This window comes from Streptomyces sp. 4F14 (genome assembly GCF_048159485.1).
Taxonomy (GTDB): domain Bacteria; phylum Actinomycetota; class Actinomycetes; order Streptomycetales; family Streptomycetaceae; genus Streptomyces.
This window is the reverse complement of record NZ_JBLRVY010000012.1, coordinates 230,685-288,355: the sequence shown is the minus strand read 5'-3', so window position 1 is coordinate 288,355 and position 57,671 is coordinate 230,685. Positions and strand designations below refer to the sequence as shown.

Annotated in this window: 28 protein-coding genes (2 of these 28 cut by a window edge); 13 read left to right on the top strand and 15 right to left on the bottom strand. The window is 73.9% G+C overall.

The features are described 5' to 3' along the window. The 4 genes in view from ACLZOT_RS22835 to ACLZOT_RS22820 are tightly spaced (at most 27 nt apart) and all read right to left on the bottom strand, a layout consistent with a single transcriptional unit that may run on beyond the window. Positions 1-477, bottom strand: the beginning of a protein-coding gene (locus ACLZOT_RS22835; RefSeq protein ID WP_416970867.1) for a 12-oxophytodienoate reductase. Its footprint begins 612 nt before the window's first position; only the first 477 of its 1,089 coding nucleotides appear in the window; the start codon lies at positions 475-477; the stop codon falls past the left edge of the window. 27 nt (positions 478-504) lie between these two features. Beyond that, positions 505-1,146 (bottom strand): NADPH-dependent F420 reductase, encoded by a 642-nt coding sequence (locus tag ACLZOT_RS22830; RefSeq protein ID WP_416970866.1) that lies wholly within the window; start codon positions 1,144-1,146, stop codon positions 505-507. A gap of 3 nt (positions 1,147-1,149) precedes the next feature. Further along, entirely contained in the window at positions 1,150-1,512 is a 363-nt protein-coding gene (locus tag ACLZOT_RS22825; protein WP_416970865.1) for a nuclear transport factor 2 family protein, read from the bottom strand. Further along, the gene (locus ACLZOT_RS22820; RefSeq protein ID WP_416970864.1) at positions 1,509-3,038 is read right to left on the bottom strand and encodes a condensation domain-containing protein; all 1,530 of its coding nucleotides are present in this window, start codon (positions 3,036-3,038) and stop codon (positions 1,509-1,511) included. Before ACLZOT_RS22820 ends, ACLZOT_RS22825 begins: the two co-directional genes overlap by 4 nt. Before the next feature lie 442 nt (positions 3,039-3,480). Here ACLZOT_RS22820 and ACLZOT_RS22815 point away from each other — a divergent pair, with 442 nt between their 5' ends. The 3 genes from ACLZOT_RS22815 to ACLZOT_RS22805 are packed head-to-tail and all read left to right on the top strand — an operon-like array spanning position 3,481 to position 25,671. Beyond that, positions 3,481-3,726: an acyl carrier protein gene (locus ACLZOT_RS22815; RefSeq protein ID WP_416970863.1), complete on the top strand. Its 246-nt coding sequence runs from the start codon at positions 3,481-3,483 to the stop codon at positions 3,724-3,726. A 1-nt stretch (position 3,727) separates the two neighbouring features. Next, positions 3,728-5,722: an asparagine synthase (glutamine-hydrolyzing) gene (gene asnB, locus ACLZOT_RS22810; RefSeq protein WP_416970862.1), complete on the top strand. Its 1,995-nt coding sequence runs from the start codon at positions 3,728-3,730 to the stop codon at positions 5,720-5,722. Continuing rightward, positions 5,719-25,671 carry an SDR family NAD(P)-dependent oxidoreductase gene (locus ACLZOT_RS22805; RefSeq protein WP_416970861.1) on the top strand — a complete coding sequence of 6,651 codons (19,953 nt, stop codon included), beginning with the start codon at positions 5,719-5,721 and terminating at the stop codon, positions 25,669-25,671. Before asnB ends, ACLZOT_RS22805 begins: the two co-directional genes overlap by 4 nt. 44 nt (positions 25,672-25,715) lie before the next feature. Here the strand turns inward: ACLZOT_RS22805 and ACLZOT_RS22800 are convergent, their stop codons facing one another. Beyond that, a complete protein-coding gene (locus tag ACLZOT_RS22800) occupies positions 25,716-26,195 on the bottom strand; it encodes a hypothetical protein (protein WP_416970860.1) in 480 nt (159 codons plus the stop codon). Beyond that, entirely contained in the window at positions 26,192-27,214 is a 1,023-nt protein-coding gene (locus ACLZOT_RS22795; protein WP_416970859.1) for a GNAT family N-acetyltransferase, read from the bottom strand. Before ACLZOT_RS22795 ends, ACLZOT_RS22800 begins: the two co-directional genes overlap by 4 nt. Before the next feature lie 268 nt (positions 27,215-27,482). Between ACLZOT_RS22795 and ACLZOT_RS22790 the strand changes: the two genes are divergently transcribed. Genes ACLZOT_RS22790 through ACLZOT_RS22780 form a run of 3 tightly spaced genes read left to right on the top strand, consistent with a single transcriptional unit; the run spans position 27,483 to position 30,438 of the window. Continuing rightward, the gene (locus ACLZOT_RS22790; protein ID WP_416970858.1) at positions 27,483-28,562 is read left to right on the top strand and encodes a hypothetical protein; all 1,080 of its coding nucleotides are present in this window, start codon (positions 27,483-27,485) and stop codon (positions 28,560-28,562) included. Then, on the top strand, positions 28,559-29,866 hold the full coding sequence (locus tag ACLZOT_RS22785) for a hypothetical protein (protein WP_416970857.1): 1,308 nt from the start codon (positions 28,559-28,561) through the stop codon (positions 29,864-29,866). The genes ACLZOT_RS22790 and ACLZOT_RS22785 overlap by 4 nt, the downstream gene beginning before the upstream one ends. Next, entirely contained in the window at positions 29,863-30,438 is a 576-nt protein-coding gene (locus ACLZOT_RS22780; protein ID WP_416970856.1) for a hypothetical protein, read from the top strand. Before ACLZOT_RS22785 ends, ACLZOT_RS22780 begins: the two co-directional genes overlap by 4 nt. Positions 30,439-30,441: 3 nt before the next feature. On the opposite strand, the gene ACLZOT_RS22775 is transcribed toward ACLZOT_RS22780, so the two are convergent. Continuing rightward, positions 30,442-30,879, bottom strand: a complete 438-nt coding sequence (locus ACLZOT_RS22775) for a nucleoside-diphosphate kinase (RefSeq protein ID WP_416970855.1) — start codon at positions 30,877-30,879, stop codon at positions 30,442-30,444. Between the two features lie 177 nt (positions 30,880-31,056). Between ACLZOT_RS22775 and ACLZOT_RS22770 the strand changes: the two genes are divergently transcribed. Together ACLZOT_RS22770 and ACLZOT_RS22765 are read left to right on the top strand one after the other, a co-directional pair. After that, a complete protein-coding gene (locus ACLZOT_RS22770; RefSeq protein WP_416970854.1) occupies positions 31,057-31,836 on the top strand; it encodes a class I SAM-dependent methyltransferase in 780 nt (259 codons plus the stop codon). Further along, entirely contained in the window at positions 31,833-32,411 is a 579-nt protein-coding gene (locus ACLZOT_RS22765; protein WP_416970853.1) for a GrpB family protein, read from the top strand. The genes ACLZOT_RS22770 and ACLZOT_RS22765 overlap by 4 nt, the downstream gene beginning before the upstream one ends. Here the strand turns inward: ACLZOT_RS22765 and ACLZOT_RS22760 are convergent. Beyond that, complete coding sequence (locus tag ACLZOT_RS22760) at positions 32,398-32,550, bottom strand: hypothetical protein (RefSeq protein ID WP_416970852.1); 153 nt, start codon at positions 32,548-32,550, stop codon at positions 32,398-32,400. The two genes, ACLZOT_RS22765 and ACLZOT_RS22760, sit on opposite strands and share 14 nt — an antisense overlap. Before the next feature lie 642 nt (positions 32,551-33,192). On the opposite strand from ACLZOT_RS22760, the gene ACLZOT_RS22755 reads away from it, so the two are divergent. Both ACLZOT_RS22755 and ACLZOT_RS22750 read left to right on the top strand, forming a co-directional pair. Then, a complete protein-coding gene (locus tag ACLZOT_RS22755; RefSeq protein ID WP_416970851.1) occupies positions 33,193-34,185 on the top strand; it encodes a LuxR C-terminal-related transcriptional regulator in 993 nt (330 codons plus the stop codon). 241 nt (positions 34,186-34,426) lie between these two features. After that, a complete protein-coding gene (locus ACLZOT_RS22750; protein WP_416970850.1) occupies positions 34,427-36,355 on the top strand; it encodes a BTAD domain-containing putative transcriptional regulator in 1,929 nt (642 codons plus the stop codon). Here ACLZOT_RS22750 and ACLZOT_RS22745 read toward each other — a convergent pair whose 3' ends face one another. The 7 genes from ACLZOT_RS22745 to ACLZOT_RS22715 form a co-directional block, all read right to left on the bottom strand. After that, a complete protein-coding gene (locus ACLZOT_RS22745) occupies positions 36,356-37,426 on the bottom strand; it encodes a helix-turn-helix transcriptional regulator (protein ID WP_416970849.1) in 1,071 nt (356 codons plus the stop codon). It abuts the gene before it with no gap. 202 nt (positions 37,427-37,628) lie between these two features. Continuing rightward, positions 37,629-39,251 carry a citramalate synthase gene (cimA, locus tag ACLZOT_RS22740; RefSeq protein ID WP_416970848.1) on the bottom strand — a complete coding sequence of 541 codons (1,623 nt, stop codon included), beginning with the start codon at positions 39,249-39,251 and terminating at the stop codon, positions 37,629-37,631. A 38-nt stretch (positions 39,252-39,289) separates the two neighbouring features. Beyond that, complete coding sequence (locus tag ACLZOT_RS22735; RefSeq protein WP_416970847.1) at positions 39,290-40,387, bottom strand: branched-chain amino acid aminotransferase; 1,098 nt, start codon at positions 40,385-40,387, stop codon at positions 39,290-39,292. Further along, entirely contained in the window at positions 40,384-41,169 is a 786-nt protein-coding gene (locus ACLZOT_RS22730; protein WP_416970846.1) for a thioesterase II family protein, read from the bottom strand. Before ACLZOT_RS22730 ends, ACLZOT_RS22735 begins: the two co-directional genes overlap by 4 nt. Then, a complete protein-coding gene (locus ACLZOT_RS22725; protein ID WP_416970845.1) occupies positions 41,166-42,632 on the bottom strand; it encodes an AMP-binding protein in 1,467 nt (488 codons plus the stop codon). Before ACLZOT_RS22725 ends, ACLZOT_RS22730 begins: the two co-directional genes overlap by 4 nt. Then, positions 42,629-43,999: an MFS transporter gene (locus tag ACLZOT_RS22720; RefSeq protein ID WP_416970844.1), complete on the bottom strand. Its 1,371-nt coding sequence runs from the start codon at positions 43,997-43,999 to the stop codon at positions 42,629-42,631. The genes ACLZOT_RS22725 and ACLZOT_RS22720 overlap by 4 nt, the downstream gene beginning before the upstream one ends. Then, positions 43,999-45,924, bottom strand: a complete 1,926-nt coding sequence (locus ACLZOT_RS22715) for a condensation domain-containing protein (RefSeq protein WP_416970843.1) — start codon at positions 45,922-45,924, stop codon at positions 43,999-44,001. Before ACLZOT_RS22715 ends, ACLZOT_RS22720 begins: the two co-directional genes overlap by 1 nt. A 267-nt stretch (positions 45,925-46,191) precedes the next feature. Here ACLZOT_RS22715 and ACLZOT_RS22710 point away from each other — a divergent pair, with 267 nt between their 5' ends. The 3 genes in view from ACLZOT_RS22710 to ACLZOT_RS22700 are tightly spaced (each overlapping or abutting the next) and all read left to right on the top strand, a layout consistent with a single transcriptional unit that may run on beyond the window. Next, complete coding sequence (locus tag ACLZOT_RS22710; RefSeq protein ID WP_416970842.1) at positions 46,192-47,979, top strand: acyl-CoA dehydrogenase family protein; 1,788 nt, start codon at positions 46,192-46,194, stop codon at positions 47,977-47,979. Beyond that, complete coding sequence (locus tag ACLZOT_RS22705) at positions 47,976-55,679, top strand: amino acid adenylation domain-containing protein (RefSeq protein WP_416970841.1); 7,704 nt, start codon at positions 47,976-47,978, stop codon at positions 55,677-55,679. Before ACLZOT_RS22710 ends, ACLZOT_RS22705 begins: the two co-directional genes overlap by 4 nt. Next, positions 55,679-57,671, top strand: partial view of a type I polyketide synthase gene (locus ACLZOT_RS22700; protein WP_416970840.1) — the beginning only. The gene runs 3,977 nt beyond the window's last position; 1,993 of the gene's 5,970 nt are visible here — the first part of the coding sequence; its start codon is at positions 55,679-55,681; the stop codon falls past the right edge of the window. Before ACLZOT_RS22705 ends, ACLZOT_RS22700 begins: the two co-directional genes overlap by 1 nt.

Here is a 57,671-nt window from a genome sequence, read left to right as displayed (position 1 = left end):
GACGCCGTCGAAGCCGAGGCGTTCGGCGGTGGCCGCGGCCCGCGCGTACGCGGTGATCGCGTCGTCGATGTCCCGCTGGGTCATCGGGCGGCCCAGCGGGGCGCCGTCCAGGCCGATGCCCGAGGGGACGTCGGCGGGCGGGCCGTCCAGGAGGCGGGCCGCGCCGGTGTGCCACAGCTGGGGGATGATCCGGCCGCCGGCCGCGTGGACCCTGCGCACGACGTGCTCCCAGCCCGCCAGGGCCTGTTCGCCGTAGAAGTGGGGCACGTTGTCGTAGGCGCCCGCCGCCGGGCGGTCGATGTACGTGCCCTCGGTGATGATCAGGCCGACCTGGTGCGCGGCCCGGCGGGCGTAGTACTCGGCGGCGTCCGGACCGGGGACACCGCCCGGGGACGCGGTCCTGGTCATGGGGGCCATCACGATCCGGTTGGGGAGCGTGAGGCCGCCCACCGTGAAGGGGTCGTCGAGACCGGCCACGGGAACTTCCTCTCGTCAGGGGGGTGGTCATGCGGTGGTGCGGGCCGCCTCCGCGAGGGCCTTCGCGACGCCCGCCGCGTCCGTGCGCAGGCCGTAGACGGGGGTGCCCGGCTGCTGGCGCCAGGACTCGTCGAGGCCGCCGGCGTCCACGGAGTCGAAGCCGAGGGCGTCGACGAGGGCGCGGACGGTCTCCTTCGCCCGCGGGTCGTCACCGGCGACCGGGAGGGCCTGACGGCCGGGGGTGCCGGGGGGAGCGGCCCGGTCCAGGAGGTCCTGGGCGTACGTTCCGTTGAACGCCTTGACCACGGGCCGGCCGAGCCGCTGCTCGGCCCACCTGCTCTCCGGGAGGCCGTTCTCCACGGCCGTGATCGTGCCGTCGCGCTCCGGGTAGTAGTTGCCGGTGTCGACGACGGCCACGCCCGGCGCCGCGTCCCTCAGGAGACCCTCCGGCAGCCTCGGCAGCGCCTTCAAAGGGACGGCCACCACGACGACCTCGGCGCCGCGAGCGACCTCGGACACCTCCACCGGGGTCGCGCCGGTCTCCTTCGCCAGCTCCGTCAGGGTGTGCGGGCCACGGGAGTTGGCCACGGACACCTCGTGGCCCAGGGCGGTGAGGCGCCGGGTCAGGTTGCCGCCGATACTGCCCGCGCCGATGATGCCGATCCGCACGGCTCAGTCCGTCGGCATCGAGTAGTGGAACTCCTCGATGCGGTCGATGAGGCCGCCCTCGAAGCGGAAGTACAGCAGCGCGTGGATCGCCTGGTGGGTGCCGTCCTTCAGGTCCAGGTGGAGCACGTGCTGCTGCAGGACCTCGTCCTCGTGCTCGAACTGGCGCAGGACGTCGTACCGCAGGGACGTCAGGTTCGTCACGAAGACACCGAACTGCTCCATCCGCTCGGCGATCGGCTGCTCCGCCGTGCTGTCGTTCTGCCAGACGACGGCCTTCTCGGTGCACATCGCCTGCGCGCCGGCGAAGTCGTACTTCTCCAGGACGCGCAGAAACGTGTTGATCTTGTCGATCCTCGGTCGGGTCATGGCGCTGCCTCTCTGTTCGTCGCTTCTTCTGTCAGGGAGAGCCACTCGGCCAGGAAGGCCCGCGCGGTGGCTTCCCGGAAGACGTTCGTGTCGTATTTGAGGAAGACCTTGTACGCGTCGCCCGACCGGTAGAACTCCATCGCCAGGGTGTATTCACCGGCGTACGGAAGGTCGTCGAAAGGGCGGAGGTCCAATTCGCCGGGGGCGGCCGCGGTGTTCTCGGTGAGGAGGTCGGCGCCCTCGAAGTTCTGGAAGAGGAAGTTCGTGATCACCAGGGGGGTTTCGGGTGTTCGCAGCGAATTCGCGATGTCCCTCGCCGGGAGGGCGCCGTGCTCGATCGCGGCGGCCATCTCGCGCTGCGCCGATCTCAGCAGCGCCGGGAAGTCCCCGGTGTCCGTGCAGCGCACCGGCAGGCAGTTCGCGAACTGGCCCACGACCTGCCGGAAGCGCGGGTCGTAGCGGGCGGCGGCCGTCAGGCCCAGCGTCGGGCCGGGCCGGCCGGTCAGGCGGTGCAGCAGGCGGACGTACGTCGCGAAGAACGCCGTGGCGGTGCTGACCCGGTGGAGTCGCGCCGTCCGGGTGAGGGCGGCGGTCAGCGCCGGGGAGAGGACGGTGGTCAGCACGGCCGCGTCCGGGAGGCGGGCCGGGTCGTACGGGTGGTCGTAGGGGAGCGGGAGCGGGGGCTGACGGTTCGTCAACTTGCCTTGCCAGTAGGCCCGGTGGCGCTGCGCCCGCGGGCTGCGCAGGAACGCCTCCTCCCACGCGACGAAGTCGCCGTACGTGGTGTCCGGCCGGGGGTGTTCGCCCCGGTACGCCTCCTTCAGCGTGCGGACCAGGATCGCGGTCGACGTGCCGTCCAGGAGGATGTGGTGGGCGGTGAGCAGGAGCAGGCGGCGGCCGTCGGGGAGGGTGAGGAGGTGGGTGCGGAGCAGGGGGCCGGACGTCAGGTCGAAGGGGGCGTTCACCAGGGCGCGCAGCTCGGCCAGTTGCTCCGCCCGGGACTCGGCCGTCAGCCGGTGTCTCTCGAACGACGGGGTCCTCGTCGGGGCGATGCTCATGTACGGGACGCCGGCCCGTTCCTCGAAACGCGCGCTCAGCACCGGGTGGATCCGCGTCTGCGCCGCGACCGCCCGCTCCAGCGCCCCCTCGTCCAGCGGGCCGTGGATCTCGAACAGCAGCGGCAGGTGGTAGGCCCGGGAGTCCGGCGAACGTGACTGGTCGCGGTACATGGTCAGTTGGCCCTGGGCGAGGGGCCAGGCCGTACGGGCGTCCAGGTGCCGGCGCAGGGCCTCGATCGAGGTGAGGTCCAGGAGGTCGGTGACGGGGACGTCGTGACCCAGCTCGGTGCGGAGCGCGGCGGCGAGCCGCAGGGCCAGGAGGGGGTGGCGGTCGGGACGGGGGAGCGGCGCCGAGGGGTCGATCCGGTCGGCGGGGACCCCCAGCACCGCCGCGGACCGGGTGAGCAGGAGGGCGGTGAGCGGGTCGGAGGGCGGGGGGCCGGGGTTCCTGGAGGAGGGTCCGCGCACGGTGGGCCTGCCGTTCTGGTCGGCTCGCTCTCTGTCGTACGAGCTGTGTCGGCGCGGAGGGCGCCGCCGGTCGGGTTCCGGTGAGCGCCATCGTGGACCGCGCCCTTGGCGGTTTCCTCCGCCGCCGGCTGGCGCCCCTCTTGTCGGCTCCTTTCGCTTCGCTTGCGCTCCCCGTCTCCGCACCGGGGGGCGGAATTCCGGGCCCGCGTCCGTCCCCCCGGCAGTACGCCCGGCGCGACCCGGTCCACCGGACCGGAGCCGGCCGGGAAATTCACCCCGGGAGACGTTTCACCGAACGTGTCCGCCCGGCTCTACTGGGTCATCGACGGCTCGGCGAACTCTTCGCAGCCGCACACAGAGCGCGATGCGCGCTCCCTCCCCGCGAACCCGGGCCCAGCTCCCCGCCATTCGACCGCCCCCTCGTGCTGCCAAGGAATGAGCAATGACCAGAACCGAAAAAATCGTCCGGTTCATCGAAGAGCAGTTCCTGATCGAATTCGGTGCCGAAGTCACGCCGCAGAGCGACCTCTTCAAGGACGGCGTCATCGACTCCTACGGATACATCCAGCTCATGTCGTTCATCGAGGAGGAATTCTCGCTGGACATCAAGACCGAGGAATTCCTCCTCGACGTGCCGGCCACGCTGGAGGCCCTCGACCGGTTCGTGGCGCAGAAGCAGGGGGCCTGACATGTGCGGGATCGCGGGCTTCGCCTCCCCGGCCGTCCTCCCCGGGACCCGGCCCGCCGTCATCACCGGCATGCTCTCCCGCATCCGCCACCGCGGCCCCGACGAAGCCGGGTACTACCTCGACGACGGCGTCGCGATGGGCACCGTACGGCTCGCGATCGTCGACCTCGCCTCCGGCGCGCAGCCCATGTCCGACTCCACCGAGCGCTACTGGATCTGCTTCAACGGCGAGCTGTACAACCACATCGAGCTACGGGAGGAACTCACCGGACTCGGCCGCCAGTTCCGCACCCGCTCGGACACGGAGGTCGTCCTCCAGGCGTGGATCCAGTGGGGCCGCTCCTGCCTGAGCCGCTTCAACGGGGCCTTCGCCTTCGCCGTCCGCGACGCCCTCACGGACGAACTCCTCATCGCCCGCGACCGGTACGGCAAACGCCCCCTGTTCTACGCCGACCGCCCCGACGGCTTCCTGTTCGCCTCGGAGATGAAGGCGTTCCACGCCCACCCCGGCTTCTCCTTCGAACTCGACCCGCACGAACTGAAGTCCATCTACGGCATCTGGACCCCCCTCCCCGACCGCACCCCGTTCAAGGGCATACGCCAGCTGCCCCCCGGCAGCCTGCTCACCCGGCGCGACGGCCGCACCGAACTGCACACCTACGAGGAACTCGCCGTCGACGCACCCCCGTTCACCGGCACGGCGGCCGACGCCGCCGCCCTGGTCCGCGACACCCTGCGCACCAGCGTCGAGGTACGGCTGCGCAGCGACGTCGAGGTCGGCGTCTACCTGAGCGGCGGCCTCGACTCGTCGATCGTCGCCCGGCTCGCCACCGACCTCTCCTCCCACGAGGTCCGCACGTTCTCCGTGGAGTTCGAGGACCGCGCCCTCGACGAGTCGAGCAGCCAGCACGAGGTGGCCCGCCACCTCGGCACCCGGCACTCGTCCATCGCGATCTCCACGGCGGACGTCGTCGAGAACTTCCCGGCGGCGATCCACCACGCCGAGGTCCCCGTGTTCCGCACGGCGCTGGTCCCGATGTACCTGCTCTCCCGGCATGTACGCGACGCGGGCATCAAGACGATCCTCAGCGGCGAGGGCGCCGACGAGGCGTTCCTCGGCTACTCCCTCTTCCGCGAGACGATGCTGCGCGCCGACTGGCACCGGCTCACCGCCGAGGAGCGCGGAGAACGCATCGCCGTCCTGCACCCCGAACTCGCCCACTTCGGCCCCGAGCACCGGGTCCATGTGAGCGGACTGCTCAGCCAGTTCACCGAGGAACGCCTCGACGGCCTGTTCTCCCACGAACTGCGCTACCAGAACGGCCGGTTCGCGCAGCGCCTGCTCAAGGACCGCGCCGAGCCGTTCGCCGACCTCCTCGCCCTCGTCCGCGACACCCCCGGCTACGCCGCCCTGTCCCCGACGCAGAAGGCGCAGTGGCTGGAGTTCAAGACCCTCCTCGCCGGCTACCTGCTCTCCAGCCAGGGCGAGCGGATGGGCCTCGCGCACGGCGTCGAGAACAGGTGCCCGTTCCTCGACCCGGCCGTCGTCCGCGCCGCCGCGCTCGTCAACCTGCGCTTCGACGACGGCTGGGAGGAGAAGGCCGTCCTCAAGGAGGCGTTCCGCGACGTCCTCCCCGCCGGGCCCCTCACCCGGCGCAAGCAGCCCTACCGCGCGCCTGGCAGCACCGCGTTCCGCGAGCACCGGCCCGACTACCTCGAACTCGTGCTCTCCGAGCACGAGTTGGGCCAGATCGACGGCATCGACCCGGTGTTCGCCAAGCGCCTCGTCGACAAGGTCCTGGCCGCCGAGGGGCCCGAGGTCAGCACCAAGGAGGACCAAGCCTTCATCCACCTGCTCTCGACCGCCGTGCTCAACCGACAGTTCGTGATGGACCGGGGAGAAGACATGCGGATCCCACAGGCCGCCGAGATGAACCTGACGACCGTGATCGACCGACGGCACGGCAGCCCGCTGCTGACCGGGGGGAAGCGATGAGCCCGGACCAGCGGCGGAACGTTTCCGCAGACGCCGCACCCGCCCCCGACGACACCGACGCCGTCGCGATCATCGGCCTCGCCCTGCGCCTGCCCGGCGCCGACACCCTGACCGAGTTCTCCCGCCACCTCACCGAGGGCCGCTCCCTCATCACCGAGGTCGGCCCCGAACGCTGGTCCAAGGAGCGCTGGTTCGGCAGCCCCAAACGAGGCGCCGAGAAGACCAGCAGCGTCTGGGGCGGCTTCGTCGAGCACGCCGACCGCTTCGACGCCGCGTTCTTCAGCATCTCCCCGCGCGAGGCGGAGAGCATGGACCCCCAGCAGCGCTTCGCCCTCGAACTCGCCTGGCACGCCATCGAGGACGCCGGCCTGCGCGCGGGTCAACTCGCCGGCAGCCGCACCGGCGTCTACATGGGCGTCTGCCACGCCGACTACGCCGAGCTGATGGAGCGCGACGGGGCAAAAACCGACGCCTACTTCCCCACCGGCACCGCCTACTCGATCATCTCCAACCGGGTCTCCTACCACTTCGACCTCCAGGGCCCCAGCATCACCAACGACACGGCCTGCTCCAGCTCACTGGTCTCCGTGTACGAGGCCGTCACCGCCCTGCGGAACGGGGACTGCGAACTCGCCCTCGCGGGCGGGGTCAACCTCTGCTGGTCGCCCAAGCACTTCGTCGCCTTCAGCCAGGCCGGCATGCTCTCGCCCACCGGCCGCTGCCGCGCCTTCGACCAGGGCGCCGACGGATACGTACGCGGCGAGGGCGGCGCGGTCCTGCTGCTCAAGCCGCTCGCCCGCGCCGTCGCCGACGGCGACCCCGTGCACGCCGTCATCCGGGGCGCCGCCACCAACCACGGCGGACGCACCAGCTCCCTCACCGTCACCAACCCGGCCGCGCAGTCCGACCTGATCGAGGGCCTCTACACCCGCGCCGGCATCCGCCCCGAGACCGTCTCCTACATCGAGGCCCACGGACCCGGCACGCCCGTCGGCGACCCCATTGAGGTCATCGCCCTCAAACGCGCCTTCCAGTCCCTGCACGACGCCCAGGGCACCGAGCCGGCGCCGGACTCCGTCGGCATCGGCTCCGTCAAGACCAACATCGGGCACCTCGAAGGCGCGGCGGGCGTCGCCGGCATCGCCAAGGTGATCGCCGCGCTCGCGGGCAGGATGCTCCCGGCGACCGTCGGCTTCGAGGAGCAGAGCCGGCTCATCGACCTCGACGGCAGCCCCTTCCGGATCGTCCGCGAGACCCAGCCGTGGGACGCGCCCGCCCCGCGCCGGGCCGGCGTCAGCTCGTTCGGGTTCGGGGGGACCAACGCGCACGTCGTACTGGAGGAGTACGTCCCCGCAGAGCAGCCGGACCAGGACCCCGGCGACGCCGCCGGGCCGTACGTCGTACCGCTCTCCGCACGCGACCCCGAGCGGCTGCGGGAGGTGGCGCGGCGGCTGCGGGCGTTCCTGGAGAGCGACGGGCCGACTCTGCGCGACATCGCCCACACCCTCCAGACCGGCCGCGAGCCGATGGCGGCCCGCGTCGCCTTCGTGGCGGCGGACACCCGTCAACTGCTCGGCCTGCTCGCCGAGTTCGTGGACGGCACGCTGTCCGAGGGCGCCGCGCACGGAGACCCCGACGACGCGGACCTCGCCGCACCCTGGGCCGAGGGCGGCGACGCCGACTGGCCCGGGTACGCCGAGGCACGCCGGGTCCGGCTGCCCACGTACTCCTTCGCCCGCGACCGGCACTGGTTCCGCACCCGGCCGGACGAGGACCGGGGCGCGGCGCACCCCCTCGTCCCCCGCAACACCTCCACGCTCGGCGAACACCGCCACACCTGCGTGTTCACCGGCACCGAGCCCTTCCTCGACGCGCACCGCGTCCACGGCACCCGGGTCCTGCCCGCCGCCGCCCAGCTGGAGCTGGCCCGCGCGGCCGTCGCGCACGCCGTGTCCGGCACGGGCGGGTCCGTCCGGCTGACCGACACGGCCTGGCTGCGCCCGCTGACGGTCGACGGCGACCCGGTCGAGGCCCACGTCGTGGTCACCGGCCGACCCGACGGCACCCTCGCCTACGAACTGCGCACGACGGACGGCGGGAAACCGGTCGTCCACAGCCGGGGCACGGCCTCGGTGGGCGGCGTGGACGACGCGCCCGAGCGCCTGGACCTCACCGCGCTGCGCGCCTCCTGCCCGACCTCCCGCGACCCAGGCGAGGCGTACGCGGCGCTCCACGAGGCCGGCCTCGAATACGGCCCCGCGATGCGCGGCCTCACCGAGATCCGGTTGGGCGAGGGGCAGTTGCTGGTGCGACTCCAGCGCCCCGCCGCCGACCTCGCGGACCCCGCCGTCGCACTGCCGCCGAGTCTCCTGGACGCCGCGCTCCAGGCGTCGGTCCTCCTGCGGGCGGCCCTGACCCCCGAGGCGGGCCGGAGCCTGTCCCTGCCGTTCGCCCTCGACCGGCTCGACGTCCACGCGCCCTGCGCCGACACGATGTGGGCGTGGGTCAGGCACCGGGGCGGCGGGCCGGGGCTCGCCACGTTCGACGTCGACCTGTGCGACGACGCGGGCACGGTCCGGGTACGGCTGCGGGGGCTGGCGCAGCGGACACCGGCCGCCGGGGCGCGAGCGGCGGACTTCGACGGATCGCTCCTCGTCGCCGCCGCCTCCCGCTGGACCCCGGCGCCCGTCACCGCCCCCGCCGACGGCGTCACCGTGCACGGCTTCCTCGCCGGACGGACCGACGCGTACGCCGCCGAGGTCTCCGCCGTCACCGGGGCACCCTTCACCGCCTTGCCCGCGGTCACCCCCGACGCGGTCGCGGACGGTGCCGCGGCCGTGCTCGACCTCGTCGTCGGACGGATCCAGGAGGTACTGCGGGGCAGGCCCAAGGGGGCGCACCGGTTCCTCGTCCTCGTCGACGACCGCGTCCCCCGCCGGTTCCACGCGCCGCTCACCGGACTCCTGCGGACGCTGAACCTGGAGAACCCGTCCGTCTCGGGGCGCGTCGTGCGCGTCGCCGGGTTCGCGAACGCCCCGGCCGAGCGGATCGCGGAACTCGTACGGGCCGAGGCCGGGGACACGGCCGTCCACGACGCCGAGGTCAGGCACGGCGCCGACGGCGTACGCCAGGTGTGGCGGCCGGACGCCGTCCGACTCGGGCTCGACGCACGCGTGCCGGCGCTCAAGGACGGCGGCGTGTACTGGGTGACCGGCGGGCTCGGGGGCATCGGGCGCAGCGTCGCCCGGTACTTCGCGCGGCACTCCGGAGTCACCGTCGTCCTCAGCGGGCGCACCGAGGGCGAGGGGACCCGCGCGGCCGTCGAGGAGCTGCGGGCGGCCGGGGTCGACGCGCACTACGTCGCCGCCGACGTCGGCAGCGCGGCGGACGTCGAACGCGTCGTCCAAGGCATCCTGCGCGAGCACGGCTCACTGGATGGGATCGTCCACGCCGCGGGGACGCTGCGGGACGGGTACCTGCTGACCAAGGAGCCCGGGGACGTGGCCGAGGTGCTGCGGCCCAAGGTGAGCGGCGTCCTGCACATCGACGCCGCCACCCGGGGCGTCCCGCTCGACTTCCTCGTCCTGTTCTCCTCCGTCGCCGGCGTCTACGGCAATCCCGGCCAGGGCGACTACGCGGCGGCCAACGCCTTCCTGGACACCTTCGCGCACGACCGGCAGGCCCTCGTGGACGCCGGTGAGCGCCACGGCCGCACGGTCGCCGTGAGCTGGCCGCTGTGGGCCGAGGGCGGGATGACCGTCGACGACGTGACCCTCGCCTCGATGCGGCGCCGGCGCGGCTGGGAACCGCTGCCCACGGAGGCCGGGCTGCGCGTGCTGGGCGCGGCTCTGCGGGACACGCCGGAGCACATCGTCGTCGCGTACGGCGCCGAGGCGTCCCTCGCGGCGGCGGAACCCCACGCCGGACCGGCCGTTCCGGCTGCTTCGGCCGCCACTCTGACCGAGGCCGACCTCGCCGCCCGGACGACGGACCTGCTGAAGGACGTCCTCGGCGAGGTCCTGCACCACGACCCGGCGAACCTGAAACCGCACGTCGGCCTCATCGAGTACGGCATCGACTCGATCGGCGTGCTGGAGGCGACGGAACGCCTCGGCGACATCGTCGGCCCGCTGCCCAAGACGCTGTTCTTCGAGTACGTCGACATCGCGGGCGTCACCGGCTACCTGATCGAGGAACACCGGCCGGCGCTGGAGGCCCGCTTCGGGCAGGACGCGCAGGACGCGCAGGACACGCAGGACACCGGGGGAGAGGCGGCACAGCCCGAGCCCCCCGCTCCCGCCCTCGTCGTCCGTGAACCCGTCCCCACTCCTGTCCCCGACGACTACCACGACATAGCGATCGTCGGCGTCTCCGGCCGCTACCCCGGCGCCGACACCCTCGACGAGCTGTGGACCGTCCTCGAAGAGGGCCGCCACCTCTTCCAGGAGGTGCCCCGCGAGCGCTGGGACCACGGCGCGATCCACAGCCCCGAACGCAGCGTCCCCGGCAAGAGCGCGATCAGGACCGGCACGTTCCTGAGGGAGATCGACACCTTCGACCCCCGCTACTTCCGTATCTCGAAGCGGGACGCGGAACGCATGTCGCCGGAGGTGCGGCTCTTCCTCCAGGTCGGCGTCGAGGCACTGGAGGACGCCGGCTACTCGCGCGAGACGCTCCAGCGCCGCTACGACGGCGACGTCGGCGTGCTCGTCGGCACGATGAGCAACCACTACAACCTGTACGGCTTCCAGAACAGCCTGACCAGGGGCGCCCCGGCGACCGGCAGTTACACGGCGACGATCCCCAACACCCTGTCGTACTTCTACGGCTTCACCGGACCGTCGATCTTCCTGGACACCATGTGCTCGGGCTCCTCGACCTGCGTCCACCAGGCCGTCCAGATGCTCCGGGCCCGCGAGTGCAAGATGGTCGTCGCCGGCGGCGTCAACCTCCTCCTGCACCCCTACAACCTGATCACCTCCTCGCACGAGCACTTCACCACCGCCACCTCCGACGTCATCCGCAGCTTCGGGCACGGCGCGGACGGCACGATCCTCGGCGAGGGCGTCGGCGCGGTGGTGCTGAAGCCACTGGTGGAGGCGGAGCGCGACGGCGACCAGGTGTACGCCGTCATCAAGGGCACCGCGCTGTCCAACGCGGGGGTGCGCAACGGGTTCACCGTCCCCAACCCCCGCATGCAGGCCCGCGCGATCGAGAAGGCCCTCGACGACTCCGGCGTCGACCCCCGCACGATCACCTACGTCGAGGGCCACGGCTCCGGCACCTCCCTCGGCGACCCGATCGAGGTCCGGGCCCTGACCTCGGCGTTCGGCAAGTACACGCCGGACAAGCAGTTCTGCGCGCTCGGCTCGGTCAAGTCCAACATGGGCCACCTGCTGCACGCGGCCGGGATGATCGGCTTCGCGAAGGTGCTGCTCCAGCTCAGGAAGCGCACCCTCGTGCCGTCCCTGCACAGCGAGGAACTCAACCCGGACATCGCCTTCGAGGACACGCCGTTCCACGTCCAGCGCGAACTGGCCGCGTGGAAACCGGCGGTGACGACCGAGAACGGGGTCACGACCGTCCACCCCCGGCGCGCGGGCATCACGTCCATCGGCGCGGGCGGCATGAACTCGCACATCGTCGTCGAGGAGTACGTCGCCCCGGCCCGCCCCGGCGCCGAACGGCCGCGCGGCGCCGACCTGTTCGTGTTCTCCGCGATGACCGAGGCCGCGCTGGAGACCTCGCTGACCCGGTTCCGCGACTACCTCGCGGCGGCCGACGAAGCCGACCTGCCGTCCATCGCCCACACCCTGCGCGTCGGCAAGAACGAACTGCCGCGCCGCTGGGCCTTCCTCGCGAAGGACCGCACCGAAGCCGTCGCGTCCGTCGACCGTTACCTGGCCGGCGGCCGCGACCAGGACGCCGCCCTGACCGGCGCCGACCCGGCCGTACGCACCCTCGCCCTCGACTGGGCGGGCGGCGCCGGCGTCGACTGGGCGCCCCTCACGGGCGAGCGTCCACCCCGGCGGATCTCGCTGCCGGCGTACCCGTTCGAGCGGGTGCGCTGCTGGACGGAGCCCGAACCGGGCGCACCGAGCGTCCTTACGCCGCTCGCGGTACGGGAGAAGACGCACCCGTTCCTCGGGGCCAACCGGTCCGACGTCGACGGGCTGCGGTACGTCCTCGACGTCCACCTCGACGACCTCGCCGACTACGGGTACGTCCGCGACAAGGTGCGCGCGATCGTCCCGACGTTCGCCGCCGACCTGGCGCTGGCCGTGGGCAGGGCCACCGGGTTCGCGGCGAGTCCCCGGGTGAGCGGGCTGCGGCTGTACGGGCCGGTCGACTGGGAGGAGACGGCACGGCTGGTGACCACCCTCACGCCGGACGGCCGGGAAGCGGGCGTCGGGGTCGTGGTGCGGGAGGACCGGGACGGGGGGCGGAGTGTCGTCGCCGAGTTCGTGGTGCGGCCCGGGGACGGGCGGCCCGCTCCGGTGGACGGAGCCCACGGGGACGCCGTACGCGTCCTCGACCGGGACGGGGTGCTGGCCGAACTCGCCGAGGGGGGTGTCGTGCCCGAGGCCGTGCGGTTCGGGGTGTCCGGGGCGTCCTGGCTGGCGGACGGGCGGCTCGTCCTCGCCGTCGGAGTGCCCCAGGTGCGCCAGGACCACGTCCTGCGCAACGTACGGATCGCGCCGCACGTCCTCGCGGCCGTCGCCCACGGCGTGCGGCTCGCCGCCAAGCGGGACGGGGCCGCCGACTGGGCCCGGCAGGTTCCGCGCGGGTTCGAGGACGTGCGCGTCTTCGACGACACGCGCGGCGCCGACGAGGTCGTGCACATCGTCCTCGACCCCACGGCCGGGCGGGTCCGGCTGACCGACGCGGACGGGGCGGTGCTCGCCGAACTCACCGGGATGCGGCGGGGAGAGGCCGAGGCCGGACCCTCGTACACGGAGGCCGAGCGGCGGGAGGCGCCGGTGCGGACGGAGCCTGCTCCGGTTCCGGTTCCGGTTCCGGTCGGTGCCGACGACTCCCTCGTCGCCTTCGCCGTCGACCGGCTGCGGCTGCTCGCCGCGGACCTCCTCAAGTTCGACGCCGGGGAGCTGGACGAGCACACCGGGTTCGACGCGTTCGGGTTCGACTCCATGTCACTGGTCGCGTTCAGCAAGCAGATCAAGGAGGAGCTGGGGGCCGAGCTGACACCGGCCGTGTTCTTCGACGTGAACACCCTGGCGACGCTGGGGAAGCATGTCGTCGAGGAGCATGGGGAGGCGGTACGGGCGGTACGGGGCCCGGCCGGGGGAGAGGCTGCTCCGGCCGCCGGGCCGGGCCCTGCGCAGGACGAGCCGGTCGCGGCAACTCCGGTCCAGGAGAGGCCAGTTGAGGCAACTCCGCTCCAAGACAGGCTCGTTGAGACAACTCCCGTCCAGGCCAGGCCCGTTGAGGTCCCGGCCGCGACTGCCGGCCCCGGTCGGCCCGTGCCCATCGCCGTCATCGGTGTCGCCGGACGTTTCCCCGGCTCGCCCGACCTCGACGCCTACTGGCGCAACCTCGCCGGCAACCGCGACTGCGTCACCGAGTTCCCCGTCCACCGCTACGACGCCGCGTACGCGAAGGTCGTCGAGGAGGCCGAGTTCCCGAAGCACGCGGGGGTCGTGGACGACGTCGACGCGTTCGACGCGGAGTTCTTCCAGATCTACCCGCGCGAGGCCGAGCTGATGGACCCGCAGCACCGGCTCGCCCTCCAGACGGTGTGGAACGCCGTCGAGGACAGCGGGTACGCGCCCGGCGCCCTCCCGCGTGACACCGGGCTCTACCTCGGGGTCTCCGGCACGGACTACGCGACGCTGCTGACGACGTACGGGGTCGAGCCGGACGCGTTCACCTCCACCGGCAACGCGCACTCCATCCTCGTCAACCGGATCTCGTACGTCCTCGACATCCGGGGCCCGAGCGAGCCCGTCGACACCGCCTGCTCCAGCTCGCTGGTCGCCGTGCACCGGGCGATGGAGGCGATCCGCTCCGGCGCGTGCGAACTCGCCATCGCGGGCGGCGTCAACCTGCTGCTCAGCGTCGACACGTTCGTCAGCGCGCACCGCGCCGGCATGCTCAGCCCGACCGGCCGGTGCCGCACCTTCGCCCGGGACGCGGACGGATACGTACGCGGCGAGGGCGTCGGCGCCCTCGTCCTCAAGCCGCTCGACGCCGCCGAGCGCGACGGCGACGCCATCCTCGGTGTCCTCGTCGGCAGCGCGGAGAACCACGGCGGACGTGCCAACTCCCTCACCGCGCCCAACGCGGACGCCCAGGCCGACCTGGTCGCCACCGCGATGCGCGGCATCGACCCGCACACCGTCGGCTACGTCGAGACCCACGGCACCGGCACGGAACTCGGCGACCCCGTCGAGGTCCGCGCCCTGCGCACCGCCTACCGCAGGCTGGGCGCCGGGGAGGACGCCGACATCGCGCTGGGCTCGGTGAAGACCAACATCGGCCACCTGGAGGCCGCCGCGGGCGTGGCGAGCCTGCTGAAGGTGCTGCTCGCCATGAAACACGACACCCTCCCCGCCTCACTGCACTCCGGCGACCTCAACCCCTACCTCGAACTCGACAAGGGGCCCTTCCGCGTCGTCCGCGAGAACGAGCCCTGGCCGCGCGGCCGTTCGCCCCGGCGGGCGGGCGTCAGCAGCTTCGGGTTCGGCGGCGTGAACTGCCATGTGGTGGTGGAGGAGTACGTGCCCGGCGCGGCGCCCGCCGACGAGGTCGGCCCGGTCGCCGTCCCGCTGTCGGCCCGCACCCCCGAACGGCTGCGCCAGGTCGCCCGCGACCTGCTGGCCCACCTGGAGCGCACCGACGTCCCGCTGTCCTCCCTCGCCTGGACCCTCCAGACCGGGCGAGAGGCGCTGCGTGAACGGGTCGGCTGGGTGGTCGGCTCGCACAGTGAACTCGCCGCCGAACTCAGGGCGTTCACCGAGGACGGCCCGCACACCGGGCTCCGGGGCATGGTCACCCGTCGGTCCGGCGGCACCCCGGTGACGGACGGCGGCCCCGCCCGCCTGCTGGAGCACTGGATCGCCGGGGACACGGTCAACTGGCGTGCGCTGTACGGGAGTTCGACACCCAGGCGGGCCCATCTGCCGGGCTACCCGTTCGCCCGGGAGCGGTACTGGATCCCGGGATCGGCCGCGCCTGACGCCAGGCCCGCCACTGGGACCGGCACCAGCACCGCCACCGGGACCGCGCTGCTCGTGCCGCGCTGGGAGCCGAAGGCCGTAACAAGGTCCGGCTCCGGCGAGGTGCCGTCCCGGCGGGTCGTGATCCTGTGCGGGGAACTCGCCGCGAGCGCCCGGGAGTTCATCGAACCCGGGGTGCCGTGCGTCACCATCGCCAGCGACCGGCGGCGGCTCGACAGCCGGTTCGGGGACGTCTCGCGGCAGGTCTTCCAGGCCGTACGGGACGTCGTCGCCGAGGCGACGCCCGGCCGTACGCTCGTACAGGTCGTGGCCCCCGTGTCCGGTGACGACACCGTCCACCTCGCCCTCTCCGGGCTGCTGCGCACCGCCGCCGCCGAGGACCCCTCGCTCGCCGCGCAACTCATCTGCCTCGACGGGCCGTTCGACGGAGCGGCCGTCGCCGCCCACGTCGCTTCGAACGCCACCGCCGAGGACGACGTCGTGCTCCACCGGGGCGATGTCCGCTCCGTGCTCGCCTGGCGGGACGTCACCGCACCGCAGGGCGAACAGCGGGCCCTGCCCTGGCGGGACGGCGGCGTCTACCTGATCACCGGGGGCGCCGGAGGTGTCGGTGCCGTCGTCGCCCGTGCCATCGCGCGGGACGTCGAACGGCCGACCCTCGTGCTCACCGGCCGCTCACCGCGCGACGCGCGCATCGACGCGCTCCTCGACGAACTGCGGGACGCCGGCGCCGTCGCCCGGTACGCGCGGGCCGACGTCTCCCGGTGGGAGGAGGTGCGGCATCTCGTCGACGAGACCGGGGAGTTGAACGGCATCGTCCACTGCGCCGGGATCGTCCGGGACGCGGCGCTCGTCAACAAGACGGACGAGGAGTGGGAGGACGTCCTCGGGCCGAAGGCCGACGCGGTCGTCCACCTCGACCGGGCCGTGGGCGACGCCCCGCTCGACTTCCTGCTGCTGTGCTCCTCCGGCTCCGCGATCACCGGCAACCCCGGCCAGGCGGACTACGCCACCGCCAACGCCTTCCTGGACGCCTTCGCCGGGCTGCGCAACGCGCGCGTCGCCGCCGGGGAGCGGTCCGGGCGGACCCTGTCGCTCGGCTGGCCGCTGTGGCGGGACGCCGGGATGCGGGTCGACGACGCCGTACGCGCCCGGCTCTGGACGAGCAGGGGGCTGGCGCCGATGGAGTCCGCCGCCGGGGTCGAGGCGCTGGTGGCGGCGTGGGGGCTGCGGGAGGAAGGGCAGGTCTGGATCCATCACGGGGACCTGAGCAGGATCCCGGACAGCGGCTCGCACCGAGCCGCTCCGGCCGTCTCCGCCCCTGTCCCCGTCCCTGTTCCTGTTCCCGACCGTGCCGTCGACGACACCCTCCGTCGGCTCGTCGAGATCTTCGCGCAGGTCACCAGGGCCGCAGCCGTGGACGCCGATGCCCCCCTGCACGACCTGGGGCTGGACTCGATCATGATCGTGCAGCTCAACAGGGAACTGGCGCTGACGTACGGCGAGGTCTCGAAGACGGTGTTCTACGAGTTCCCGACGCTGCGGGCACTGGCGCAGCACCTGGCGCCGGAGCCCGTGCCGCTCGTGCATCAGCCCGCGCCGGAAGCCACCGTCCGGACGCACACCCCCGCCACCCCCACCGCCCGCGAGCCCATCGCCGTCATCGGCATGACCGGCCGCTACCCCGGCGCCCCGGACCTCACCCGGTTCTGGGACAACCTCAAGGCCGGCCGGGACGCCGTCCGTGAGGTCCCCGCCGACCGCTGGCCCCTGGACGGCTTCTACGAGCCCGACCGCGCCACCGCCATCGCGAACGGCCGCAGCTACAGCAAGTGGGGCGGTTTCCTGGACGACTTCGCCGGGTTCGACCCGCTGTTCTTCCGTATCGCCCCCCGCGACGCCTACGCGATGGACCCGCAGGAACGCCTGTTCCTCCAGGCGGCCTGGGAGGTCCTGGAGGACGCCGGCTACACCCCGGAGGAACTCGGCGCCCGGCACCACCACCGGGTCGGCGTCTTCGCCGGCGTCACCAAGTCGGGCCACGCCCGCTACGGCACGCGGCGGCTGCCGTCCGGGGAGACGGTCGTCCCGGCGCTGTCGTTCGCCTCGCTCAGCGCGCGCACCTCGCACGTGCTCGACCTGCGGGGCCCGAGCATGACCATCGACACGATGTGCTCGGCGTCGCTCACCGCGATCCACGAGGCGTGCGAGCACCTGTACCAGGGCTCGTGCGAGGCGGCCATCGCGGGCGGCGTCAACCTGTACCTGCACCCGCTGGACTACGTGGAGCTGTGCCGCTCCACCATGCTCTCGGCCGGCCCGGGGCTGCGCAGCTTCGGCAAGGGCGGCGACGGCTTCGTCCCCGGCGAGGGCGTGGGCGCGGTGCTGCTCAAGCCCCTCTCGCGGGCCGAGGCCGACGGCGACCAGGTGCTCGCGGTGATCCGGGGCACGAGCGTCAACCACGGCGGCCGCACCCACGGTTACACCGTGCCCAACCCGGTCGCCCAGGCCGAGCTGATCCGCGACGCGCTGGACCGCGCCCAGGTGAACGCCCGCGACATCGGGTACGTCGAGGCGCACGGCACCGGCACGGAACTCGGCGACCCCATCGAGGTGACCGGACTGACCCTCGCCTTCCGGCAGGACACGGACGAGCGGCGGTTCTGCGCGCTCGGCTCCGTCAAGTCGTCCATCGGGCACCTCGAAGCGGCGGCCGGCGTCGCCGGGCTGACCAAGGCCGTGCTGCAACTGCGGCACCGGCAGTTCGTGCCCAGCCTGCACGCCGACGAACTCAACCCCCACCTCGACCTCGACAACAGCCCGTTCCACGTCCAACGCGAACTCGCCGACTGGCCCGGCGACCGGCCGAGGCTGGCCTCGGTCTCGTCGTTCGGTGCGGGCGGCTCGAACGCACACGTCATCTTGGAGGAACACGTGTCCCAGTCCGCCTCCGGCCGGGCGCCGGACCAGACAGGAGCGGAACAACTCGTCGTCCTGTCCGCCCGTACGCCCGCACAACTGCGCGCCCAGGCCGAGCGCCTGGCCGACCACCTCGCCGGTCCCGGCGCGGGGGCCGACCTCGCGGATCTCGCCTTCACCCTCCAGACGGGCCGCGTGGCCCGGGACGAACGCCTCGCCGTGGTCACGACCTCGGTACCGGCCCTGCTCGCCGCCCTGCGGGCCCACCTCGCGGGCGAGCCCGCCGCCCCCGGCGTCTTCCAAGGCACCGCCGGCCACCCGAGCGGCACGGTCACGGAACTCACCGAGGACGACGACCTCCGCGACCTCCTCGTCACGCGCTGGACCGAGACCCGCAAGCTCACGAAACTCGCCGCGCTCTGGACCGAGGGCGTCCCCCTGAACTGGCCCGCCCTCCACGCCACCACCCCGCGCCGCCTCTCCCTGCCGACCTATCCCTTCGCCCAGGACCGTTACTGGGCAGGCGACTTGGAGGCGGTGGCGGACGGCGCGGGCGCGGGCACGGGGTGGACAGCCCCGGCAGCCGCCGGCACGGGCACCGCGTACGAGGCGCCGGGGGCGGGCGCTGTCTCCGCCGTTCCTGAGGCCGACGGCGTGAGCGCCGGGTACAGGGCTCCCGGGGCCGGTGCCGCCTTCGCCGGGCACGCCGCTCCCGGGACCGGCGCAGCGCCCGCCGCCCACGCCGCTTCCGGCACCGCCGAGTCCGCGCCCCCGCTCGACGACCGCGTCCGCGACACCGTGCACGCCAAGCTCGCCCTCGCGCTCGCCATGGACGCGCGGGAGATCGACGGGCGGCGGGCCTTCGCCGAGTACGGGCTCGACTCCATCCTCGGCGTGCGCTTCGTGCACGAGCTCAACGAGACGCTGGGCCTCGACCTGACGACGAGCGTCATCTACGACCACAGCTCGGCCGACCGCCTGATCACCCACCTCCTGACCGACCACAGGGCGGCCGTCACCTTCGCGGCGACACCGGCCCCGGCGAGCGGCGGACCCGCCGTCACACCTGAGCCCGCCCCCGCGCTCCCGTCCCCGGCGCCCGCCTTCCCGGCAGGTGGCATTCCCGCCCCCACACCCGTCCCCGCCCCCACTGCCCCGGCCCCCGCCGACCCCCGGCCCCCCATCGCCATCGTCGGTATGAGCGGCCGTTTCGCCGGGTCGGACTCCCTCGACGAACTCTGGCAGCACCTCGCGCAGGGCCACGACCTCACCCGCGAGGCCGACCGGTGGCCGCTGCCCGCGCAGGACGCCGCGGGCGACCCCCGCTGCAACCGGGGCGGATTCCTGGACCGCATCGACGAGTTCGACCCGCTGTTCTTCAACATCTCGGGCGTCGAGGCCGCGGTGATGGACCCCCAGCAGCGACTGCTCCTGGAGGAGTCCTGGAAGGCCCTGGAGGACGCGGGATACGCCGGCAGCGCGATCAACGAGCGGGACTGCGGCGTGTACGTGGGCTGCTGGGAGGGCGACTACCGGGGCCTCGTCGGCGAGGACGCGCCGGCGCAGGCGTTCTGGGGGAACCTGGGCTCGATCGTGCCCGGCAGGATCGCGTACTTCCTGGACCTGAAGGGCCCGGCCATCGCGGTCGACACGTCCTGCTCGAGCTCCCTCGTCGCGCTGGACCTCGCCTGCAAGGACCTGTGGTCCGGCGAGACGGACATGGCACTCGCGGGCGGCGTGTACGTGCAGTCCACCCCGCGCCTGTTCGACCTGGCCGGCCGCGCGGGCATGCTGTCCCCGACGGGCGGCTGCCGCGCCTTCGACCACCGCGCGGACGGCTTCGTCCCCGGCGAGGGCGTCGGCGTCCTCGTCCTCAAGCGCCTCGACGAGGCCCTCGCGGACGGCGACCACGTCCACGGCGTGATCCGCGCGTCCGGCACGAACCACGACGGCGCCACGAACGGCATCACCGCGCCCAGCTCGGTCTCGCAGGAGCGCCTGCTGAGCGAGGTGTACGACCGGTTCGGCGTGGACGTCGGGACGATCCAGCTCGTCGAGGCGCACGGCACCGGCACGAAACTGGGCGACCCGATCGAGTTCCAGGCGCTGACCCGAGCCTTCCGCAAGGGCACCGACAAGTCCGGCTACTGCGCGCTGGGTTCGGTCAAGACGAACCTCGGGCACACGCAGTACGCGGCGGGCGTCGCCGGCATCTTCCGGGTGCTGCTCGCGATGCGGCACGGACAGATCCCGGCCTCCCTGCACTTCGAGCGCGCCAACGAGGCCGTACGCCTCGACGGCAGCCCCTTCTACGTCAACACCCGCACCGAGCCCTGGCCCGCCCCCGCGCACGGCCCGCGCCGGGGTGTCGTCAGCTCCTTCGGCGCGAGCGGCACGAACGCCCACGTCGTCCTGGAGGAACCCCCGGCCCGCCCCGCCGGGCCCGCCGCCGCACCGGCCCACCTGGTCGTCCTGTCGGCGCGCTCGCGGGAGCAACTGGCCGAGCAGGTCGCCCGCCTGGCCGCGCACTGCCGCCGGGAGCCGGCGCTCGACACCGGGGACGTCGCCTGGACCCTCGCGGTGGGCCGCGCCCACTTCACGCACCGGTACGCCTGCGTCGTCCGCGACCGAGAGGACCTGCTCCGGGTCCTGGAGCAGGGGCTCGGCGGACCGCGCGCCGTGACGGGCGAGGCGAGGCCGTCCGCGACGCCGGGCACGGTGCCGGCGGACCTGAACGCGCTCGCCGAACTCTACGTCCAGGGCGCCGAGTCGGACGTCGCGCGCATCTTCCCCGGCGGCCTGCGCAGGGTCCCCCTGCCGACGTACCCGTTCGCCCGCGAGAGCCACTGGGCGACGGGCACACCGCCGCTCGCGGCGACGCCCTCACCGAAGCCCGCCCCCGCCCACCCCTTCCTCACCGACCTCACCCCCGACCCCGCCGCCCCGGGCACCCTCCAGGGCACCGTCCGCCTCACCGGCGAGGAACGCCTCCTGCACGACCACCTGGTGCGCGGCGGCCGGGTCCTCCCCGGCGTCGTCCACCTGGAACTCGCCCGCGAGGCCGCCGTCCGAGTCTTGGGGACGGATCCGGCGGCCGGGCTGAGGATGCGGGACGTCACCTGGGTGCGCCCGCTGGCCGTGGACGGCCCGACGGACGCGCGGGTCACGGTCCGGCCCGACGCCGGGGGAGTCACCGTCACGATCGGCGCCCCGGGCGAGCCCCCGTACAGCGAGGCCCGGGTCCAGCCGTCCGCCGCCCCGGCCCCCGCCCCCCTCGACCTGCCCGCCCTGCGCGCCGCCTGCCCCACCCGCGTGCCCGGCACCCGGATCACCCAGTCCCTGGTCGCGGCCGGCATCACCCACGGCCCGGCGCTGCGGGCGATCGACGAGGCGTACGTCGGCGAGGGCACGGTCGTCGCCCGGCTGACCGCGCCCGCCGGGCACCCGTACGTCCTGCACCCGGCGCTGACGGACTCGGCGATCCAGGCGTCCGCCGCGCTCGCGCTCGACGGCGACGCGGACGACGTCAGGGTGCCGTTCGCCCTGGAGGCGCTGGAACTGTTCGGCCCCTGCGAGGAGGTGATGTGGTCGGTGGTCCGCGTGGTGGACCCCGGCCGGCTCGACATCGACCTCGTCGACGAGACGGGCGCGGTCCGCGTCCGGCTGACCGGCTACACCTCGCGCGCCGTCCCCGACTCCGCGCCCGCGCTGTTCGGCCCGGCCTGGGAGCCGGTCGCGGCCGAGGAGTGGGGGCCCGCGTCCGGCCAGGAGCGGGTGCTCGTCGTCGGCGCCTCGCACGAGCGGTTCGCCGACGTCGTCCGCAACTTCCCGCAGGCCCGCGCCTGGCGGCTCGCGCCCGGCGCGACGGTCGAGGAGACCGCCGCCGAGCTGACCGCCCTGGGCGGCATCGACCACCTCCTGTGGCTCGCCCCCGACACCGCACCGCACGTGACGGACGCCGCCGGCTTCACCGCCGCGCAGGAGGACGGCGTCATCGCCGCGTTCCGCATGGTCAAGGCGCTGCTCAGCACCGGCGCCGACGCCCGCCCGCTCGGCGTCACCCTCGTCACACAGAGCGCCCTCGCCACGTACCCGGGCGAGGCGACCCGGCCCGCGCACGCCGCCCTGCACGGCCTGTTCGGCTCCCTGGAGAACGAGTACGGGCACTGGAGCGTCCGCCGTGTCGACCTCGACCACCTCGACGACATGGACGGACTCTCCGGCCTGCCCACCCGCACCCCCGGCGGCACCTGGGCCCGGCGCGCGGGCCAGTGGCTGCGCCGCCGCCTCGTCCCGACCGCCTCGGCCCACCTGGAGACCGTGCCCTACCGCGAGGGCGGCGTGTACGTCGTCATCGGCGGCGCGGGCGGACTCGGCGAGGCGTGGACACGGCACGTCACCGAGCGGCACGGCGCCCGCGTGACCTGGCTCGGCCGCAGGCACCGGGACGCCGGCATCGAGGCACGGCTGCACGCGGCGCGCGGGCGCGGCGAGGTCCGCTACCTCGCCGCCGACGCCACCGACCCGGCCGCGCTGCGCGCCGCGTACGAGGACGTCAAGGGCCGGTACGGGCGCGTCGACGGTGTCGTCCACTCGGCGCTCGTGCTGCGCGACCGGGGGCTGGCGGGCATGGCCGAGGCCGACTTCCGGGCCGCGCTCGCGGCGAAGGTCGACACCAGCGTGGCGATGGCCCGGGTCTTCGCCGCCGAACCCCTCGACTTCGTCCTCTTCTTCTCCTCGCTCCAGTCCTTCGTGACGGCCGCCGGCCAGTCCAACTACGCGGCCGGCTGCGCCTTCGCCGACGCGTACGCGAACCTGCTGGGCCGCGAACTCGCCTGCCCCGTCCGGGTCATGAACTGGGGCTGGTGGGGATCCGTCGGCAGCGTCGCCTCCGCCTTCCACGAGCAGAGCATGGCCCGCTGGGGCCTCAAGTCCATCGAGCCGCCGGAGGGCATGGCCGCCCTCGGCACACTCCTGTCCGGCCCCCAGCCGCAGCTGGGCTACGTCAAGCTGACCGACCCGCGGGCCATCGAACCGATCGACCCCTCGCTGCGGACGACGGTCTACGCGCGGGCGTCCGTCGGCGTCCCGCCGGAGGCGGTCGCCGCGCACACGGGGCAGGCCGACGAGGAACTGCTGCGGAGCGTCGCCGCGTGGCGACGCGACGAACGCGACCCGCTGCTCGGGCAGTTGATCCGGGCGCATCTGGAGGCGCTGGGGGTGGTGCGGGCCGGGGAGCTGGTGCCGGGTGGCGTCGGCGGGTTTGCGCGGGGCGGTGTCGGTGAGTTCGTGCAGGGCGGCGGCGATGGGTTTGCGCCGGGCGGAGTTGGTGGGTCCGCGCAGGGTGGTGGTGAGCTTGCGTCCGCCGATCTCGCGGCTCTGCGCGCACGCGGTGGCATCCACGAGCGGTACTCCGCCTGGCTCGCCCACTCCCTGCGGGTCATGCCGGCGTCGGCGCCGCCGCTCGACGTCCTTCAGGCACGGTGGGAGCGGGAGTGCGCGCGCTGGTCCGCCGACCCCGACAAGGCCGCCGAACTCGCCCTCGTCGACGCGACGTTGGCGTCCCTGCCCGCGATCCTCACGGGGCGTGTCCCCGCGACCGACGTCATGTTCCCGCGCGGTTCCGTCGAACTCGTCGAGGGCTGCTACCGGAACAACAGGGTCGCCGACACGTTCAACCGGACGATGTCCGCGGCGGCCTCCGGCATCGTCGCCGGCCTGCTGCGCCAGGACCCCGGCGCCCGGATCCGCATCCTGGAGATCGGCGCCGGTACGGGCGGCACGAGCGTGGGCATGTTCGCCGCGCTGCGCCCCTACGCGTCGAGCATCGAGACGTACACGTACACCGACCTCTCCAAGGCGTTCCTCAACCGGGCGCAGGCCGACTACACCCCCGACGCCCCCTACCTGGACTGCCGCCGCTTCAATGTCGAACAGCCCCTTGCCGACCAGGGCATCGAGGCGGGCTCCTACGACCTGGTCATCGCGGCGAACGTCCTGCACGCGACGCGCGACATGCGCAACACGCTGCGCAACGCCAAGGCCGCACTCCGCGACCGAGGCTGGCTCCTCCTCAACGAACTCACCGCCTTCGACGTCTTCAGCCACCTCACCTTCGGCCTCCTGGAAGGCTGGTGGCTGTCGGAAGACGTCCCCCTCCGCGTCCCCGGCTCCCCGGCACTGGCCCCTCAGTCATGGCGAGACGTCCTACGCGGCGAGGGCTTCACCTCGGTGGTGTCACTGCTGCCGTCGGCCCAGGCCCTGGGCCAGCAGATCATCGCCGCCGAGGGGGACGGGATCGGCAGGCAGAGGGCGACGGGGCCCACGAGCAAGACTGCTGCCGGTGCTGCCGGGGCAGCGGGCATGGTCTCGGGAGGAGTACAGCGGACGACACCGGCTCCCGCGCCCCTGGCCCCTGCCGCCCGCCCAGTGACCACCCCAGCTCCGGCCACCCCCTTCCCGGCCGTCTCGGCCCAGACCGCCCCGACCCCGGCCACTCCGTTCCCGGCCACTTCGGCTCCGGCCGCTCCGGCCACCCCGTTCCCGGCCGTATCGGCTCCGTTCGTTCCGAGCCCGGTGGTTCCGGTCGTGCCCGCCCCGGCTCCGGCGCCCCTGCCCCCGGTGGCCGCGGCCTCGGTCGTAAGTGCCCCGTCGTACCCCGCCCCGGCCCCCGTCGCATCGTCCGCCGGGTCCGGCTCTACCCCCGTCGCGGTCCTGTCCGCCTATCTCACCGGCAAGGCCGCGGAAACCCTCCGGGTTCCCGCGGAGAAGATCGATGCCGGGACCTCGTTCATCGAGTACGGGATGGACTCGATCCTTGTTCTCCAGTTCACCAATGAACTGCGCCAGGATCTGGGCGAGTTGTCGTCGACCGTGCTGTTCGAGGAGGACTCGGTCGGCAGGCTCGCCGCGTACCTGGTGGCGAACCGTGCCGAAGAGGTGCGCGCGCTGGTGGCGGGGCTGCACCCGGAGCTGGTGCGGGACGAGGGTGCCGTGGACGTGGCGCAGCCGGTGCTGGGAACGCTGTTCCACGCGGCCGTCCGCTCGGCGCCACCGGCTCAGGGTGCCGCGCTGCTGAAGAGCGCCGCACGGCTGCGCCCCGCCTTCGAGACGGGCGCGGACACGCCCGACCCGGAGACGCTGTACCTGGCCGAGGGCGAGGACGAGGTGGGCCTGGTCTGCCTGCCGTCGCTGATCGCCCCCACGGGCGCGCACCAGTACCTGCGGCTGGCCATGGCCCTGCGCGGCCGGCGCTCGGTGTGGGCGACCGGCATGCCGGGATACGGCACCGGTGACCCCCTCCCGCAGACCCTGGACGCGGCGATCGACCGCCAGGTCACGGCGTTGCGGGGCCGCTTCGCCGGCCGGCGTCTCGCGCTGGTGGCGTACTCGTCGGGCGGCTGGCCGGCCCACGAGATCGCGCGGCGGCTGGAGGCCGACGGCACACCGCCCGCCGCACTGGTCCTGCTGGACTCCCCGGCGAGGCCGGGCGACGCCCTGGCCGACGGCATGATCACGATCACCCGCTGGCTCGCCGACCGCTACCCCCAGCTCCCCGCCGACGACGAACAGCTCACGGCGATGGCGCGGTACGCGGAACTCTTCGAGGGCTGGGAGCCCCGCCCGGTGTCGACGCCGACGCTGTTCGTGGCGCCGTCCTCGACGGAGGCCCTGTCGGAGGTCCTGGGCGACCCGTCCCGTCAACTGTGGCGCCCGGACTGGCCGTTGGACCACACCCGCCTGGAGGTCCCCGGCAACCACTTCACCCTGCTGGAGGAACACGCCGGGACCACCGCGCACACCGTCCACGAGTGGCTGACGCGCCTGGGCTGACGCCGTACGGGCGCCGACGGGGTGAATCCCGTCGGCGCCCACGCCTACGCCGCCCCCGGCACGAGTGTCTTCTCCGCGCTCAGCACGAACGCTTCCAGCTGCGCCGAGCCGACCGCGTGCGGGCAGTACTCGCGCCGCACCCGCTCCACCGCCACCCGCGCACTCACCCCGGCCACCGCCATGTCGAGGCAGGCCAGCGCCGCCCCGGTCCGCCCGTGCCCGCCGAAGCAGGCGACTTCGAGCGTGGCTCCGCCCTGTACCTCGACGGCGAGTTCCCGGACGCGGGTGAGGAGCAGCGCCGACTCCACGGGCGCCTCCAGTGTGGGCCAGAACACGAAGTACGGGCGGCGCGCGTCGGCCTCGCCGTGCCAGCGTTCGTCGAGGTAGAGGCCGAAGTCCGCGGGCCCGGCGAGCAATGCGTTGGCGCGGCGCTCGGGGCTGTCCAGGGAGGTACCCCACACCGTGAGGCCGCCGACCCGGTAGCGCGTCCTGAAGTGGCGGTCCTTCTTCGGGCGGTCGGTCATGTCGTCCTGCCTTCCTCTCGTGTCGCGCCGGCGGCGGATGCGGGGATCCAGAAGCCGGCCGTGGGGTGTTCGCCGGGCCCGAAGGCCGCCTTGAACCTCGTCACCGAGGTGCCGGGGTAGGTGTCGCCCATGTGCAGGGTCCGGGCACCGCGCGCACAGGCGTCCTCGGTCATCAGGTGGACCAGGTACGTCGGCGCCTGGGTCAGCGCGGCGCCCTCCTTGTCCATCGCGGCGGCCCAGTACACGGCCTGCGGGCCCCGGTGCAGGGCCACCAGCGCGGCGACCGGCACGCCCTCGTGCGACGCCAGCCACACCTGGCAGCCGTCCCCCAGGTGCCGGGCCACCGCCGCGAACTTGGCCGGCGGGTTCTTCTCCCGCACCTTGCGCAACGTCTCCTCGGGCGCGTCCCCCGCCTGCCCGGCCCACCGCACGGCCGACAGCTCGAACAGCCGCTGGAACTGGGGCACGAGCCGTCCCGTACCGTCCCGCTCGACGTCGAGCCCCGAGCGCTCGGCCTTCCGTACGGCCCACCGGGCCCGCTTGCTGAACCTGTGCTGCCACACGTGCCCGAACCCGCCGTCCAGGTCCAGGACCTGGGTCAGCCGCGGGTTGCGGCGGGTGCCCGGCGGCATCCGCGCCTCCCACAGCGGCGCCGAGGCGGTGTCCGGGCGCAGGTACACCGTCCGGGCGGGGAGCGCGGCCAGGTCGTCCACCACGACCCGCGCCCGCTCGGCCGTCAACGCCCCCGGCGCCGCCACGGCCCCGCCGACGCCCCAGCCCTCGGGCCAGGACGCGTACGTCCCGCCGTCGGCCGCCCGCACCAGCGGCACCAGCACCCTCGTGCCGTCCGGCCAGGTGTAGAGCCGCGACGCGTCCCGCCACCCGCCCGCGCACACGGCGTCGCGCCAGCCGGCGGTCTGACTGGGCAGCACGAAGTCGCCCGCCTCGCGGACGACTTCGTCCCAGAGGGAGGCGGGGACATGAAGGTCGACGCGGACGCCGAGGGCGGTTGCTGTCATGAGGGCACATCCTGCGGGGCGCCGGGAGGCTGGGTTAAGAGGGGTTTCTCCGCGCGGAACGGCGAGAACGGCGAGGCGGGACGCGGGTCCGGCCGGCGCGGGCGGCGTCCGTTCCGTGCGGCGGACCGGCGGCTGCGCAGAGCGGTGGGCACGGGCATCGTGGGCCGGACCGGCCAGGTGCCCGCGCCTCGCCCCGTCCACTCCCCGTGCCCGTCCCGCGCCCACCCCGGCGCCCGTCCCGAGAGCCGATGCCGTGGAGCCGCAGTCCGTGTCGTCCTGTCCCGACGGCCCCGCCCCGGCGCCGGACCGGACCCGGTTGACCTGGGGACCGGTCCGCTGGGAGCTGACCAGCGGGAACCCGGCGGAACACCGCTGGTTCGCCGCACACCTGTCGGTCACCGGCGACCACCTGCCGTACGCCGCGCCCCTGCGGACGTTCAGGATCGAGGCGCGCACGGGAACGCCCGAGCAGTGGCGGGGGCCGACGGGTCCTGTCGTCCTCATCCGCGACGTCCCGCACCACCGCACGGTCGTCGAGGGCCGCCCGGCCTGGGTCAGGGCCGGCGACGCGCCGTACGCGTACGTCCACCGGGGCGGGGACGACTGGCTGGTCCTGCGCGAGGAGCGGGGCCCGGACCGGTTCCGCCCCGCCGAGACCCTGGCCGCCGAACTCCTCGGCGTGACCCTCGCCGGCCTCGGCGGCACGACCGTCCACGCGTCGGCCGCCACCGCCCCGCACGCCACCCTCTTCGCGGGGGCCTCCGGCACGGGCAAGAGCACCCTGGCCCTCGCCCTCGCCGCCCGGGGCGGCGCCTTCGTCGCGGGCGACCGCAGCGTGCTGCTGCCCGGCGAGGACGGGTGGCACGTCGTCGGCGCCGCCGTCGCCGCCCGCTTCGGCCGCGGCACCCTCCGGGCCACCGGGCACGCCGAACGCGTGGACGCCGTACGGCTGTTGCGCCACGGCGGCCCGGCCCCCGCGCCGAAGACATCGAAAACGCCGAAGACACCGAAGACGCCGAAGCCGCCGAAGGCCCTCCTGACCCAGACCGAACTGCACGGCCTCCTCGGCACCCGCACCTCGGCCGGCGCCCCCCTGACCCGCGTGGCCCTCCTGGAACACGCCACCGGCAGGACCCCGACGGTGACCCGGGTCCCGCCGGACGAAGCCACGCCCCTGCTCCTGCCCCACCTGCTGCCCGCCCCGGCCCCGTGGTGGGACGACACCCCGCCTCCGCCGGCCGTCCTCGCCCCCCACCTGCCGGTCCCCACGTTCCGGGTGCGCTGGAATCCCGTGACCCACGAGGCCGGAACCGTCCTGCGCCTGCTGGACCGGCGGTCGTCCGCGTGAGACTCCACCGGGTCCTGTGGGCCCCCCTCACGGCCGCCCTGCTGCGCGCGGCGGCCCCCGTCACGGCGACCGCGCTGCTCCTGCGGCACGGCCCCGCCACCGGGTACGCGCTCGCCGCGTGCGCGGCGGTGTGGTGGGCCGCCCGGACCCTGGACGAGGCCCTGGTCCCCCGCGCGGCCCGCGCGGTCGATCACGCGGCCCGGCGGTCCGTACTGAACGCGCTGGCCCGCGCGGCGGACGCCCGCCGGCTGGACCCGGACGACCGGGAGCTGGCCGACGCCGCGCACGCGGCGGCGGGCGTGGCCGTGCGCTGGGAGCCGAAGCCGGGGACGGCGGTCGCCCCGGCGGCCCGGCTGGTGCGCGACACGGGGGTCGTGGCCGGGGTCTGCGCGGCACTGGGGGCGGCGTACGCCCCGGCGGGGTGGCTCTGTGCCGGGGTCGCGGTCCTCGCCGGGGCCGTCCGGGTGCGGCGGCACGCCCCCGCCGACGCCGGGTTCGGCCGTACGCGGTGGCTGGCCCTGGCCCGGCGGACCCGGCGCAGGCCCGTGACGGCACGGGTGTCCGCCCTGGCCCTGGCGCTGACGGCGTTCCTCACGGCGGGCACCCGGCCGGGACTGGAGACGGGCGCGGCCCTGGCCGCCGTCCTGCTGTACCGGGCCGGGGCCGGCCTCCAGGACCTCACGGCACCGCGGCACGCGGTCACCGCGCTGCGGCGGGTGCGCGCCCTGTCGGCGACGGCGGCCCGTCCCCGCGCACCCCGCGGTTCCGCCGAGCGTCTGACCGTACGTCCGTTGTCCGGTGGCGGCCTGCGGATCCGGCTCACCCAGCCAGGACCCGCAGGACGCCCGCACGTCACCGAGGTTCGCGCGGCGCCCGGCGCGTCCGTCCGCCTCGCCACGAGCCGCGCGGCCGTGGATGTTCTGCGCGGCCTCATGGCGACCGCCACCGGCCCCGTGCTCCTGGTCGCGCCCGAGCCGTTGCGCCTGGGCTTCGCCACCCTGGCGGACAACGTCACGCTGGGCACCGGCCCCCTGCCGTCCGGCCTGGTGGCCGGTCTTCCGTACGGCCCCCGGACCCTTCTCTCCGCCCAGTACAGCCGCGGCGTGGACCTGGACGACCCCGCCTGGTCCGCCGTCACCGCCGCCCGCCTCACCGCCCACCTGCCCGCGGGGCCGGCCCTGATCTGCCTCGCCGCGTCCCCGGATCCGGCTCTGGCGCGGGCCCTCGACCGCGCCCGCGCGCGGGGGGCCTGCGTCCTGCGCCTGGATTCCGCACCCGTCACCGCCGCCCCGGAGCCCGTATGACCCGCCCCGCCCTCCTCTGTGCCACGACCGCCGCCGGCTCCTCCCTCGGCTGGTGGACGGCCCACGCCTCGCCGGACCGTCCCGCGACGGTCCTCGCCCTCGCCCTGGCCCTGTGCTGTCTCGGCGGCGCCTGGCGCGCGGGCCCGGCGGGCTTCGCCGTGGACCGGACGGTCCGCGTCGCCACGGCCCTGTCCATCCACCCCGCCCTGGCCCTGGCCCTGCTCCCCCTGTGCCTGCCGCTCCGCCCGCCGACGGCCCGTCCGCCCCTCACCGGCGAAGCCGCCGACGCCTCCCGGGCCATCCGCAGGATCGTCCGCACGGCGGTGGAACCGAAGGGCTGGCCGGAACTGACGGCATGGCGGCTGATGCCGCTGCTCGTGGACCGCCACGACCGGCACGCGGACACGGTGGCGTCCGCGACGGCCCGGGCGTCGGTCCGGTCCCTGCCGGGCGGACTTCCGGTGCCGGCGGCCCTCCTGCTGACGGCGGCGGTGGTGTGGGCGGTCCCGGGGGCGACCCTCACGCAGGCCCAGGCGGTCATGCTGATGGTGACGATCGCGACGGCGGCGTAGGTCTCAGGGGCGCAGCAACTCCCCGAACACCGCCCGCTCATGGTCCCGTTCCCCCACGGTCTCCGGGCAGTGCATCACGTTCCTGCGCTCCCCGCACCCCAACTCCGCCCGCAGCCACCGCTTCACGGCCAGTGTGCGCCGGATCGCGTCCTGACCGTGCACCGCCAGCAGCTCCACGGGCCCCTCGCACAGATAGGCCAGGGTCAGCGCCCCGTCGGGCTCGTCGGCCTTCTCGGGCAGCCACCGCCGCGCGTCGGCATCCCGCAGCCGCAGCGACCCGACCGCCTCCACGTCGAGCCCCGCGTCCCGCAGCGCCGCGACCACGGCCCCGGACAGCCCGCGCGCGACCCCGTCGGGTTTGACGAGGGCGTGGGTGGCGGGGGAGAGGTCGCAGCGGGCGGGCAGGGCGAGGCCCGGCAGGGTGTTCCAACGGATCCGCATCGGCCCTCCGCAGTCGTCGCAGGCGTCGTCGCCCCGATCCTGCCGCCGCCCCCGCTCCCCGCAGAACCCGCTGTTCCACGCGGTGAAATGTCCCGGTCACAGCGGCAGAGCCCTCGCTAAGGTCGCTCGCAAGAGCCGGAAGAGCGGCGCATCCACAGCCCGGAAGGGGACCAGCAGATGACGAGGGACCGGGGCCTGGCCCACGCCCAGAAGTATCTCGGAGACTTCGAGACGGTCGTGGCCGCCAGGATCGAACAGCAGGGCAGGGTCCGTCTGCTGGAGGCGGGCTGCGGCTACGGCGTCGCGATGATGGAGCTCGTCCGCGCGTTCGGGGACGCGGTCGAGGTGCACGGCTTCAACTACTCCCCGGTCGACGGCGACGAACGCCGGATGCGCACGGAGGCCGTGGAGCGGGGCATCTTCACGGAACAGGACCTGGCCGGCGTCACGCTGCCGCGGATCACCTTCTGCGACGCCTCGAAGCCGCTCCCGTTCCCGGACGGCTCCTTCGACTTCGTCTACAGCCAGGCGTCGATGTACCTGTACGACGACAAGGCGGCGTTCCTGCGGGAGTGCAACCGCCTGCTCGCCCCGGGCGGGGTGGCCCGCGTCAACCCGTCCCTGCACTTCGACGAGAAGGACGCCCCGCGGAAGTACCAGGGGTACTGGGAGATCTGGGACGGGGGCCGGGAGGTCGAGCTCGGCGACCACCTGAAGGGCGTCGAGGGCATCGACCTGGTCTGGCCGGCGGGCCGGGAGCACCCCGACCTCGCCTACGTCGAGGTGCGCCGGCAGGACGAACTGGACCTCGGCCTGCGCCTGGTGGCCTCCGTCGACCTGAACTTCCTGTGGCACGAGTGGGGCGGCGTGCGCAGCGTCTACTCGACGCAGGTGGAGTTCACCCCCCGCTACAAGCGCGAGCTGAGCCGCCCGGCGACCGCCGAGGCCCCGGCGTGACCCGCACGATCGAGATCGTCCCGTACGACCCGGCGTGGCCGGCGGAGTTCGCGGCCCTCGCCGCCCGCCTGCGGCCGGCCCTGGCGGACGCCGTCCGCATCGACCACATCGGCTCCACCTCGGTCCCGGGACTCGACGCGAAGCCCGTGATCGACGTACAGATCTCCGTGCCCGCCCTCACCCCGGACGACGCCTTCCGAATCCCGCTGGAAGGGCTCGGCTTCCGTTACCGGCGCGACAATCCGGACCTGTCGAAACGGTATTTCCGTGAGCCGGAGGGCGCCCGCCGCGTCCACATCCACGTCCGCCGCGCGGGCAGCCTCGACGAGCAGCTCAACCTGGTCTTCAGGGACTTCCTGCGCGCCCGTCCCGACACGGCCCGGCGGTACGCGCGGACGAAAAGGGAGCTGGCGGCCCGTCACCCGCATGACGGCCAGGCATATACCGAGGGCAAGGGGCCCTTCATCTGGGCGACGCTGCGTCAGGCCGCGGCCTGGGCCCAGGAGACCGGCTGGGAGCCGGGCCCCGACCGGGCCCAGGGCCCCGACCGCACCGACGGAGTCAGTCCCAGATGAGGCCGTCGCCGCCGGCCTCGCCGTCGGCCCGGACGGTCGTCACGTGCTGGGCGGCCGGCTGCTCGGCGTGCAGGGCGAGACCGCCCAGGGCGAGGACGGCGGCGGCGACAAACCCGTGGAAACGGAGAGTACGAGACATGGGGGGACCTCCAGAAGAATTGCGGTGAATTGGTGGGGGGACTTCCTTTGCGCCCCGGAATCGATGGCCTTCCGAATTCGGAAAGCTCATTCTTTTTCCGGTGGAGCGGGGGGCGCTTCTTCGCCTTTTCGCTGTCCGCGTCGCCGCGTCCCTCGCTTCGTTATCGATTCTGGAGTTCCGCACCGGTCGGGAGAAGCGGGAAAAGCGGCCCGGCCGCTTTGGGCCAGCGGCGGCGGTGCCCGGCAGGCTCCGGCCACCCCCCGTCGGCCGCGCGCCGGATGCCCCGACCGTGCTCCGGCCAGGGCCCCTGCCTCACGCGGACCCGCGCCGGCCCGCGTCGGCAGGTGGATAGGGAAGCGATAGCGGACCGAAAGTCCGGCCCCTTTGTGTAAGAGGCGGGCGAGGCGATTACTGTGCCCCGAAGGGGTGGCGGCCCCCTTGAGATACCGCCCCGGACAGGATGGAGGTCATGTTCGATGACGCGTTTCTCGCGTGGCATGCGAAGCGGCGACGAGCCTTTGGCTGTCGCCGATTTGCTGTTTTCCGCATCGAGTGGCTTATTAGTCCGGCGCCCCTGGTCCGGGGCGCTGCGGGGTGGATGGGACAGTACTCTCGGCGGGCGGAGGCGGAGGTGGAGCGGGAATGAAGGCCGTGTTCGGGTTGGCCGGGCTCGATCGGGTGCAGGAGATCGTCTACAGCGCGACGCTGGAGGAACCCGCACCGGACGTGCCGGCGCTGGCGCAGCGACTGCGCCTGGACGTCACCGAGGTGCGCGACGCCCTGGAGGTCCTGCTCGAACTGCGCATGGTGCGCCGCTCGCACGCGGAGCCGGAGCGGCTCGTCGCGGTCGATCCCGTGGTGGGCCTGCAGAACCTGCTGGCGCGCGAGCACGAGCAGTTGCTCGCCCGCCAGCAGCAGATCTCGGCGAGCCAGTCGATGGTGCTCAGGATGCTCGCGGACCGCAACGCGAGCGTCGCCTCCGCCGCCACCGAGGGGGTGCAGCGGCTGGAGGGGATCGACGCCGTCCAGCAGCGCCTGGAGCGGTTCTCGCAGGAGGTCGAGTGGTCCGTGGAGACGTTCATGCCGGGCGGCGCCCAGTCCGCGGCCGCGCTGGAGGCCGCGCGGGAGAACGACGCCCGGGTCATGGCCCGAGGCGTGGTGATACGCACGATCGGGCTGGACTCCGTACGCGAGCACGAAGGGACGCTGGCGTACGCCCGCTGGCTGACCGACCGGGGCGGCGAGTTCCGTACGGTCGCCGCGCTGCCGCCCCGGATGGTGGTGGTGGACCGCAGTTCCGCGCTGGTGCCGATCGACCCGGAGGACAGCCGCAAGGGGGCGATGTACCTGACCGAGCCGGGCATGGTGGCCTCCCTGGTGGCGCTCTTCGAGCAGGTCTGGGACGTGGCCACGCCGTTCGGCAGTGACCGCAGGCCCGACAGCAGCGGTCTCTCCGCGCAGGAGAAGGCTTTGCTGGTGCTCATCGCACAGGGGCACACGGACGAGTCGGCCGCCTCCAAACTGTTCATCTCGGCCCGCACGGCCCGCCGGACGATGGCCGGCATCATGGAACGTCTGGGAGCGCGCAGCCGGTTCGAGGCGGGCGTGAAGGCTGCTCAACTCGGTTGGCTGTAACGGGGGAACGGCGGATGCGCCGGAGCCGGGCCCGCCCTGACCCGGCCCCGGCGCGGCCCCGTACCGGGCCGCGCCGGGGTTGCCGAACAGCGCAACTCCCTGATGACATTCGTGAATTGCCCGGCAATGCTGGATGTTTCAATCAAGTCTGCGGTGTGAGTAGACTGAGTTCAGGGCGAGTTGGGGGAAAGCCGCAGGCACAGGACCTAGACGGGGCTGCCGTCGGAACAGAGGCGGAGCGTTGGAACCTGTCTTTCGAGTTCTCGGCCCGCTCCGCCTGACCGGCCCGCAGGGGGTGATCCGGCTCCCCGCCGGACGCGAGCGGGTCGTCGCCTCCCAGCTGATCCTCAACACCAACAAGGTGCTCTCGGTGGAGCGGCTGGCGGACGCGGTGTGGAACTACGACGCCCCCTCCACCGCGCGGACCCAGATCCAGATCTGCATCTCGCGGCTGCGCCGGGCGTTCGACGCGGCGGGCCTCTACGGACGGATCGTCACCTCCCCGCCCGGCTACCAACTGGTCGCCGAGCAGGACGAGGTGGACCTGATGGTCTTCGAGCGCGAGGTCTCCGAGGCCCTGCGCGTGATCCGGCGCCGCGCCACCCCCGACACGACCGCCGAGGGGGTCGCCCTCGCCCGGCGCGCGCTCGGCCTGTTCACGGGCGAGCCGCTGGCGGACGTCGGCAGCGAGGTCGTCCAGTCCGTGGCCCGCCAGCTCGCACAGCGCCGGCTCCATGTCCTCGAAGTCTGCCTGGACGCGCAGCTCGACCTCGGGCAGGCGGCCGACATCGTCGACGAGATCGCCGCGCTGGTCGCCGAGCATCCGCTGCACGGGCGGCTACGGGCGCTCAACATGAAGGCCCTACAGCGGCTGGGCCGGCGGGCGGACGCGATCGCGGTCTACCAGGAAGCGCTGCGGGAGTACCGCGACCGGCTCGGACTCGAACCCGATCCCGAACTGAGACAGCTGCATGAAACGATTCTGCAAGACATGAGTTACCCGGCGGGGGAGAGCCGGGACCCCGAGGGACCCCGCAGCTTCGGCCTGGAGCCCCACGGCGCCCTGCGCCCCCCGGCCCTCGGCCGCGAACTCCTCCCCACCCCCGGCACGTACCACCTCGACGGCCGCACCGAGGAATTCCTCACGCTGCGGGAGGCCCTGCGGCGGTCGAGAACGACGGGGGCGAGGACGTCCCGCTCGGCCCCGGCCGCCCCCGGGGTGCATCCCGGGCCCGTGTTCGTCTCCGGCCCGCGCGGCATCGGCAAGACGGCCTTCGCCATCGCCGCCGCCGTCCGGCTCGCCCCCGACTATCCCGACGGCCGGCTGTACCACGACATGCGCCACCCGGACGGCACCCCCGTCGGCCCGCACGCCGTCCTGGCGACGTTCCTGCGCACGCTCGGCACGCCCTCCGCCGACGTGCCGCCGACACTGGAGGAGTGCTCGGCGCGGTACCGGGAAGTACTGCGAGAACGCCGGGTGCTGGTCGTTCTCGACGGCGCACAGGACTTCCAGCAGGTCCTTCCCCTGCTGACCGACGGCTCCGGCAGCGCCGTCATCCTGGTCAGCAGGCTGCCGTGGGGCGCGCAGCCGGCGGCCCGGCGCATCCGCCTCGGCCACCTCGACATGGACGCCTCCGTCAGCTTCCTGGCCCGGCTGGTGGGCGCCGCCCGCGTCTTCGCCGAACCGGCGGCGGCCCGCCGCCTCGCCGAGCGCTGCGCCGGGCACCCGCTGGCCCTGACGGCCCTGGCCTGCCGGCTCAACCGCCGCTCCCAGTGGCCCCTGTCCCTGCACCTGAAGTCCCTCATGGACGACGCGACCCTCCTGGACCAGCTCTCCACCGGCGAGTCGAACGTCCGCGCGGCCCTCCGGGCCGACTACGACGACCTGCGCCCCACCTCCCGCGTCCTCCTCCAGCGCCTCGTCCTGCGGGACGAGCGCCGGTTCTCCCCGGCGGTGGTGGACGCCCTCCTGGGCTGCCCGCCCGGCGCCGGCATGGAAGTCCTGGACGACCTGGTGGTGGCCGGCCTGGTGGAGGTACGCCCCGGTTCCGACGCTACGGAGAGCTACCGCCTGACGGGCCTGATGCACCTCCTGATCCGCGAGCACATCCCCTCCCGCTTCCTGACCGGCCTCGCACTGTCCCGGGGCGGGCCGTCCGACGGGTGATCACGAGGCCGTGGCCCGGGGCGCCGGCCGGGGCGCAGGCCCGGGCACCGGGCGGCCGGCCGTCACCGCGGGCGGCCAGACGCCCCGGCGCAGCAGGTCCCAGGCGTAGGCGCGGGCGATCAGGGCGACGCGGTTGCCGCCGCCGATGCGGAAGCGGAGGTTGCCGAGGTGGTACTCGACGTTGTTGCGGCTGAAGTGCAGACGGCTCGCTATCTGGCCGCTCGTCAGCCCCTGGGCGGTGAGCTCCAGGATCGACGCCTCCGTCGGGGTGAGCGTGGGACGCCGTGCGGGGGTGCGTGTTCCGTCGTCGGGGTGGACCGTCGACACCTCCCCCAACACGAGGAGTTCACGCAGCGCCGGCCCGCTCTGCCAGGGGATCCGGACGCAGTCCGCGAGGAACTCGGCGCCGTCGAGACGGACGAACACGACGGAGGCCGCCTCCCCTTCGCCGGCCGGGCCGGGCAGGCCGGCGCGGACGAGGCGGTGCAGGGGGAGACCCGAGAGCCCCTCGGGAGCGGGGGCCCCGAACAGGACGGCGGCGGCGGGGTTGGCACCCAGCACCGTGTCCTGGACCGACACCTTCAGCACCCCCACGGGGAGCCGCGACAGCAGCGGGTCCAGGTCGGACGCGGGCGGGGCCGGCGCGGGACCGGCCGGCCACCGCGCGACGTCCACGGCGGCCACGGCGCCGGACATGCACCAGGCCGCGCCGACGACCCCGCCGAGGCTGCCGTCGGCCGCACGGTCGGGGGAGAGGATCACCTTCCACAGCCGCGTGCCGTCGGCCACCTCCCAGGAGACGGTCCTGTCGTCGAGGACGAGTGAGTGGGCGGCGCCGAGGAGCTGGGCGTTGCCGAAGGAGGAGACCAGCGCCGGGTCCCCGGTCCGCGTCAGATGGACGTGGTGACCCGCGCGCAGCCCGATCCGCCAGGCGGCCCCGGCGGCCTGGACCACGGTCAGGGTCCGGTCCGTCTTCCAGGTCGCCACCTCGACCAGCCCGTCGGTGACCGGCTGCCCCGGCCCGGTGGGCCAGGGCCGGGCCTCTTCTGTGTCTCGGCCAGAACCAGGCATGGGGACGGCTCCCTTTCCGTGCGGCGCCCGCGGCGGGAGTGCGCGGGCGGTCGGTGTGCCCGACGGACCGGCCGGATCCTGCCCCCACCGGTTCCTCCGTCGGTACCCGCAGTCTCACAGGTGGGCCGACGCCATGGCACCGCTCACAGGTGGCCTGATCCGGCCTGGCCCAAAAGGGCCGTTCGCCGCGTTCCGGTCCGGCTCAGGTCGCGACGGCCACCTCCGCCCGCCGGGCCGGATCGTGGGGCGCGGCCCGCAGCAGGCCGTACACGTACGCGTCGTCCAGCGCCTGCCAGGAGGCCGCGATCACGTCCCGGCCCACCCCCACCGTCGACCACTGCGCCGCCCCGTCCGTCAGCGTCAGCAGGACACGGGTGGTGGAGCCCGTGCCGCCCGCGTCGTCGAACATCCGGGCCTTGTAGTCGACCAGCCGCAGGCTCGGCAGCCGCGGGAACGCCTCGCCGAGACCGCGCCTGACCGCCAGGTCCAGGGCGTGCACCGGGCCCGGCGCCTCGGCCGAGGTGATGAGCGAGCGGCCGGCCACACGCAGCGCGACGGTGGCCTGGTTGACGGACTCGCTCGGACCCCGTTTCTCGACGACGACCCGCCAGTGCTCCACCTCGAAGGGCCGCCGCAGCCCCCCGGTCTCCGCGCGGATCAGCAGCTCCAGGGACGCGTCGGCCGATTCGTACGCGTACCCGCGCAGTTCGCGCTCCTTGACGCGGGTGACGACCCGGCCCGAGGCCAGCCGGTCGTCACCGAGGTCGATGCCCAGCTCCCTGGCCTTGAGCTCGATCGAGGCGCGGCCCGCCATGTCGGACACCAGCGTCCGCATGCTGTTGCCGACCAGGGCCGGGTCGATGTGCTGGTACAGATCGGGATCCACCTTGATCGCGGAGGCGTGCAGTCCCGCCTTGTGCGCGAAGGCCGAGGCACCGACGTACGCCTCGTGGGCCGGCGACGGCATGCCGGTGATCTCCGCGACGGCGTGCGCGACGCGGGTCATCCGCGCGAGCGCGCCGGCCGGCAGCACCGTACGGCCCTGCTTCAGCTCCAGGGCCGCGACCACCGGGAACAGGTCGGCGTTGCCGACGCGTTCGCCGTAGCCGCCCGCCGTGCACTGCACGTGTGTGGCGCCCGCCTCCACGGCGGCCAGCGTGTTGGCGACCGCGCAGCCCGAGTCGTCCTGGGTGTGGATGCCGAGGCGGGCCCCGGTCGTGCGCAGCACGGCGGAGACCACGGCGTGCACCTGCGAGGGAAGCATGCCCCCGTTGGTGTCGCACAGGACGACGACGGCGGCGCCCGCCTCGTGGGCGGTGCGCACCACCTCGGTGGCGTACGCGGGGTCGGCGCGGTGGCCGTCGAAGAAGTGCTCGCAGTCGACGAAGACCCGGCGGCCGTGCGCGCGCAGATGGCGGACGGTGTCGGCGATCATCCGGAGGTTCTCCGCCGGGGTGGTGCGCAGCGCGAGTTCCACATGCCGGTCGTGCGCCTTGGCGACCAGGGTGATCACCGGCGTCTGGGCCGCCAGCAGCGCCGCGACCTGCGGGTCCTCCTCGACCGGGACACCGGCCTTGCGGGTGGCGCCGAACGCGACGAGCTCGGCGTGCCGGAACTCGATCTCCCGCGCGGCACGCCGGAAGAACTCGGTGTCGCGGGGGTTGGCGCCGGGCCAGCCGCCCTCGATGAAACCCACGCCGAAGCCGTCGAGGAGGCGGGCGACGGCGAGCTTGTCGTTGACGGTGAGGTTGATGCCCTCGGCCTGCGCTCCGTCGCGGAGCGTGGTGTCGAGGACGTGGAAACTGTCGTTCGGTGCGGTGGTCATGGTGACGACGACTCCTCACGGGGTCCGGGGCGAGGCTGTCAGGCGCCGAGGCGGCGCATCCAGCCGTGGGTGTCGGGGGTGCGGCCCGTCTGGATGTCGAGCAGGGCCTCGCGCAGGCGCGTGGTCACCGGGCCCGCTCCGCCGTCGCCGACCGTCCAGTCGCCGCCCGCGGAGCGGACCGTGCCGACCGGGGTGATGACGGCGGCGGTCCCGCAGGCGAAGACCTCGGTGATACGGCCGTCCGCGCAGCCCTGGCGCCAGTCCGCCGCGCTGATCCGGCTCTCGCGGGCCTCGTACCCGAGGTCGGCGGCGACCTGGAGGAGCGAGCCGCGGGTCACGCCGGGCAGCAGGGAACCGCTCAGCTCCGGGGTGACGATGCGGTCGCCGTACACGAAACAGAGGTTCATGCCGCCCATCTCCTCGATCCAGCGGCGCTCGATCGCGTCCAGCCAGACCACCTGGTCGCAGCCCCGCTCGGCGGCCTGGGCCTGGGCGACCAGGGAGGCGGCGTAGTTGCCGCCGCACTTGGCGGCGCCGGTGCCGCCGGGGGCGGCGCGGACGTAGTCCTCGCAGAGCCAGACCGACAGCGGCCTGACACCCTCGGGGAAGTACGCGCCCGCCGGCGAGGCGATCAGGACGAACAGGTACTCACCGGCGGGCCTGATGCCGAGGCCCGCCTCGGTCGCGATCATGAACGGGCGCAGATAGAGAGAGGTCTCCCGGCCCTCGGGCACCCAGGCGTCCTCCTGCGCGACCAGCGCGTCGAGCGCGGCGAGGAACAGGTCCTCGGGCAGCTCGGGCATCGCGAGCCTGCGGGCGGACTCCCGGAACCGGCGGGCGTTGCGCTCCGGGCGGAACACCGCCGCCGACCCGTCGGGCTGACGGAACGCCTTCAGCCCTTCGAAGATCGTCTGCGCGTAGTGCAGGGTCATGTTGGCGGGAGACAGGGACAGCGGGGCGAAGGGGACGAGCTCGGCGTCGTACCAGCCGCGTCCCTCGCTCCAGCGGACCGTCACCATGTGGTCGGTGAAGTGGCGGCCGAAGCCGGGGGCGGCCATCAGCGCCGCGCGTTCGGCGGCGGGCAGGGGACGAGAAGTCGGTTTCAGCTCGATGTGGGGGACTGCCGTTGTGGTCACTGGGGGTTCCCGGTGTGGGTGAGGGCGGGGGACTCGTGTTCCGCCAGGACGATGCGGACGACGTGCTCCAGGACGTCGTGGAGGTAGAAGTGACCGCCCTGGAAGAGGTGGGCGGCGAAGGGGCCGTCGGTCGCCTCCCGCCAGGCGCGCAGGTCGTCCGCCGGGACGAAGGGGTCGCAAAGACCGCCGAGAGCGGTGACCGGGGTCTCCAGCGGGCGGGTGCCGGGCGGCTGCCGGTGGGTCTCGGAGAGCGTGAAGTCGGCCCTGACCAGCGGCAGCATCATCGCCATCAGCTCGGGGAGCGCGAACGCCTCCTCGGGCATGCCGCCCAGGGCGCGCAGCACCTCGGTGAGGTCCCGGTCGGGGAGCAGGTGGCGGGCCGGACCCCGGTGCGGGAGATGGGGCGCGGGGCGGGCGGAGACGAACAGGTGCCGGGGGCCGGGGAGCCCCTCCTCACGCAGGCGCAGCGTGAGCGTGTGCGCGAGGAGGGCGCCCATGCTGTGCCCGAAGAACAGCGTCGGCAGGTCCAGGAGGCCGGACACCTCGGGCAGCATCCCGTCGACGACGTCCGAGGCCCGGGTCAGGGCGGGCTCCCCGGCCCGGTCCTCCCGCCCCGGCGGCTGCACCAGGCACAGTTCCAGGTCGTCGGGGAGCAGCCGCTGCCAGGGCCGGTACATCATGGCCCCGGAGCCCGCGCACGGGAAGCACACCAGCCGGCCCCTGGCCCGGGGCCGGGGAACGGGCCGCCGCACCCAGCGGCCGGCCCTCCCTGCCTCGGTCACACCGTCTCCAGTGCCTTGTAGTCGACCTTGCCCCGCACCGTCATCGGCATCGACTCGACCGGGACGAAGCGGCCCGGCACATGGTTCGCCGGCAGCGTCGCGAGCGCCGTGCCGCGCACGGCCCGCGCGTCCGCCGGGGACGCGCCGTCCGGCACGTAGTACGCCGTGAGCCCGACGACGCTGTCGAACTGGTCCCGGACCACCCGGACGGCCACCGTGCGCACGCCCGGCAGCCGGCCGAGGGCGGCCTCGACACCGTCGAGCTCGATGCGCTGGCCCCGGATCTTGACCTGCCGGTCGGTCCGCCCGACGAACCGCAGCAGACCGTCGTCACCCATGAGGCACTTGTCCCCGGTGCGGTACAGCCGGCGCACCGCACCGCCGACCTCCAGGTCGACGAACCGCTCCGCGACCAGCTCGGGACGGCCCACGTAACCCAGCGCGACCCCCGCGCCCCCGGTGTACAGCTCGCCCGCCTCGCCCGTCGGGCACTGCCTGCCGTCGCCGTCGAGGACGAAGATCTCGGTGCCGGGGACCGGGACACCGACGGGGATGCCGTGCGGGTCGTCCAGGTCGTGGCGGCGGGTGGTGTGCACGGTCGTCAGCATGCTGTTCTCGACCGGCCCGTAGGCGACGACGAGCCGGATGCCCGGGTGCTCGTCCAGGAAGCGCCCCATGTGCGGCACCGAGACGCGCTCGCCACCGGTCATCACCTGGGCGAACCCGGAGAAACAGCCGATCCCCTCGTCCACCAGCAGGTTGAACAGCGCGGTCGTGAGGAACAGGTTGTCCGCGCCGTGCTCCTCGACCATCAGGGACAGCGTGTCGGGCGTGATGTACGGCGTGTCGGTGACCAGGACGGTACCGCCGCTGAGCAGCGCGCCCCACATCTCGTAGTTGCCCATGTCCCACTGCAGCTGGGCGAGTTGCGGGACCACGGGACGGTCGGCGAAGCCGATCAGCGGCTCGGGGTGGAACATCCGGATCACGCCCCGGTGCGGGCAGAGCACCGCCTTGGGGGTGCCCGTGGTGCCGGAGGTGAACAGCAGACAGGCCGGGGCGTCGTCGTCGCCCGGCGCCGGGGCGGGCGCGTCGGGTGCGGCGAGCAGCTCCGCGAGGGACGGCGGGGACCAGGCCCCGGGCCCGTCGGCGTCGGTCACCGTGAGACGGACGGCGAGCAGCTCGGTCATCTCGGCGCGCACCTCCGCCGGCCAGCCGGGGTCGGCGACGGCGTACGCGCGCCCGGAGCGCACCACGCCCAGCAGGGCGGCGACCCGGCGTACGGACGGGGCGAGGTCGACGAAGACGACGTCGCTCGCGTCGGGCAGGGCACGCAGCCCGGCCGCGACCGCCTCCGCGGCGGCGTCGAGCTGCCGGTAGGTGAGGGTGCCGTCGGGGCCGGACACCGCGAGGTGGTCGGGGGCGGCCAGGGCGTGTTCGTGGACGAGGCTCTGGATGGTCATGCCGGGATGTGCCTTTCGTCGGCATCGGGGTCGGGGGCGGGAGGGGCCGTGGAGGCGGCGCGGGATTCGGGGGCGGGGCCGGTGTCAGGGGCGGCGTCGGCGTCGGCTTCGGGGTCGGGGTCGGGGTCGGGGTCGGGCGAGAACGTGCGGCCCGTCAGCGCGGCCACGACGAGGACCACGAGGCCGAGCGCCCCGCCGACCGCCGCGATCCAGAACGTGGTGTGCAGTCCGGTGCGCGAGGCCAGGAAGCCGCCGGTGGTCGCGCCGAGCGGGATCACCCCCCAGATCACGAACCGGATCGAGGCGTTGACCCGGCCGAGCAGCTCCTGAGGAGTGATCGTCTGGCGGAGCGTCACCTGATGGATGTTGAAGACGACGGCTCCGAACCAGGCGACGGTCATGCCCGCCAGGAAGACGGCCTCCGGCTGGGTGCCCGGAGCCAGCGGCAGCAGCGCCATCCCGCCCACGTTCGCCGCGACGGCGCCGATCAGGGTCCGCCTGACCCCGAACCGCTTGCCGATCCGGCCCGCGACGAGCGCGCCCGCCACGAACCCGGCGTTGCTCAGCCCGAGCAGCAGCCCCGCCGTCCCCGCGGACATCCCCAGCTCCCGCACGGCGTACGGGATGAGCAGGGCGTACATGATGCCGCCGGAGAAGAAGTTGAGCAGCGCCAGGCAGGCCACGAGCGGCGCGAGCGTGCGGTGCCGGAGGATCCAGCGCAGCGCGGCCGCGACCTCCGCGAACAGCCGGCGCTCGGCGGGCGCGGCCGGCGGCGCGGCCGGCCTGGCCTCGATGCGCCACAGGAAGAACGCGGACAGCAGATAGGAGACGACGTCGGCGACCAGCACCAGGGGCGCCCGCAGCCAGGAGACCAGCAGACCCGCGAGCCCCGGCCCGGCGATCTGCGCCCCGGAGCGGCTCAGCTCCAGCTTCCCGTTGGCGTCCGCGAGCCGGTCCCGCTCGACGATCTCGGGCAGGTACGTCTGATAGGCGACGTCGAAGAACACGGTCAGCGCGCCGTGCAGACAGGCCACCGCGTACAGCAGCGGCATCGAGACGGCGTCCAGGAGGAACGCGACCGGCACGGTGGCCAGGACCAGGGCGCGGCCGAGGTCGCAGACGATGAGGACCCGGCGGCGGGCGAGCCGGTCCACCCACACCCCGGCGGGCAGACCGAGCAGCAGGAACGGCAGGAACTGCGCGGTCACCAGCCCGGCGACACCGGCGTTGTCCGCGTGCAGTTCGCCGATGGCCAGCAGCGGCAGCACGATCGGGGTGATCTGGCTGCCCAGCTGGCTGATGGTCTGGCCGGCCCACAGCCGCCGGAAGTCCTGGTGCGCGGGCCCGGCGAACTTCCCGGCCCGCATCAGCGCGCGGCTTCCGGGCTGTCGCCCGACTGCCGGATACGGGCGGCCAGTTCGCCCACCGTCGGGTGCCGCAGCACCTCCAGCGCGGCGACCTGCACACCGAGGCGCTCCCCGAGCCGGGCCGCGCTGCGGATGGCGAGCATCGAGTGGCCGCCGAGTTCGAGGAAGTCGGCGTCGGGGCCGGTGACCGGCTGTCCGAGCAGCTCGCTCCAGATCTCGGCGATGACGTCCTCGATGGTCTCGGGCACGGCGGGGGCGGTCACGGTGAACTCCTCAAGGGGGGTGTCGGGGTGCTGGACGATCCAGCGCAGGGTGTCCTGGTACGAGGCCGCGAGCCGCTGCACGGTCGCCTCGTCGAACAGGTCGGTCGCGTACTCCCAGATGAGCGTGATCGACTCGCCGTGCTCGCCGTGCCCGGCCCCGAGGCCCTGTTCGAGCCGGGGGACCACGACGATGTTCATGTCGAACTTCGCCGACCCGTTCGAGATGCCCTCGGTCACCGTCATCCGTACGCCGGGCAGCGCGAGGGAGGCCAGGGGGGCGTCGTGGAAGCCGAAGCTGACCTGGAAGAAGGCGTTGCGCGAGACGTCGCGGCGGCGCTGCGAGGCGGCGAGGATCTGGTGGAAGGGCACGTCCGGGTGGGCCTGCGCCTCGACCACGGTCCGGCGGGCCGCGCGCAGCACGTCGGTGACCGGCCGCCCGGGGTCGACCTCCACCCGCATCGGGAGGTTGTTGACCAGCATCCCGATCAGCTGCTGCGTCTCGGGCAGGACCCGGTTGGCGAGGGAGCTGCCCACGCACAGGTCGCGCTGCCCCGTCAGCCGGTTCAGCTCGGCCAGCCAGCCGGAGAACAGGGTGAGGTAGAGCGAGACACCCTGCTCCCGCGCGAACGAGCGCAGCCCCGCGCCGAGTTCCGCGTCCAGCGGGATGCGCAGCGCCCGTCCCCGGTGGCTCGGCACCTCGGGCCGGGGCCGGTCCAGGGGCAGGTCGAGCGGGGCGGGCGGGGTGGCGAACCGCTCGGACCAGTACGCGAGCTGACGCTCACGGTCACCGGAGTCGAGCCGTTCGCGCTGCCAGACGGCGAGGTCGACGAAGTCGATGGCGCGCGCCTCGGTCCGCGGGGCCCGGCCGGCCTTCACGCGCCGGTAGTTCTCGGCGAGTTCCCCGAGGAACACGTTGAAGGACCAGCCGTCGTGGATCAGATGGTGCTCCACGATCATCAGGACGTGCTCACCGGCGCCGAGCCGGATCAGGTGCCAGCGCACCAGCGGCGGGCGCTCCAGGTCGAACCGCTCCGCCAGGATCTCGGCGGTCAGCGCGTCCAGCGCGTCCTGGCGGGCGTCGTCCAGGCCGCTCAGATCGGTGACGGGCAGGTCGTACGGCTCGTAGGGGTGGACCAGCTGCACCGGGGAGCCGTCGTCGGCGAGCCGGACCGAGGTACGGAAGACCTCGTGCCGCTCCATGACGGCGTTCAGCGCCGCCCGCAGAGCGTCGGTGGCCAGGTCGCCGTCGAAGTCCAGGCGGGCCTGGAAGTGGTAGCTGGAGCTGTCCGGGTGGAGCTGCTGGAGGATCCAGATCTGCTCCTGCGCCGGCGACAGCGGGGCCGGAACGCCCCGGTCCTGACGGCTCGGGCCGGCGGGCGCGGCGGGGGAGCCGGCCGCGTCCGTACGGTGCTCGTCGATCCAGGCCGCCAGCTCCCCGGGGGTCGGGTGGGCGGCGATCACCGGATACGGCACGTCGGTGCCCAGCCGCTCCTTGAGCCGGATCATCGACCGGATGGCGAGCAGCGAATGCCCGCCCCGGGAGAAGAAGTCCTCGTCAGGACCCAGGTCGTCCACGCCGAGCAGCTCCTGCCAGACCTCGATCAGCTCACGTTCCGTCGACGTGAGCGCCCGGGGCGCGCTGATCGCCTGATCAATACTCACTGCGGAATACACCTCGCTCTATTTTCGGGAATCCGGCCGGACTCGACGATAAAAGCGTGACGGCGTCCGCCGCCAGGTAATCCGCCGGGACTGGAAAAAAACGGAATCGGGTCCACGGCGCACTGCCAGATCTTCCAGTTCCACCCCGTGGACTGCGAGTTCTCCCATTGTTCGCGCCTCTGGCCTGCGGCATCGTTTCCGGAGATCGTCTTTTCCCGAAGAACTTGAAGAATCCGAATTTCGTGGACCCTGGAATAGGAGAAGGTCATGACATCCGGGCGGACTCTGCTCAGCAATCCTGATGCGCCGAGTTTTCTGGAAGAGCTGTACACCGGAAAACTCCGCTGGGACCTGCTCGACCCGTTCCCTGTCCAGGACGCGGCGGACCGGGCCGAAGGCGACCGGGCGCTGACGGAGATCACCCGGTTCCTGGACGAGTGGATCGACCCCGAGCACCTGGACGCCACCCGCGAACTGCCGGCCGGCTTCCTGCGGGAGGTACGCGAACGCGGCCTGGCCAAGCTCGGCGCGGACCCGGCGGTCGGCGGCCGAGGGCTCAGCCCCCGCAACATCTTCCGCGTGATCGGCGAGGTGGCGGCCCGTTCGCTCCCGGTCGCGCTGATCCTCGCCATCGACAACGCCATCGGCATCAGCGCCTACCTGCCGCACCTCCCCGAGGGCCCGCTGCGGGACTTCGTCCGCGACCGGGTCGCCCGGGGCTCGCTGTCGTGCACCGCGGACACCGAGCCGCGGGGCGCCGCGAACACCTCCCGCGAGACGGTCGCCGTCCCCGTGGACGACGGCGACGCCTTCCTGATCACCGGCGAGAAGGTGTTCGTGGGCAACGCGCCCGTCGCCGACGTCGTGATCATCTCGGCGACCGTCACCCAGGACGACGGCACCCCGGTACGGCGGCTGTTCTTCGCCGACACGGACACCCCCGGCCTGACCGTGCGCGCGGAGCACGAGTTCATGGGCCTCAAGGGGTTCCCCAACGGCGGCTTCACCTTCGACGCGATGCGCGTCCCCCGTACCCAGATGCTCGCCGAACCCGCCTACTCGGGCCGGATGACCCCCACCTCGACGCTGGCCACCCTGCTCGGCCGCAACTACCTGATCGCCGCCCCCTCCCTCGCCTTCGCCCGGCTCGGCACCGCCTGGTCCCGCGACTTCGCCGCCCGCCGCTCGGTCGACGGCCGGCCGCTCGCGCACTACGACGAGATCCGGCGGCTGCTGGCCGAGACCGCCGCCGACACCTTCGCCATCGACACCCTCACCAGCTGGACGATGCTGCGCCCGGGACCGGGCGGCCCCGTCAACACGGCGTTCGAGCAGCTCGCCGTCAAGAACATCAGCTCCGTCGCCGCCTGGCGGGTCCTGGACCGGACCATGTCGCTGCTGGCCGCCGAGGGCTTCGAGACCGGCCCCAGCAAGGAGCGCCGGGGCGCGGTGCCGGTACCGCTGGAGCGCGCCGTACGCGACGCGCGCGGCCTCAGGATCTCCGGCGGCGTGGACTTCCAGCTCGACTTCTGGGCCGGCCGGACCATCCTGCCCACCTACTACCCCGAGCCGCAGGTCGCGGACGACCTCGACGCCCCGGTGGACCTGACCGGCCTGGGCACCGGCCGGCTGGACGACCGCTGCGTCGAACACGCGCGGTACGCCACGGCGCAGACCAAGGAACTGGCGCGGTTCCTGCTGCGGCTGCGCGAACGGCACACGACCAGCGAGGAACTGCTCGCCCGCGAGCGGACCGTCATCTCCGTCAACCGGATCGTCAACGAGATCCTGACGATGGCCGTCGTCCTCGCCCGCGCCGCGTCCCTCGCCGACGACGGCGACCCCTCGGCGCGCGACCTCGCCGACGTCTTCTGCGCCGACGCCCGCCGCCGCGTCACCGACGCCTGGACGGCGGCCCGCCACGCGGAGAGCGGCGAGGAACCCGACCACGCGGCCGTCGCCGCCCGCCTGACGGACCCCTCCCGGCCGTCGGGCGTCTTCCACGACACCCACGCGCCCACACACTCCGGCTCCACCGAAGGGGACGCCTCGTGAGCATCGACCACGACACCAGCACCACCGGCCCCGGCCTGCCCCCTCCGGCGGCCGGACTCCTCCCGGCCGCCGGGTTCCAGGAGCGCATCTGGTTCGCCGAACGCCTCGAACCCGGCACCGGCCTCTACAACGTCCCCCTGGCCTGGCGGATCCGCCCCGCACTGGACGCCGGCGCACTCGCCCGCGCCCTGGAGGACGTGGTCGAGCGGCACGAGATCCTGCGCACCCGGTTCCTCGACGACGCGGGCGTGCTCGGCCAGGCGGTCGGGGAGCCGTGGACACCCGGGCTCCGCCAGGAGGACCTGCGCCCCCTCGCCGAGGAGGACAGGTCCCGCCGGCTGAACGCACTGCTGGAGGAGGACGCCGGACACGCCTTCGACCTCGCCGCGGGCAGGCCGCTGACCGCGTCGCTGATCCGGGTGGCCGACGACGAGCAGGTCTTCTCGCTGTGCGTCCACCACCTGGTGTGGGACGCCGGTTCCGAACAGCCCTTCCTCGACGACCTGGAGCACTTCTACCGCAGGGCGGCGGCGCCGGACCCCCGCGACCCGGACGTCACCACCACGGTCCGGGCCACCCCCCACCAGGAACGCATGGCGTTCATCGACACGTTCGAGAACGGCACCGTCTACCCCCACCCGCCCGTCTACCACAACCAGGCGGCCGTCCACCGGCTGTCCGAGACCCCCGACCCGGCCCGCCTCGACGCCCTGGCGACCGCCCTGTTCGCCCGACACGAGATCCTGCGCGCCCGGCTCGCGCAGACCCCGGACGGATTCGTGCAGCGCATCGCCGCACCGGCCCCGGTGACCGTCGACCACCTCGCCCCCGGCGCGCTCCCGGCCTGGGTGAGCCACCCCTTCGACCTCGGCACGGGCCCGGCCCTGCGGATCGCCGTACAGCCCGACGAGAACGGCGCCCTGCTCGCCCTCGTCGGCCACCAGGCGGTCGTCGACCGCACCTCCCTGGACCTCCTCATCGCCGAACTCCTCACAGGACTGGCAGAAACCGGAGCCACCCCGCCGCACCAGGCACCGTCCGAAACCGGAGCCACCCCGCCGCACCAGGCACCGTCCGAAACCGGAGCCACCCCCCTCACCGGCACCGACCACCGCTCCTGGCACCAGCGCCGCGACCCCGACCGCGCCCGCCGCGACCAGGCGTTCCTCGCCGGCCCCCTCCGGCGGACGGCCGAACCCCTGGCCCTGCCGCTGGCCCGCCCCCGCGCCGCCATCCACGTCTACGAGGAGCGGTCCGTCCCCGTCGCCCTGCCCGCCGAGGAGCGGCTGACCTCCTTCCCCGGCGCGGATCCCGGCGCGGAGGCCAGCGCCGAGGCCCTCCTCCTGGCCGCCTTCACCGCCACCCTCAGCTGGTACTCCGGCCAGCGCGACCTGGTCGTCGGCCTCACCCACGACCTGCGCGGCGAAGCGGACCGCACGACGGTCGGCCCCCTGACGAACCTCCTGCCCCTGCGTCTCGACGTCCCGCCGGACCGCCCCTTCCACACCTGGACCGGCGAGGTCGCCACCCGCCTCGGCGAAGCCCGCGCCCACGGCACGGCCCTCTTCGAGGACGTCGTCCTGGACGTCGCCCCCGGCAAGGACATGAGCCGCACCGCCCTGTTCGACGTCCTCTTCCAGTACCGCCCCCGCGCCCCGCACGCCGCCCCCGCCGAACTCGTCACCGGCGAGGGCAAGTACGACCTGCACCTCTTCGTGGAGTCAGGACCCGGCGGCCACACCGCCCGCCTGCTCTACAACGCCCTGTACTTCGACGAGTGGCAGCTGACCGCGCTGGCCACCCACCTCACCCGGCTCCTGGAACAGGTCACGGCCGACCCCGCCCGCCCGGTGGACGACCTCGAACCCCTCACCGACGACGAACGCCGCACCCAGCTGGAGCGCTGGAACGACACGGCCGCCCACTACCCCGACACCACCCTGCACGCCCTCATCCACGAGGCGGCCGAGGCCCGCCCCGACGCCGTCGCCGTCACCGACGGGGACCAGCACCTGACGTACGGCGAACTGACCGCCGACGCCGACGCGATGGCCCGCGCCCTGGCCGCCAGAGGCGTACGGCCCGGCGAGTTCGTCGCGCTCTTCCTCGACCGGGGGGCCGACCAGGTCCGCGCCATGCTGGGCGTCCTCGCCTCCGGCGGCGCCTACCTGCCGCTGGACCCCGGCGCCCCGGCGGCCCGTACGGAGCTGATCGTCGAGGACTCCGGGACCCGCCTGATCATCGTGAACGACCCCGCCGCCCGCGCCAAGGCCCGCTCCCTGGCCCACGGCGCCGAGGTCCTCGACCTGGCCGAACTGCTGCGCGTCGGCACCCAGCCCGCCGCCCCGACACCCCCGGACACGACGCCCGGGGACACCGCGTACGTCATCTACACCTCCGGCACCACGGGCCGCCCCAAGGGCGTGCCGATCACCCACCGCAACGTGGTCCGGCTGCTCACCAACGACCGCTTCCCGTTCGCCTTCGGCCCGGACGACGTGTGGAGCTTCTTCCACTCCTACGCCTTCGACTTCTCCGTGTGGGAGGTCTTCGGCTGCCTCGCCCACGGCGGCCGCCTCGTCGTGATCGGCAAGGACGCGGCCCGCGACGTCAGCCGCTTCACCGACGTCGTACGCCGCGAGGGCGTCACCGTCCTGAACCAGACGCCCAGCGCGTTCGCCGAGTTCGTCCGGCACGGCCGCGAGCGGAACGTGACCCTCCCGCGCCTGCGGTACGTCGTCTTCGGCGGGGAGAAACTCCAGCCCGGGACCCTCGCCGACTGGCACCGCGCCCACCCGCGGGCCGAACTGGTCAACATGTACGGCATCACCGAGATCACCGTGCACGCCACCGTCCACCGGCTGACCGACCAGGACATCGCCGGGGACGTGAGCAACGTCGGCGTCCCGCTGCCCACCGGCAGCCTGCGCGTCCTGGACCGGCACACCGGGCGGCGGCTGCTGCCCGTCGGCGCGGTGGGGGAGCTGTACATCGGCGGCGACGGGGTCACCCCCGGCTATCTGAAGCGCCCCGAGCTGAACGCCCAGCGGTTCGTGCTCGACCCGTTCGGCGGCGGCCGGCTGTTCCGCAGCGGGGACCTCGCACGCCATCTCCCGGACGGCACCGTCGAGTTCGTCGGCCGCGCCGACGCGCAGATCAAACTGCGGGGCTACCGCGTCGAGCCCGGCGAGATCGAGACCGCGCTCGCCACGCACCCGGCGGTCGCCGAGGCCGTCGTCCTGCTGGAGGGCGGCAGCGAAGGCCGCCTGGTGGCGTACGTGCGGCTCGGCCAGGAGGGGGCCGTCTCCTCCGAGCTGCGCGGCCACCTCGCCGAACGGCTGCCGGAGTACATGCTGCCGGCCGCGTTCAGGACCGTGCCGCGCTTCCCGCTCACGGTCAACGGCAAGGTCGACACCGCCGCCCTCGCCGGACTCGGCGAACCACTCGACGGCGCGACCGGGCAGACGGTCGAGCTGACCGCCACCGCGAGCGAACTCGCCGCGATCTGGCGGGAGTTGCTGAACGTGGAGACGCTCACCGCGGCCTCCTCGTTCTTCGAGGTCGGCGGACACTCCCTGCTGGCGACCCGGCTCGTCGGCCGGGTGAGCGAGCGGTTCGGCGTGACGCTGAAACTGCGGGAGGTCTTCGAGTACCCCGCCCTCCAGGACCTCGCCGACCGGATCGACTCCCACCGCGAGACCACCGGAGGGACCGTCGCCGCCCTCCCGCCGGGCGCCGAACCCGCCTCCGACTTCCAGCGCCGGGCCTGGCTCGCCGAACGCGGCGGCGACTCCGGGCTCTACCAGGTCCACCTGGTGTGGCGGGTGACCGGCACCCTGGACCGCCAGGAACTCGCCGACGCGCTGGCCCGGGTGGTGTCCCGCCACGAGATCCTGCGGACCCGCTTCGTGGAACACCTCGGCCAGGTCCACCAGGTGGTCGGCGCCCCCTGGACACCCCAGGTGACCACCGAGGACGCCACCGCGTACGGCCCCGAGGGCGCCGAGCGGTGGGCCACCGAGTGGATCCGCCGGGAGACCGCGCAGCCCTTCGACCCCGCCTCGGGCCGGATGCTGCGCGCGACCCTCTCCCGGCTCTCCGACGACGAGCAGATCCTCGCCCTGTGCGTGCACCACCTGGCCTTCGACGGCGAGTCCGTCCCGGTGCTGCTGCGCGACCTGGCCGCCTGCTACGGATCCGACGGCTCCACCCTCCCCGCACCCGTCCAGTACCGCGAGTTCGCGGCCCGGCGCGCGGCCCGAGGCACGGTTCCCGAGGAGGCCGTCGAACGCCTCGCGGGCGCCCCCGCCTACCCCGACATCACCCCGCCCGTGCCCGCCGAACCCCACGGCTACATCCCGCTGCGGCTCCCCGCCGACCTGCTGGAGCGGCTGCGCCCCGTCCAGTCGAGCCATCGGGCCACCTGGTTCACCGTGGTGACGACCGCCCTGGCGGCCGTACTGCACCGCTGGACGGCGGCCGACGACCTGACCATCGGCACCCCCGTCGCCCTGCGCGAGGGCCCCGGCGCGGCCGACGTCGTCGGACCCTGCCTCAACACCCTGGTGCTGCGCTCCCGGACGACCGGAGAGACGACGCTCGGCGACCTGCTGAGCGGCCTGCGCGAGAGCGTCTTCGACGCGATGGCCGGACAGGGCGTCCCCTTCGACACTCTCGTCGAACGCCTCGACCCGCCGCAGCGGCCCGGCTGGACGCCGTACGCGGACGTCAGCGTCAACGTGAACGCCGCGCCGTCCGCCGGCACCCCCCTCGGCGACGCCGAACTGCGGCAGCTGCTCCCCGAGGACTTCTGGGCCCACGAGGCCAAACTCGCCCTCACGCTCACCCTGTTCGCCGGTGACGGCCCCCTGCGCGCCCTGCTGTCCTACCGGGGCGACAGGTTCCGCCGCACGGACGCCCAGCACATCGCCGACGAGATGAGCGCGCTGCTGGCCGACTTCGCCGACCGGCTCACGGAACCGGTCCGCCCCGACGGCACGGACACCGCCCCCGAACTGCCCCCTGCCGTCCAGTACCGGACGTACATCGACGCGCAGCGCGCCAAGGCGGCCGGCGCCGAGGGCCGGGAGTTGGTGGACTGGTGGGCCGACCGGCTCACCGGCGCCCCCGCCTACCCGGCGCTCGGCCCGGTGCCCGCGCCCGGACCGCACGGCGTCGTACCGCTGCCCTTCGCCCCGGACCTGCTGGCCAAGGTCACCGCGGTGGGCACCCGGTACCGCACGAGCTGGTTCACGGTGGTCGCCACGGCGCTCGCCGCGGTCATGCACCGCTGGACCGGGCAGGACGACCTCACCATCGGCACCCCGGTCGGCAACCGCGACGCCTCCCTGTCCCGGGTGATCGGCCCGTGCATGAACACCGTCGCCCTGCGGTCCGCGCTCCCCGACGACCTCACCCTCGGCGGCCTCCTCGACCGGATGCGGGACACCGTCCTCGACACCCTCGACCGGCACGACGTGGCCTTCGAGTCGGTCGTCGACCGGCTCAACCCGCCCCGCAGGCCCGGCTGGACGCCCTACCTGGACGTCACCCTCAGCACCCTCGGCGGCGCACCGGCCCGGGAGTTCGCGGGCGCCGGCCTCACCCCGCTGGCCCCACCGTCCGCACAGGCGGGCGAGGCCGTCAAGTACGGGCTGCTGTTCGGCGTCCGCGTCACCGGCGACCGCATCGAGGGCACCCTCAGCCACCGGGGCGACCGGATCGGCGAGGTTGACGCGCGCCGCCTGGCTCGGCTGCTCGCCCGCGTCCTGGACCGCTTCGCCGACCAGCTCGACCACCCCGTGAGCACCCTGGACCTGATGGACGACGAGGAGCGCACCGCCCTCGCGGCCCACGAGTCGGGCCCCGCACCCCACCCGCCGACCACCGTGCCCGCCCTCCTCGCCCGCCACCTGACCGAACGGCCGCACGCACCCGCCCTGGAGACCGACACCACCACCCTCACCTACACGGACCTCCTCACCCGCGCCGGAGCACTCGCCGAAGAGCTGAAGCCGTACGCGGGCGGCCCGGACCCCGTCGTGGCGGTACTGCTCGACCGGAGCGCCGACTACGTCGTGGCGATGCTCGCCGCCTGGCTCGCGGGCTGCGCCTACTGCCCGATCGACCCCGCCTACCCGGTGGACCGGATCGAGTACGTCCTCGGCGACCTCGGCACCCACGTCGTGGTCACCGACCCACGGCTCGGCGTCGACCTCGGCCGGCTCCCGGTGCCCCACATCGACGTGACACGCGCCCGCGCGGACGCCGGCCCGCCCCGGATCCCCCTGCCCGACCCCGCCGACATCGCCTACGTCCTGTACACCTCCGGCACCACGGGCCGCCCCAAGGGCGCCGCCGTCACCCACGGCGGGCTCGCCCAACTGTGCCTGTGGAAACAGGACTTCCTGGACCTGGGCCCCGACGACCGGGTCAGCCACGGCGTCAGCGTCGGCTTCGACGTGGCCCAGGCCGAGGTGTGGCCCGCGCTCGCCGCGGGCGCGGTGCTCCTGCCGTACGAACAGCCCCTGAACCCCGACTCCTTCGCGACCTGGCTCGACGAACGGCGCGTCAGCGTCGCCTGGGCGGCCACCCCCGTCGCCGAACTGATCTGGTCGCTGGGGCACGAACTGCCCCGGCTGCGCCAGCTGATCGTCGGCGGCGCCGCCATCACCACCCTGCCCGCGACCCGTCCCGGCTACCGGATCCTGAACGCGTACGGCCCCACCGAGGCCACCGTGTTCGTCGGCACCCACCAGGTCGACGTCGACGCCCCCGTGCCGCTGAGCCGGATCGGCGTCCCCGTGACGGGCGCACGGCTGTACGTCCTCGACACCGAGGGCAAACGCTGCCCGGCCGGTGTCCCCGGGGAGATCTGCATCGGCGGCACCCCGCTGGCCGCGGGCTACTGGCGCCACCCCGAACTGACCGCGCGGGCGTTCCGCGCCGTCGACCCCGACGGGCGCCCCGAACCCGTCTACCGCACCGGCGACCTCGGCCGCTGGCTGCCCGACGGCACCCTCGACTACCTCGGCCGCCTCGACCGGCAGGTCAAGGTACGCGGACAGCGCGTCGAACCGGCCGAGATCGAACACCACCTGCGCCGGGCCCCGGACGTCGCGCACGGCGCCGTCCGCGCCTTCCCCGGCGAGGCCGCCGAACTCGTCGGCTACGCCGTGCCCGTCGACGGCCGGCGCCTCGACCCGGCGCTGATCCTCGGCGAACTGCGCGGCCGGCTCCCCCGGTTCATGGTCCCCGACGTGATCCTCGAACTGCCCGAACTGCCCCGCACGGCCCACGGCAAGGTCGACTACGGCGCCCTGCCCCGCCCCGACCGGACCGCCCTCCTCGGCGAGGCGCCCCGCGAACTGCCGCGCACCGAACTGGAACAGCGCGTCGGCGCCGCCTGGCGCGCGGTGCTGCGCACACCGCAGGTCGGCGTCCACGACAACTTCTTCGACCTCGGCGGCAACTCCCTGCTCCTCGCCGCCCTGCACGGCCGGCTGCGGGCGGAGCTGAGGCCGGACCTGCCCATGCACTGGCTGTTCGAGCACCCCACGGTCCACTCGATGGCCACCGCGCTGGGCGGCGGCAGCAGCGCCGCCGACGACGGCGTACGCACCATCGCGCACCGGGCCGCCGCCCGCCGCGGCCGCGCGGCCCGCACCCGCCCGCGCCGACAGAACCAGGAGGAGAACTGATGAGTGACGCGTTCACCGAGGACCAGACCGATGCGACCGGTGAGGCGGACGAGGAACGGATCGCCATCGTCGGGATGGCCTGCCGCTACCCCGGCTCCGCCGACGTGTCCGCGTTCTGGGAGAACCTGCGCAAAGGCGCCGACGGCATCTCCCGGTTCACCGTCGACGAGCTGACGGCCGCCGGAGTCGCCGAGGAGGTCGCCCGGCACCCCGACTACGTGCCCGCGCGGGGCGTCCTGCCCGGCGGCGACCTGTTCGACTGGTCCCTGTTCGGCTACAGCCCCGGCGAAGCCGCGCGGATGGACCCCCAGCAACGCGTCTTCCTGGAGACGGCGTTCACCGCCCTGGAGGACGCCGGCCTCGACACCCGCCGCGCCGACACCTGGATCGGCGTGTACGCCGGCTGCGACGTCCCGCGCGCCGACTTCGAGACCGACGAGGACCTGGCGACCGAGATGCTGGCCAGGGACAAGGACTTCCTGGCCACCCGGGTCGCCTACAAACTGGGGCTGCGCGGACCGGCGATGACCGTCCAGACGGCGTGCTCGACCTCCCTGGTCGCCACCCATCTCGCCGTACAGAGCCTGCTCGACCACGAGTGCGACGCGGCGCTGGCCGGCGGGGTGTCCCTGCGGCTGCCCCTGGCCGGCGGCTACCGCTACCGCAGCGGCGGCATCGCCTCGCCGGACGGCCGCTGCCGCCCGTTCGACGCCGCCGCCGACGGCACCGTGCCGTCCAACGGCGTCGGGATCGTCGTCCTCAAACGCCTGTCGGACGCGGTGCGCGACGGCGACCGGATCGTCGCGGTGCTGCGCGGGTCCGCCCTCAACAACGACGGCAGCGAGAAGATCGGCTACACCACGCCCTCGGTGCCCGGCCAGCGCGAGGTGATCGCCCTGGCCCACGAGCGGGCGGGCATCAGCTCGGACGACATCAGCTACGTCGAGGCCCACGGCACCGGCACCGCGGTCGGCGACCCGGTCGAACTGGCCGGGCTGAAGGCCGCGTTCGCCGATACAGCCGACACAGCGCACACCGGGACCCGTCCGGAGCGCTGCTGGCTCGGCGCGGTCAAGAGCAACATCGGCCACACGGGCTCCGCCGCCGGGGTCGCCGGGATCATCAAGACCGCCCTGATGCTGCACCACCGCACCCTCGTCCCCACCGCCCACTTCGAGGAGCCCGCCGCAGCGCTGTCCGACAGCCCCTTCCAGGTCTGCCGGGAGACCGGGCCCTGGCCGGGCGAGGGCCCGCTGTTCGCCGGCGTGAGCTCCTTCGGCATCGGCGGGACCAACGCGCACATCGTGCTGGAGAGCCCGCCACCGCCCCCCGGCCGGGCACCGGAGCGGGTCCCGGCCACGCCCCGGCTGCTGCCCCTGTCCGCGCCCACCGAGGCCGGCCTCGACCGGCTGCGCGACAGCCTCGCCGAACGCCTCGCCGCCCCCGACGCCCCGCGCCTGGACGACACGTCGTGGACCCTGGCGACCGCACGGCGCCGCTTCCCGGTCCGGGTGGCGCACGTCGTGACCGACGCCGGCGAGAACTGGGACGCGCTGCGCGGCACCGCCGTAGCCGTCCGCGCCCCGCAGAGCCCCGAAGCCGCCCGGCAGGCCGGGATCGTCATGACGATGCCGGGCCAGTCCGTCCTGCGGGCGGGTTCCGGACGCGCCGCGCACGCCCTGCTGCCCCGCTTCCGCACGGCCTTCGACCGGGTCCGCGAGGAGGCCCTCGACCGGTTCGGCATCGACGTCGCCACCGGCCTCGACCCCGCCGCCGACCCCGGCTGGCTCGACGACACCCGCAACCAGCAGGTCGCCCTCCTCGCGCTCGGCCACGCCCTCGCCGAGCAGTTCGCCGCCTGGGACATCCGGCCGACCGCCCTGCTCGGCAACAGCAGCGGCGAGTACGTCGCCGCCACCATCGCCGGCCTGTGGGACCTGAGCGACGCCCTGACCGTCGTCCACACGCGCGGCCAGGCCATGGCGGAGGCCC

What these genes read in the sequence shown, in the direction of transcription:
- ACLZOT_RS22805 (WP_416970861.1), top strand. Translation starts at nt 5,719, where the DNA reads ATGAGCCCGGACCAGCGGCGGAACGTTTCCGCAGACGCCGCACCCGCC.
- ACLZOT_RS22710 (WP_416970842.1), top strand. Translation starts at nt 46,192, where the DNA reads ATGACATCCGGGCGGACTCTGCTCAGCAATCCTGATGCGCCGAGTTTT.
- ACLZOT_RS22800 (WP_416970860.1), bottom strand. Translation starts at nt 26,195, where the DNA reads ATGACCGACCGCCCGAAGAAGGACCGCCACTTCAGGACGCGCTACCGG.
- ACLZOT_RS22775 (WP_416970855.1), bottom strand. Translation starts at nt 30,879, where the DNA reads ATGCGGATCCGTTGGAACACCCTGCCGGGCCTCGCCCTGCCCGCCCGC.
- ACLZOT_RS22780 (WP_416970856.1), top strand. Translation starts at nt 29,863, where the DNA reads ATGACCCGCCCCGCCCTCCTCTGTGCCACGACCGCCGCCGGCTCCTCC.
- ACLZOT_RS22815 (WP_416970863.1), top strand. Translation starts at nt 3,481, where the DNA reads ATGACCAGAACCGAAAAAATCGTCCGGTTCATCGAAGAGCAGTTCCTG.
- ACLZOT_RS22825 (WP_416970865.1), bottom strand. Translation starts at nt 1,512, where the DNA reads ATGACCCGACCGAGGATCGACAAGATCAACACGTTTCTGCGCGTCCTG.
- ACLZOT_RS22770 (WP_416970854.1), top strand. Translation starts at nt 31,057, where the DNA reads ATGACGAGGGACCGGGGCCTGGCCCACGCCCAGAAGTATCTCGGAGAC.
- ACLZOT_RS22720 (WP_416970844.1), bottom strand. Translation starts at nt 43,999, where the DNA reads ATGCGGGCCGGGAAGTTCGCCGGGCCCGCGCACCAGGACTTCCGGCGG.
- cimA (WP_416970848.1), bottom strand. Translation starts at nt 39,251, where the DNA reads ATGACCACCGCACCGAACGACAGTTTCCACGTCCTCGACACCACGCTC.
- ACLZOT_RS22795 (WP_416970859.1), bottom strand. Translation starts at nt 27,214, where the DNA reads ATGACAGCAACCGCCCTCGGCGTCCGCGTCGACCTTCATGTCCCCGCC.
- ACLZOT_RS22760 (WP_416970852.1), bottom strand. Translation starts at nt 32,550, where the DNA reads ATGTCTCGTACTCTCCGTTTCCACGGGTTTGTCGCCGCCGCCGTCCTC.
- asnB (WP_416970862.1), top strand. Translation starts at nt 3,728, where the DNA reads ATGTGCGGGATCGCGGGCTTCGCCTCCCCGGCCGTCCTCCCCGGGACC.
- ACLZOT_RS22755 (WP_416970851.1), top strand. Translation starts at nt 33,193, where the DNA reads ATGAAGGCCGTGTTCGGGTTGGCCGGGCTCGATCGGGTGCAGGAGATC.
- ACLZOT_RS22725 (WP_416970845.1), bottom strand. Translation starts at nt 42,632, where the DNA reads ATGACCATCCAGAGCCTCGTCCACGAACACGCCCTGGCCGCCCCCGAC.
- ACLZOT_RS22745 (WP_416970849.1), bottom strand. Translation starts at nt 37,426, where the DNA reads ATGCCTGGTTCTGGCCGAGACACAGAAGAGGCCCGGCCCTGGCCCACC.